This is a genomic window from Dietzia sp. ANT_WB102 (assembly GCF_008369165.1).
Classification (GTDB): Bacteria; Actinomycetota; Actinomycetes; order Mycobacteriales; family Mycobacteriaceae; genus Dietzia.
Genome location: NZ_VOBA01000001.1, coordinates 397,780 through 455,450, shown reverse-complemented (window position 1 = coordinate 455,450; position 57,671 = coordinate 397,780). Strand labels below are relative to the sequence as shown.

Genomic DNA, 57,671 nt, shown 5'->3' with positions numbered 1-57,671 from the left:
CCGACGCCTGAGCCCGCCTCGTTTGCGGGGCAGTTTTCCATGATCAGGGTGGGCATGGCGGCGTAACCGATGCCCACTCCGGCGCAGGCGATACAGGTCGCGACGAGCAACTGCCACGGCTCGGCGGCGAAGGCGGCTGCGGAGAGATAGCCGATGGCGATCACCGCGGCGCCGACGGCCAGGGTGACGCGGCCTCCGAAGCGGGTGAGCATGCGGCTCGAGACCGGGGTGAACAGGAGCATCATCAGCCCGGCGGGTGCCATCCACAGTCCGGCCCGGAGCATGGACTGGCCCAGCCCGTAGCCGGTCGATTCGGGCAGCTGCAGCAGCTGTGGCACGACGATCGACTGCGCCATCATGCCGAAACCTATGAGCACGGCCGCGATGTTGGTTAACAGGATGGGGCGGCGGGCGGTGGTGCGCAGGTCCACGAGGGGGTCCGGGTGGCGGGTCTCGTAGAACCCCCACGCCACCAGGACGATGACACCGCCGATGACGGCACCGAGCGTGGCGGGGGACGCCCAGCCCCAATCGCTGCCCTTGGAGCTGCCGCCGAGGACGGCCACCACGCCGACGGCCAGGCCGAGGGCGCCGATGGGGTCGAAACGTGAGTCGTCGGCAGTCGGGTAGTAGGGAACGACGACGACGGTGAGAACGACCATCGCGGCGGCGAGTGCACTGGCCACCCAGAACAGGACGTGCCAGTCGTAGTCCTCGGCGATCCAGGCAGCGAGCGGCAATCCGAGTGCCCCGCCCACCCCGAGGGTGGCACTGATGCCCGCGACCGCGGAGTTCCGCATGGACATCGGCACGGTCTCGCGCACAAAGCTGATGGCGACGGGAATGTACCCCATCGCGAAGCCCTGGAGGACGCGTCCCACGAGGACGGGGACGAGTGACGACGAGAGGGCACAGATGATCGACCCGGCGAGCATGAGCAGCGCCGAGGCGACCAGGACAGGCTTACGGCCGCGGATATCGGCCAGTCTCCCGGCGACGGGCATCGCCACACCCCCGGCGAGCAGGGTGGCCGTCACCACCCAGGCGGAGTTACTGGGGTCTGTGCTCAGCAGTCGCGGCAGTTCGGGCTGGATGGGGATGACCAGCGACTGCATCAGTGCCGCGCACATGCTCGAGAAGCCGAGCACCAGCACGATGAGGATCGGCGCGGCCGGGGGCCTTTTCTGGACGACTGCTTCTCTCATAGATCCTTCCGATCGCAAGGGTGCCCAAGCGTGTGTATGTAACATGCATTTCAAGTTTTGTGTACAGTACATATCGCTTGTCGGCTGGGCAAGTCGACGCTGGAGGAGGCCACACATGAGCGCGGACGATCCCACCGGGTGGGGTGGCGGAAACGCTCCGCGAGAGCGTCGCTTGGCGTCAACCCTCACGCGGCTGGACAAGGAGCGCCGCACGCTGGAGGGGGCCCAACGCCTCGGCACAGCGGACCTCCGGCTTCTCTGGCTGTTCGACGATGGTCGCGCCCGCACGCTCAGGGCGATCGCCGACGAGTTGGGACTGGAGCAGTCCACAGTCAACCGGCAGGTCAATGCCGCTGTCGGTGCGGGACTGCTCGAGCGGGCCCGCAGGCCGGGGGGCACGGCGTACGACATCAACCGGACCGTGGACGGCAAGCGCACGTATGACGAGGTGTCCAGCCTCTCGATGGGGGTGTACGCCACCGCCCTCGAGGCCATGGGAGACGACGCCGCGGAGGAGCTCATCGTGCTCCTCAAGAGTTTTCTCGAACACTTCCGGAGCGCAGTCGCATCGATGAACGGCGGCAAATAGGTCACCGAACAAGGGTGGCTCGCTCTGCACAAAGCGCGGTCTCTCCGCGCAGTCTCAGCAAGTCTTCCTAGGCTCTCAGCTGTGCAGTCTCACGAGGCCGGCTCGTCGCCGGACGTTGCCCCTGACCGTCGTCGATTTTTGCGGGGTGCGGATGCAAGGACTTCCGCTGCCTGGCTCCTCCTTCTGCCCCTAGTCCTCTTCGCGCTCCTCGCAGCATCGGTGGCGGCGCAACGTGCCCTTCCTTTCGACCGGCCCGTGATGCTGTGGCTCCACGCCGTGTCGACTCCCTGGCTGACTGCGGTGATGGAAGCGGCGACACAGCTCGGAGGTCTCGTCGTGGTCCCCATCGCCGCGACCGCGATGGCCGCGGCGCTGTGGTGGCGCGGGTCCCGAGAGGGCGCCACGCTGCTGGCGGCAGCGGTCCTCGGGTCGACGGTGGTCAACACCGTGCTCAAGGCGGTCTTTCGGCGGGCACGCCCTGACGTGTGGGAACCGCTGGTCGGGGAAAACTCCTACTCGTTCCCGAGCGGTCACGCGATGGCGACCATGTCGCTGGCGGTAGCGCTGGTGGTCCTCGCATGGAGCACGCGGTGGAGGTGGGCGGCAGTCACGGCGGGGGTGATGTACGTGTTGGCCGTCGGGGTCTCACGGGTGTACCTGGGTGTGCACTATCCGAGCGACGTCCTCGGGGGATGGAGCGCGTCCGTGCTGTGGGTGTCGGTGGTCGTGCTCGTCCTGGGGCGCATCCGATCGAGACGCAGCCCATCATGACAGTCAAGGAGGTGCTCGGAAGTTCGCTTCTGGGCACGCCGGCGTTGCTGACCGTGTGGGTGCTGGTGTTGGCCGGCTTCACGGGCGTGGTGGTTATCGGATCCAAGTCCGGAGGTACGAGCCGGGACGCTCGTCGCCGCTGGTGGACACGCACGATTCCGGCCTGCATTGTCGCCGTCGCGATTGTCACCGTGATCAGTGGTGTCCTCATAGAGAGGGTGTTCAAGCCCTTTCCCGACTCGCTGCCGCGGACCGTGTACGTGTGGATCGCACTGGGGGTGCTCGCGGTCTTACTCGGGGGCGTCGCGATCGCCGGTGGGAGTCGGCACCGTCGCCCGTGGCTCGTGGTGGGCGCTGTTCTCGCCGCCCTGTCTGTGGTGGCGGGGGCCGCTGGCCACGTCAACCGTGTGTATGCCGAGTTCCCCACTGTGGGCACCGTGCTCGGAATCTCGGACTACCGAACCGTTCCGCTCGCCGACGTCATCGGGTCCGTTCCGGTGACGATCGGCGGCGACCTCCCGCCCGGCACGCCGCTCGAGGCGGTGTGGACCCCGCCAGCGACCATGCCGACGAGCGGCGCGATCACCGAGGCGTCGATACCCGGCACTACCTCGGGTTTCGTGGCGCGACCTGCGCAGATCTACCTGCCCCCGGCCTACTTCACGGAGCCGCGGCCCTTGTTGCCGGTGCTGGTACTGCTGGCCGGTCAGCCCGGGGAGCCGATGGACTGGGTGGTGTCGGGACGGTTGCCGGTGGTGGCGGACGCGTTCGCAGCGCGTCATTCCGGGCTCTCCCCGGTTGTGGTGGTGGCCGACCCGATCGGGGAGCCTCTCGGGAACACGCTGTGCGTCGATTCGACTCAGGGCAATGCCCGGACCTATCTCTCGAAGGACGTTCCCACCTGGATCCATGAGAACCTCCAGGTGGCCACGGGGCCCGACGCGATGGCGATCGGCGGCCTGTCCTTCGGTGGGACGTGCGCCCTGCAGATGGCGCTGTCCGACCCGGAGATCTTTCCCACCTTCCTGGACATGTCGGGGCAGGGCGAACCGACGATCGGAACCCGTCCCGCCACGGTCGAGCAGTTCTTCGGCGGGGACGAGGCGGCGTTTCGCGAGCACAATCCCGCCGACCTCCTCGCGACCCGTCGGTTCCCCGGTCTCGCCGGTGCGTTCGTTTACGGCTCGTCCGACACCGAGTACGGGCCGGCGGCCCGGGAGCTCTATAAGGCCGCACTGGCGGCTGGGGTCGACGCCCACCTCAGCGAGCTCCCCGGGGGCCACAGTTACGCCGTGTGGTCGGCAGGCCTTCAACACGAACTGCCCTGGCTCGCCCAACGGACAGGGCTGATCCAGTGAGGCGGGCCATCTCCACTGCTCGCCGGTACACGGCCCGGGCGTGGACGAACTCGCCGTATACGTTCGCGTTGCTCGCTCTGTTGTGGGTTCTCGCAGCGGTTACCGGGACGGCAGCCCACGGCCCGGACCCGGGGGTGGGCGAACGGGTCTCGGCGGGGTGGGCGACCCTCGGCCACGGTTACGTCTGGACCGTCGTCACCTCAGGTGTCTTCGTGTCCGGCATTGCAAACCTCATCACCGCGTCTCTGCTGCTATTGGCCGTGGGGCCGGTCGCCGAGCGTCTACTGGGTGGGACCCGAATGCTCGCGGCCGCCCTCGCCGCCCAGATCGCGGGGGTTGTCGGCGGGATCGGGTACGGACTGCTCGTCGGCTTCCTCTCCGAGAGGTCCTGGCGGGCGTCAGTCACCCACGTCCACTCGTGGGTCGACCCACTGCCGTGGATCCTCGGCGTCCTACTGGCGTCGACGGCCAGGATGTCGGTCCTCTGGCGACGCCGGATCCGCGCCGTGGTCCTCGCTGTGCTCGTCACACTCGTTCTGTTCGCCGGGCATCCACAGGACGCCATACGGTTGTCCGCAGCGCTCGCCGGACTGGTCATGGGTACCGCCCTGACCCGCGACTCCCACCACACGCCACTGCTGGGCGGCTCGATCCGGGAGACCCGCACCCTGCTGGCCCTCGTGGTGGCGGCGACCGTGCTCGGACCCGTCCTGGTCTCGCTCACCTCGGGCGCAGTCGGACCCCTCGCCCCATTGAGCCAGCTCGTCCGGGAAGTTCCCTACACTCCGGCGCAGACGGCGGAGCTGTGCGCGATGGACCCGGGCGGGACCGAATGCTGGGATGCCACCCAGCTGCTCCGGCTCACCGGCGTCGGCCCGCTCGCCCTCACCCTCATGCCCACGCTCCTCGTCCTGGTGTTGGCGGACGGACTGCGTCGCGGACGACGAGCCGCACTCTGGTGGACTATCGCCGCGTACAGCGCGCAGCTCGCGGCATCGGCAGCCCTGCTCCTGTGGGGGCCGATCGAGGCGGGTCGCGGCCGGCGACAGTTGATCTTCGGAGCCGCCCCGCACGCGCTCACTCTGTGGGTGGTGTCCCCGCTCGTCGTCGTCGCCGGAATCCTGCTCGCGCTGCTGGTGACCGGCCGGTTCTTCCGGGTACGGGCGAGTGCCCGGGCGGTCCGCCGGGCGACCCTGTCGATAGCGGCCGTGGTCTTCGGGGGGCTCGTCGTCTTTGTCGTTCTCGGCGTGATCGTCACCGAAGGGGTGGCGGCCTCCGGGCTCTCGGACCCATCGATCGTGGAACTCGTGCGCGACTACCCGGTCCGCCTCATCCCACCCGCTTACCTGGGAGTGATCGATCCCGACCTGCTCCCAGTCTCGGACGCGGCGACGATCCTGTTTGAATGGATCGGCGTGGTCGTCTGGGGCGGCGTCATCGTGGTGCTGTGGCGCCTGCTGCGCGCCCGCCGGACGGACGAGGACCCGGCGTCGGAAGACCGACTCCGGGAACTGCTGCACCAGCCGGGCGGGTCATCGATGTCGTGGATGACGACCTGGTCGGGCAACGAGTACTGGTTCACCCGACGACACCCACCGGAAGGACTGTCCGCAGTAGCGTTCCGGGTGGTGGGGGGGGTCGCACTGACGACCGCCGGACCGGTGGGACCCGCTGATCAGGCCGGTCCGGCGGCCCTCGAGTTCGCCGAGCACTGCGCACTCCAGGGGCTGACCCCCTGCTTCTACTCGGTCGACGCCGGGCTTGAGACGGCGCTCCGGGCGGCGGGGTGGTCGTCGTTGCAGGTGGCGGAGGAGACCGTGATCCCGCTGCCCGACCTGGCCTTCACCGGAAAGAAATTCCAGGACGTCCGGACCGCTCTCAACCGGGCCCGGAAGGAGCAGGTGACGGCCGAGTGGACCTCTTTCGACCGGGTCCCGCTCGCGCTGCGTCAACAGATCATCGCGATCTCCGAGGAGTGGGTGGCAGACAAGGGCTTGCCGGAGATGGGCTTCACCCTCGGCGGGATCGAGGAGCTGCGCGACCCCGAGGTGCGCCTGCTCCTCGCTGTCGACAACCACGATGTGGTCCACGGCGTGACCTCGTGGCTCCCCGTGTACCGCCGGGGCGTGCTCGTGGGCCTCACCCTGGACTTCATGCGTCGCCGCAACGGCGGCTTCCGGCCGACCACCGAGTTCCTCATCGCCTCCGCAGCGATCGCGGCGAAAGACGAGGGCCTGGAGTTCCTCAGCTTGTCCGGAGCGCCGTTGGCGCACGGCGGTGGTGCCGGCGGCGGCGCAAAAAGCACACCAGCAGGGGACACCTCGGCGCTATCCGCCGTCCTGGACCGCGTCGGGGAAGCGCTCGAACCCGTCTACGGCTTCCGCTCGCTTCTGGCCTTCAAGTCCAAATTCGACCCGGATTACCGGCCCTTGTACCTGTGCTACCCCGATGCGGCGGCGCTCCCGGCGATCGGGGTGGCGGTGGGTCGCTCCTATCTTCCGAAAGTGGGCCTGAGCCAGGGCGCCCGCCTGGTGGCCACACTGCGGCGGGTCCGGAGCCACACAGACGAGACGTAGCAGCCCTCGAAAGTGGCGGATGCTGACTCGATGACCGGTTGGAATGTGATCGCCCACTGGCGACGATGGATCAGCCTGTACGCCAGTCCGACCAGGTGGCCTGCGCGCCGGTGTGCCCGGTGACAACGGTTTGGTAGATCAGGAACACCCCGGCCAGCACGGCGAATATCCGCACGGTGAGCACTAACCACCGGTGTGCCCCCACCTTGTCAAGGAACGGCACCACTGAGGCCATCCGCGGCCAGGTGAGGACGAACAGCACGATCACGACGGCTGCGAAGATCTCGGCGGCGATCTCCAGTAGCTGACCCTGCTCGGCATGTTCGCGGATCAGGCGGCTGCCCGGCAAGGCGTGTTCCAGGGCTTCCCCAGCGTTGGCGGTCAGGATGGTGAGCCCTGCGACAAGCACCGCCAATATCGTCACCGGCCACTGCAGGACTCGGCGCCAGGTAGGGCGGAGGGCGTAGAGAATGCCACCGAGTCCGGCAATCGGTGCCAGGACGATGACCGAGTGCAGCAACAGGATGTGGGCAGGTAGACCTGCGAATTCCAGCATGGGAGAGCCTTTCGTCTCCTGTGAGACGCGGAACTCTGATCGGCCGCGCCGCAGGCTTGGCTGCCCGTGAGGGGAACAGTAGGTGGCGGGTGCTGTGCCAACGCTGAATGCGCCTGATTCCGGCCTATCGGTTGCGGTAGGAGACCCGGGCGGGGGCGCCCCGGTGGGCGGCGAAACCGGTCGCCCGGCGGTGCACCCTGGTGGCGGGGTGCGGATGGAAGCGGCGGCGATGCGGGAGGCCGGTGGGGCGCTCGTCCTCGGCCCGGAAGAAGTAATACTTGACGGTCTCGATCAGAACCAGGTAGGTCACGGTCATGACTGCCAGAGCGAGGTAGAACGGTGCCGGCAGCGCGACGAACCCGAGTAGGACTCCGAGGGGGGTGAGCGGCAGAGCTACGCCGACGGCCACGACCACCAGCACGGCACCGGTCAGCGCCCACGATGGCCGGCTGCGAAGGAATGGAACCTGTCGGGTGCGGATCGCGAACACGATGAGAGTCTGGGTCGCCAACGACTCCACAAACCAGCCCGTGCGGAACTCCGCCGGACCAGCGTGCAGGACCCCCAGTAGAAGGGCGAAAGTAGCGAAATCGAACAGCGAGGAGACCGGACCGAAGACGAGCATGAACCGGCGGATCTGCGCCAAGTCCCAGTGGGAGGGCTTTCGCAACTGAGCCGCGTCGACCCGGTCGGTGGGAATGGCCAGCTGGGAGGAGTCGTACAGGACGTTATTGAGCAGGATCTGCTGGGGCAACATCGGCAGGAAGGACAGGAAGGCACTGGCTGCGGCGGCGGAGAACATATTGCCGAAGTTGGACGAGGTACCCATCAGGACGTACTTGATGGTGTTGGCGAAGATCCGCCGACCGCCAATCACCCCTCGGGCCAGGGTGCCGAGGTCCTTCTCGAGCAGGATCACGTCGGCAGCATCTTTTGCCACATCGGTGCCGGTGTCCACCGAGATCCCGACGTCGGCCTGATGCAGGGCCAGGGCGTCGTTAACCCCGTCGCCGAGGTAACCGACGGAGTGCTGGGCGCGCAGCACACGGATGATCCGTGCCTTCTGCTCGGGGGAGACCCGCGCGAAGACGATCGTGGTGGTGGCCGCGGCGGCGAGGGCTTTGTCGTCCAGGGCCTCGACTTGGTGCCCGGTCAGGGCCGTGACGCCGCCGGTGGGGTCTGTGAGTCCCAGGTCCCGGCAGACCTTGATCGCCACCACCGCATTGTCTCCGGTAGTGACCTTCACCGCGATGCCCAACTCGGCAAGGGCACGCAAGGATTCGGCGGCGTCGGTCTTGGGGCGGTCCAGGAAACACAGATAGCCGGCCAACCGGAACCGGGCGGGAGGTGCCGATTCCAACTCGAGTTCGTTGTCGGCCCGACGCGCGGCCACAGCGACCACCCGCAGCCCCTGCCGAAAGAGGGAGTCCACGGCGACTCGATCTTCGTCGTCACTCTCCGGGCACAGGGATAGCACTACTTCGGGAGCTCCTTTGAGGAGTTCTCGGCGATGCCCGTCCGGGGCGTCCACGAGCACCGATGAGGTCAGTGAATCGTGGTCGAAGGGACGAAAGTTCACCCGCCGGTATCCGGTGACATCCACCGGGTCCCGGGCCCCGGGCCCCGCGGCCTTCCATAGCGCGGCGTCGAGGGCGTTCTGCCCCGCCCCCGCGCCATCGGCGGCGGGATCGGCCTCGCAGCTCAGCAGACCCCAGCGGGCGGTGGTCATCTGGTCCTCCCCGGCGGGCACCGCCTCGAGGAAGGTGATCTGCCCCTCTGTGAGCGTGCCCGTCTTGTCGGTGACGAGCACGTCCATGTTGCCCAGGTCTTCGATGCTCATCAAGCGTTTGACCAGCACCTTTTCCTTCGCCAGAATTCGCGAACCGGCGGCCAGGGAGGTGCTCACCACGGCCGGCAGTAGCTGCGGGGTGATGCCCACCGCGATCGCCAGCGAGAACAACAGGGCCTCGAGGAACGGGCGCCGCAGGAGCAGGTTGATCACCAGGATCCCCGTCATCAATGCCAGGCCGATCCAGAGCAGCATCATGGAAAAACGCGTCAAACCCACCTGAAAGCCGGTGCGTGGTGCGCGTTCCCCCAGCCCCTGGGCGATCCTCCCGAACTGGGCGTCTGTGCCGGTGGCGACCACCACGGCAGTGGCGTCCCCGTGGCGTACCACCGTGCCCATCAGCAGGCACGAGTTCAACTCTGCCAGCGCCGCTCCCGGCCCCACGGGCAGCGGCGACTTGGATACCGGAACCGCCTCTCCGGTCAGAACCGACTCGTCGGCTTCCAGTTCGTGGCAGTCCAGCACCCGCAGATCCGCCGGGACGATGGAGCCCAGCCCCACCCGCACGAGATCGCCGACCACCAGGTTCTTGACGTCCACGACACGATCCCGCCCACCCCGAACGACCACCACACTGTGGCTGACCTGCTGGTGCAGATCCTGCGCAGTGCGCTCCGCCCGGTACTCGTTGACGAACCCCAGGCCGGTACTGGCAGCCATGATCGACACGATGATCAGCGCATTGACCCGATCCCCGGTAGCGAAAGACAGGCCCGCAGCGATGAGCAACAACAGGAGCACGGGATTGGCGAATTGCCGCAGGAGAACACTCCACCCGGTGGCGCGGTGTCCGGGCAGAGCATTGGGCCCGTCCACCGCCAGACGAGCAGCGGCGTGCTCGTCGTCCCACCCCGAGTCCGACACCCCGAGCGCGTCCAACACCTCTGGCCCAGGCAGGCTCGCCGCGTGCTCCAGAGTCAATCGGCTCTCCGGTGCCGCGTGGTCCAGCCCGATCCCGCGATCTCGGCCCACAGTGTCAATCTAGGTACTCGACCGTGTCATTACCAGAGCGGCCGTGCGACCCGCCTACAACGTCAACGCATCGACCTCGGCGCCAGCGGGCAGGAAGGTCACCTCTGCCGGGATCTCCACGAGCACGTCCGCGCGGGCCATCGACGCCACGAGATGAGAGCCGGGGCCCGAGACGGGGTCCGCCGTGGGCAGGGCTGCGCCTGCAGAGGCGGCCGGGGTCAGCGCCGCGCGGAGATACTGCACCCGGCCGGCGGGGGAGGAGATGTCGCGGGACAGGCGGACGCGGACAGGGCGGATCGGCTCGCGGCCCACTGCCTCGAGGATCACTGGCCGAAGGAGCACCACGAACGACACCAGTGCACTCACCGGGTTGCCCGGCAGGCACACGACGGGGGTGTCGCGCCACGTCGAGAGCCCCTGCGGGCCCCCGGGTTGCATGGCGATCGGTGCGAAGCGGGCACCCACGCGATCGGCGAGCACCTGACGCACTACTTCCGCGTCACCCATCGAGACGGCGCCCGCGGTCACCACGAGATCCGCATCCCCGGAAGCGGCGTCCAGAGCCGCGGTGAACTGAGTGCGGTCATCGCCGCAGATGATCCTCTTGGTGACCTCGCAGCCGGAGGCCTTGAGCGCGGCCGCCAGCGTGATCGAGTTGGACTCCCAGATCTGCCCCGGACCCAGCGGCCGCCCCGGCGCGACCAGTTCCGACCCGGTGGCCACCACCCCGACCCGCGGCCGCGGTCGCACATCGAGCCCCGACTCGCCCAGTGACGCCGCCGCCGCCAGGTGCCGCGCCTCCAGCCGCACCCCGGCGTCGATTACCACGTCCCCGGCCCGGACATCGTCGCCCGGTCGCCGGATGAATTCACCCGGCGACCGAGGTGCGAGTACCACCACGGAGGGCTCGGCCTCGCTCTCCATCGTGTCCTCGACCGGCACCACACAATCCGCGCCCTCGGGGACGGGCGCTCCGGTCATCACTTTGCAGGCCTCGTCGTCGTCGACAACGGGGCCCGGCCCCTGCCCGGCGTGCACCGCCCCCACCACTCGCAGTCGCACCGGCGAGTCCGGCCCGGCCCCCGCGACGTCAGCGGACCGCACCGCATAGCCGTCCATCTGCGAGTTGACGAACAACGGCAGGTCGACCGTCGCCCGCAGCTGCGACGCCAGCACCGAATCCGCGCACGCCGACAGCGGCAGGTGCGTACTCCGAGCTGCCCGTTCGAGCACGGTCGCCAGGTGCGCGCTAACGAGCTCGCGGTACTCGGCGGGGGACGGGCGGGACGACCGGGCGGGCAGGGAACTCATGGCTCCACGTTAGCCGCGTTGTACTGTCCCTAACGGTCCGCGCGCGGGGCGCAGGCGGCAGAACACTAGGGGAGACGGTGGCACGTAGGGAGCGGGGGTCGGTAGCGCTGTGGTCGGTACACGGCGACGGCAAGAACATCAGTCCCGGCGAGGTGGTCGGCCCCATGGAGCGACTGAGCTGGCCGCGGACCATCGGGATCGGCGCGCAGCACGTGGTGTCGATGTTCGGCGCGACGTTCGTCTTCCCCCTCATCATGGGGCTCAACCCGCAGCTCGCGATCCTGTTCTCGGGTGTGTGCACCCTGCTGTTCCTCGCGGTGGTCAAGGGGCAGATTCCCAGCTACCTCGGCACCTCGGTGGCCTTCGTCGGTGCGGTGGCAGCGATCCGTGCGCAGGGCGGCACGAGCGCCGAGGTCACCGGTGCGATGCTGGTGGCCGGCGCCGCGCTCCTGGTGGTGGGTCTGATCGTGCACGCCGTCGGCGGCCGGGTGGTCACAGCGATCCTCCCACCGGTCGTCACCGGCGCGGTCGTCATGCTGCTCGGCTTCAACCTCGCACCCGTCGTGGCCGAGACCTACTGGCCGCAGGACCAGTGGGTCGCGCTCACCGTGATGATCGTGCTCGTCCTCATGACCGTGGGACTCAAGGGCTTCGCGGGGCGTATCGCGATCTTCCTCGCGCTGGTCTTCGGCTACGTCCTGTCGTGGGTGCTGGACCTGGTCGCCGGCCCCATCACCGCCTTCAGCGCCACCGCCGGCGAGATCACCGAGCACCTTCGGGTGGACTGGTCGGGAGTGGGCGAGGCGCCGTGGATCGGGCTGCCGCCCATGACCGACGAGGCGGCCGGTGTGGTGGGCATCCACGCGCCCGACTTCTCCCTGGCGTTCGTGCTGCTGGTGGTGCCGGGCGTCATCGCGCTCATCGCCGAGAACGCCGGGCACGTCAAGGCGATCGGCGAGATCACACGCACCGACACTGACGGACTCATGGGCCGCGCCCTCGCCGCCGACGGGGCGGGGACGATCCTGGCGACCTCGTTCGGGGGGTCGGCGACGACGACGTACGCCGAGAACATCGGCGTGATGGCCGCGACCAGGGTGTACTCGACGGCCGCCTACGTGGTGGCCGCGCTGACCGCGATCGTGCTGGGGTGTTCGCCCAAGCTCGGGGCCGTGATCTCCGCGACCCCGGGTGGCGTACTCGGCGGGATCACCGTGGTGCTGTACGGCATGATCGGGCTGCTCGGCGCCAAGATCTGGAAAGAGAACCGGGTCGACTTCGGCAACCCGCTCAACCTGGTGCCGGTCGCGGCGGGCGTGGTGATCGCGATCGGCGACACGACCCTGCACATCACCGACGATTTTCAGCTGGGCGGCATCGCCCTGGGCACCCTCGTCGTAGTCCTGGGCCACCACCTCGGTCGTGCGGTCGCGCCGCAGCTACGAGATCAGGCCGAGCGCGACGAGGTCCACGAGATGACACTGCTCGGGCCCACCCCGGATGTCGGGGCGCTGGACGGGCAGACGCCGGACAGGTGAGCGGGCCGGGCGCGCGGCACCTACACTCGGGGAATCCGACCGCCGAAGGGAGGTGCGCGCCGTGACCGTCCCGGACACCCGCAGCCCCTCCGCGCGTCCCGCGACGCCGCTGCTCCTCGACTCGTTCGGCCGCATCGCCCGCGACCTGCGCGTCTCCCTGACCGAGAAGTGCTCGCTGAGATGCACGTACTGCATGCCCGAGGAGGGTCTGCCCCCGATCCCCGACGCCGCACGCATGACCAGCGACGAGGTGGTCCGACTGGTCACGCTGGCACACCGCGAACTCGGAGTGCACGAGGTCCGCTTTACCGGCGGTGAACCCCTCATGCGGGCCGATCTCGAGCAGATCATCGCCGGAAGCCGGGCGGAGTGCCCCGACCTGCCAATCGCCATGACCTCCAACGGCGTGGGTCTCGAGCACCGGGTTGGCGCGCTCGTCGAGGCCGGACTGGACCGAATCAACATCTCCCTGGACACGGTCAACCGGGTCGAGTTCGCCGAACTGACGCGCCGGGACCGTCTCCCGTCGGTCCTGCGCGGGGTACGGGCCGCGGTCGAGGCTGGGCTGGACCCCGTGAAGGTCAACGCCGTGCCACTGCGGGCGACCCTGCACGGCGCGCCCGACCTACTGGAATGGGCCCTCGCCGAGGGAGTGCAGCTGCGGTTCATCGAGGAGATGCCGCTCGATGCCGACAACACCTGGTCGCGGGCAGAGATGGTCACCGCCCAGGAGGTCCTGGACTCTCTGGGCACACGATTCGACCTCGTCCCGGCCGGGCGCGACGATCCGTCCGCACCGGCCGAGCTGTGGCGGGTCGCCGGCCACACGGTAGGCGGTCTCGTCGCCACAGTCGGGGTGATCGCCACCGTCACCCGCAACTTCTGCGCAGCCTGTGACCGCACCCGCCTCACCGCCGAGGGCACCGTGCGGTCGTGCCTGTTCAGCGACGACGAGACGGACGTCCTCGGGGTGCTGAGGGCGGGCGCTCCGGACCACGAGATCGCCGAGGTCTGGCGCGGTGCAATGTGGGGCAAGCAGGCAGGACATGGAATAGGTGGCACAGCCTTCCACCGGCCGCGGCGGTCGATGGGCGCCATTGGTGGGTGACGTGTCAGTGTCGAACGATAGAGTTGACGCCGTGAGCAAGGCACCGAGAGTGATCACCGTGGGGTACTACGCGGCGGCCGAGGACGCCGCGGGCACCGCCCGCGAGCGGCTGCACACCGACGCCGCAACCGTCGGGGAGCTGGCGCGGGAGGTATGCGAGCGGCACGGCGAACCGCTCGCCAGCATCGTCACCGTGTCATCGTTCCTCGTGGGTGAGGAGACGACCCGTGACCCCAACGCCTCGATCGACGGTATCGCCACGGTGGACATCCTCCCTCCGTTCGCCGGGGGCTGATCTGTGAGCCGAAGCCGTGCTGTCAGCGTGGTGGCTACGGTTCTGGCGTGTTCGGGTCTCATCGCGTGCGCGGCCCCGGAGCCGGATACTCCCGTCACCACCATCGGGGTCGCCGCCGCACCGTCCCTCTCCGGGGCGTTGACCGAGATGATCCAACTCTTCGAGGAAGACCACCCCGGGGTCCGCGTGAGTCTGGAGCTGGTCCGTTCCGCCTCCATAGCGGAGGGGCTGCCTACACGCAGCGACATCAATGTCTACGCCTCCGCAGACGAGGAATCCATGCAGCGGCTCGTCGATGCGAGCGTTGCGGCCGAACCGAGGGTGTTCGCCCGGAATCACGTCGTGGTCGCGGTCCCCTCCGGAAATCCCCGCCAGGTCAAGGGGTTGCGTGATCTGGAACGGCCCGACCTCCGGGTGGGGCTGTGTCGGTTGGATGTACCCTGCGGTCGCGCGGCGGAGTCGCTGCTGACCGCCGCAGATGTGTCCCCGGTGCAGGTCGATCGTCACGAGGGATCGCGCGCCGTCGCAGCACGCCTGGCGAACGACGAACTGGACGTGGGCATCGTCTACCGCACCGATATCGCAGCGTCCCACGGGTGGGTGTCCCAGGCGGAGGTCGACCAGCACGACAGGGAACTGGCGCAGGCAGCCGGCATGACGAGATACACAGTCGCCAGGATCCCCGGCGGCGAGAACGGCCCGGACGCCGAGACCGAGCGCGCCGCCGCACGCGACTTCGTCGAGTTGGTGACCTCCGACCGCGGCCGCCGCGCGCTCGAGAACGCCGGCCTGGCCCCATTACCTCAGTAGTCGGCCAGCACTCGGCCGGCGGGATCGCGACGCCCTAGACTCCGCGGTGTGGACACTGCTGCGACCCGGACCCCGCCCCGGAAGAAGGGGTCGTGGCACCGCCGGGCCACCCGGCCGGTGCAGCTGTGGATGATCGCCCTGGTGGTGTTGGGTGTCGTCCACCGGTGGGTGCCCGCGTCCACGTGGACGATCATCCACGTCTTCACGCTAGGCCTGCTCACCAACTCGATCCTCGTGTGGGGGCAGCACTTCACCGAGACCCTGCTGCACCGGCGTCCCGCGGAGCAGTCGCGCGCACTGCAGGTGCGCAGGATCATGGTGCTCAACGCCGGGATCGTGGTCCTGGTCGGGGGCATGATCGCCGCGGTGCCTGCTCTCGTGGTCGCCGGCGCGACGGTCGTGGGCGGCGCGGTCACCTGGTACGTCGTGGACATGGTCCGCCAACTCCGGGCGGCGGCGCCTACCCGCTTCCGGCCGATCCTCGTCTACTACGCCTTCGCGGCGGCGTTCTTGCCATTCGGCGCGGTGGCCGGGGCTTTCATGGGCGTCGGGGTCCCCGAGGAGTGGGCGCTCCGGCTGCGCGCGTTCCACCTCGCGGTCAACGTGCTGGGCTTTGTCGGCATCACCGTCCTCACTACGCTGGTCACCTTCTGGGCGACCGTGTCGCGAGGCCGTATGCCCGAGGGGCAGGACACGGCCGCGGCCCGGTCCCTGGCGGTGCTGACGGCGGCGGTCGTCGCGGCGGCGGTGTCGTCGCTCTTCGGCGCGTGGCCGGTGACCGCGGCGTCCCTGGTCGTGTATCTGCTGGCCGTGCTGTGGCACCTGCTGTACCTGGGGCGCGTGTCCAGGTCCGCGCCACCGCGGGAGTTTGCGTCGATGAGCATCGGCTGCGGCCTGCTGTGGCTACCTGTCGCGGTGGGGTGGGCCGCGTGGCTGGTGGCGGCCGGGCGCGTCGACGACCTGGGGGCGGTGACGGTACCACTGCTCGCGGGGGCGGCCGCCCAGATCCTCTTCGGGGCGATGAGCTTCCTCATGCCCACCGTGATGCGGGGTGGGCCGGCGGCCGTGCGGGCGGGGATGGTGGAGATGAACCGCCTGGCCGTGTTCCGGTTGGTACTGGTCAACGCCGGTCTCGTCGTCTTCCTCGTGCCCGGAGGCACCAGCTGGACCCGGGTCGTGGGCTCGTCGGTGGCGTTCCTCGGGTTCGCGCTGTTCCTGCCGGTGATGATCCGTGCGGTTCGTGCCCAGTTACAGGTGATCCGCGAGACCGCGGCGGCACGGGCGGCGGGGGAGCGGCCGGCCCGGGTCACCGCGGACACGCCGCGTCCCGAGATCGCGCCCGGCCGCCAGCGCAACCTGGTGGGAGCGCTGGCCGCTGTGCTGGTGGTCGTGCTCTCGACCGGTATCGCCCTGGCCGTCGACCCGGCGTCGCCGCTGCGTCGCACCGGCGAGTCCGTCGCCGTGTCACCCACCGGCAACACGACGACCGTCGAGGTGGCGGCGGTGGGGATGAGGTTCGTGCCGGACACCGTGTCCGTCCCCGCGGGCGATCGACTGGTGATCGAACTGAGGAACGACGACGACACCACGGTCCACGACCTGTACCTGGTCAACGGGGTCGGTTCCGGCCGGATCGAGCCGGGCGGTTCGGCGACCGTGGACGTGGGAGTGGTCGGCAGTTCGATGGAGGGCTGGTGCACGATCGCCGGACACAAGGCGATGGGGATGACATTCCAGGTCCGGGCGGAGGGCGGCGACCCCGCCACGGGGCACGGCGACCACGGGGGCACCGGCAGCGGTCCCGCAGTCGCCCCCACCGACGCGATCGATGTCTTGGCCCCGCCGTCCGACCACGTCGTGACCCGAGACCCCGTGCTTGCGCCCGCATCGGCGACCCGCGAACATCGGATCACCCTCACGGCCGAGGAGACCACCGCCGAGCTCGCGCCCGGTGTGGTGCGGCCCGTGTGGACCTATAACGGCGGGCTTCCGGCGCCCACCCTCCGGGGCAGGGTCGGGGACTCGTTCATCGTGACCTTCCGCAATAACGGCACCATCGGGCACTCGATCGATTTCCATGCCGGCGACGTCCGTCCAGATGAGGTCATGCGGACTATTCCGCCGGGTGAGGAGCTGGAATACCGGTTCACTGTGACCCGGGCGGGCGCTTGGCTCTACCACTGCGCGACCGCGCCCATCAGCGGCCACGTCGCCGCGGGGATGTTCGGTGCGCTCATCGTGGATCCGCCAGACCTGCCCGGGGTGGACCGGGAGTACGTCCTCGTCCAGTCGGAGGCCTACCTCGGGGCCCAGGATGAACCGTTCGACATGGACAAGATCGCCGCGGGCCGACCGGACCTGGTGATGTTCAACGGGCACGCGACCCAGTACCGGCGGGACCCGCTGACCGCCCGGGTGGGCGAGACCGTACGCATCTGGGCAGTGGTGGCCGGGCCCAGTGACGGGACGAGCTTCCACGTGGTGGGTTCGCAGTTCCACACCGTGTACAAGGAGGGTGGTTACCTACTGAAGGGCGGCCGCGACGCCTTCGGCGGGCGCGACGGCGGGGCGCAGACACTGGACCTCGCGCCGGCACAGGGCGGTTTCGTCGAGATGACCTTCGCCGAGCCCGGACGCTACACCTTTGTCGACCACTCGTTTGCTGACGCCGAGAAGGGCGCGACCGGCTACATCGACGTCTACTAGTGGCCCGGCGGGTGCGCTACGCGGTCGTGGGCGTGGTCTCGTGACAACCGCAGTACTGACACATGGTCTTCTCCTGTCATCGGGATGGGGCGGACGCGGACGGCCGCGCGAGCCGGGAGCGGATCATCCCGGCCAGGGCGATGACCCAGGATGCGACGGCCACCCACATCCATGCCTCACCGATCGAGGCGACGATGGGCAGGTTGTCGGCGCGACCGAGGTACATGCCCGCGACGGCGTACATGCCGAGGGGGAAGACGATCGACCACCAGGTCGGTTCGAAGCGGAAGGGCACCCCCTTGACCCAGTGGCGCCACACGCCCACAGCGACGAGGACAGGGATGAGCCACGTGGCGAAGCACCAGAACACCACTACCAGGCCGGCGACGAGGCCACGGACGGCGTCGACCATCGGGGCACTGGACATCTCGACGATCCGGGCGCCGGCGACCACCGTGATCGCGACCGCTCCCATGGAGACCCAGTACGGGGGATCGAGCTCCTTCGGATCAATTGGGTAGAGCATGAGCCGGAGCGAGACGAACACCGCACTCGCCACGTAGAGGACGATGCCGACGGACCACGAGGCCACGGCCCCGATGGCGAGCGCGTCACGGGCGGACTCGAAATGGAGTTCCAGAGTCGCCGCCGCGACCGCCACCGACTGACTCGCGACTACCCAGATGAACCAGGTGCCGTTAGCCTCCGCGATGACGGGCCGTTGGTCACGGGACAGCACCGCGACCCAGGGAACCGTGTAGCCGAGGACGAGCCACGCCAGCGCCGCGACGCACAGGAGCGTCGCGGACACGGCGAACAGATCGTGGGCGGCGAGTCCCACAGCGAGGACGTTGGTTCCCGCCACGAACGTGAAGAAGAGGAACGCCGTGCGGGAGTCGTGGAGATCGGCCACGACTTCCGCCCGGTAGGCGGTCAGCCGCCACAGCGTGAGGACCACGAGGACCACGTACTCGATCGCCGCGAGGACGAGCAGGAAGACGGACAGCGTCTGCCAGCCCCGCTGTCCGGTCCCCACGGCGACGATCCCCGTCGCCATGACCATCGCGAAGTAACCCGGGGACAGGCGCGCCGGCGTCGGGAGGCTGCGGAGAGGAGTCACCGGGTGAAATCAGGGCCGCGTCGGTTCAGCGTGGCCGGGCCGACCCGGCATGCGGCTGTCCGATCTGGCGACTCGCGTCGCCGACGTCCTCACGCATCCAGCCACGCCGGTAACGGCGGTTACCGAACTGGGTGGACGGCCGCGAGCGGTACACCACGTACGGCCGCCACAGGTACCCGACGGGCGCCGAGAACACGTGGACCAGGCGGGTGAACGGCCAGATGGCGAACAGCAGGAAGGCGACGATGGCGTGCGCCTTGAACGTCCACGGCGCGTTCATCATCAGCGCGGGGTCGGGCTGGAACCAGAAGATCCCTCGGAACCACACCGCGAGTTCGTCCCGGTAGTCGTAGTGGCTGAGGATATTGCCGACGACCGTGTTGGCCATGCCCAGGAAGATCGTGGCGGTGAGGAAGACGTACATCACCTTGTCGTTGTTGGTGGTCGCCGAGAACACCGGGCCGACCGTGCGTCGGCGGTAGATGAGGATGGCCAGGCCGACGACGGTGCAGACCCCTGCGACCGCCCCGATGCTCACCGCGAGCCAGTGGTACATCTCATTGGTGATGCCCACCGCCTCGGTCCACGATTTGGGGATGACCAGACCGATGATGTGGCCGCCCACCACGAACAGGATGCCGAAATGGAACAGCGGGCTGCCCCAGCGCAGGAGCCGCGACTCGTACAGCTGACTGGATCTGGTGGTCCAGCCGAACTTGTCGTAGCGGTACCGCCACCAGTGACCCACGATGAAGATCGCCAGGGCGACATAGGGCAGGACCACCCACAGGAGGACGTCCGGGATCGCTACGTCGGTCATGGTCGGGCCCCGCTTTCCAGGTAGGACGAGGAGGTGAATGCTTCGAGGCCGACCTCTTCGTCGGGCGGCCCCTGAGCGATGAGTCGACGGACGGCGTCGTGATCGTCGCCACCGATCGGAGGGAGTGTCGCCGAGACCGTCTCAAGTGCGAACGCCCAGGCGGAACCACGGTCGGTCAGGGCGATCCGGAGCAATTCCAGCCCCGGACGGTGCTGCACGAGAAGTGCCCGGCAGCGTGCGAGGTCGTGCTGGGCGCCGAACTCCAGCAGGACGCCCAGGTGGTCGGGCAACTCTGCGGCGTCGAGCACGGCGCCGACCGACTTGTATGTCTCGACGAAGTCGACCAGGGCCGTCCCGCGCTTGCGGGTGTCGCCGTAGCGGTAGTACGTCAGGTAGAGACAGCAGCGGCGACGCAGGTCGAAGGTCTCGACGTACTCCTCCTGTGCCTCACCCAGCGGTGTCGATTCGAGGTGCTCGATCAGTCCCAGCAGCGGGCGGGCGACCTCGCCCCGGTCGACGGCCAGCTCGCGGATGAGTGGAAGCCGCTCGAGGAGCTCGGCGGTCGGGTAGTCGAGCAGCAATGAGACGGCCTGGTAGAGCACCTGGTCACCGGGGGCCCCGCGGCCGACGTGGGGCCCCGACCCGGGAGTGACGGCCCGTCGCACCCGTTCGAACAGGTCGCTGCCGAAGCCGGTGCCGGCGAGGAACTGTGGTGCCACGGCTCAGCCCTCGTTCCGCGGGAACAGGCCACCGGTGCCGACGCCATCCCAGTTGAGGAGGTTGACACGCCGCTTCTTGTCGCCGGGGGAGGCGATCGTGTCGGAGGTCTGCCGTTGCTTGAGAGCGTGGAAGCTCTCAACCGCGATCGGCAGTGCCTGGTCGCCGGAACCTTCACCGAACGGCCCGGACTCGCCCATCATCCCGGGGCCGCCGTCGTAGTCGAGACTGCACTCGGTGACCAGTTCCTCAAGAGAGTGAGCTTGCTCCTGGTGGGCGGTGGGGATGACGTACCGCTCGTCGTAATGGGCCAGGGCGAGGAGGCGGTACATGTCGTACACGTCTTCTTCGCTCATCCCCACGGCGTCGCAGATCTCGCTGCGGGGCTCCCGACCGAGGTTGATGTCGCGCATGTAGGTGCGCATCGCGGCCAGACGGTTGAGCACCACCTGAATGGTGTCCACGTCGCCGGCGGTGAACAACTCCGCCAGGTACTCCATCGGGATGCGCATGGTGTCGATCGCCCCGAACAGGGTGTCGGCGTCCTCACCGTCACCGCCGTCGGCGGCGACGCGGTCGACGATGGGGGACAGCGGCGGGATGTACCAGACCATCGGCATGGTGCGGTACTCCGGATGCAGCGGCAGGGCCACCTCGAACCGGGAGATGAGCTGCCAGATCGGCGAGCGCTGCGCGCCCTCGATCCAGTCATCCGGAATCCCGGCTTCCCGGGCGGCCGCGATGACCTCGGGGTCGTTCGGGTCGAGAAAACTCTCGCGCTGTGCGGCGAGCAGGTCGTGCTCGTCGGGCACCGACGCGGCCTCGAGCACCTTGTCCGCGTCGTAGAGGATCAGCCCGATGTACCGGAGCCGCCCCACGCAGGTCTCCGAGCACACGGTGGGTATTCCCACCTCGATGCGCGGGAAACAGAACGTACATTTTTCGGCTTTGCCCGTGCGGTGGTTGAAGTACACCTTCTTGTACGGACAGCCGGTCACGCACTGGCGCCAACCGCGGCACTTATCCTGGTCCACCAGCACGATGCCGTCCTCTACCCGCTTGTACATCGCTCCAGACGGGCAGGAGGACACACACGACGGGTTGAGGCAGTGCTCGCAGATTCGCGGCAGGTAGAACATGAAGGTCTCTTCGAACTCGGTCTTGATCTCCTCGCTGATCTTGCCGAGGATCGGATCGTCCTTCATGTGGGTGGGCGAACCGCCGAGGTCGTCGTCCCAGTTGGCGGACCACGTGATCTTCATGGGCTTGCCGCTGATCAGGGAGTAGGGCCGGGCGACCGGGGTGTGCTCCTGAAGTGGGGAGGACACGAGCACGTCGTAGTCATACGTCCACGGCTCGTAGTAGTCGTCGATAGACGGCATGGTGGGGCTGGAGAAGATCTGCAGCAGCTTCTTCATGCGGCCGCCGGCCTTGAGCCTGAGCCGGCCATTCTTCCCGAGTTCCCAGCCGCCCTTCCACCGTTCCTGGTCCTCGTACGTGCGTGGGTAGCCCAGGCCCGGCCTCGTCTCGACGTTGTTCCACCACATGTATTCGGTGCCGGACCGGTTGGTCCAGGCCTGCTTACAGGTCACCGAACACGTGTGGCATCCGATGCACTTGTCCAGGTTCATCACCATGGACATCTGGGCCATGACGCGCATCAGTACTTCACCTCCTGCGAGCGACGGCGGATGACCGTCACCTCGTCGCGTTGGTTTCCGGTGGGGCCGATGTAGTTCCACGCGTAGTTGAAGTGCGCGTACCCACCGATCAGGTGGCTCGGCTTGATGAGGATCCGGGTGGCGGAGTTGTGGATGCCGCCGCGCTTGCCGGAGGTCTCCGAGATCGGCACATCGATCGTGCGGTCTTGCGCATGGTGCATGTAGACCGTGCCGGACGGCATCCGGTGCGAGACGACCGCGCGGGCGACGATGACGCCGTTGCGGTTCACGGCCTCGATCCAGTCGTTGTCGACCACCCCGACCAGCTCGGCGTCCTCCTTGCTCATCCAAATGGTCGGCCCCCCTCGCGAGAGGCTGAGCATGAGCAGGTTGTCCTGGTACTCCGAGTGGATCGACCACTTGTTGTGGGGGGTGAGGTAGCGGACCGTCAGCGCGGCGCCGCCGCCCCCGCTGCCGTCGTCACTGCCGAGCACGGGCTCCCCATAGAGCTCGTGCATGTTCAGCGGGGGCCGGTACACGGGCAGCTGTTCGCCCATCTCCGCCATCCAGTCGTGGTCCATGAAGAACTGCATGCGACCGGTGAGCGTGTGCCACGGCTTGAGGCGTTCGACGTTGATGACGAACGCGCTGTATCTGCGGCCACCGTGTTCCGAACCCGACCACTCGGGCGAGGTGATGACAGCCTGCGGCCGGGACTGGGTGTCGGCGAAGGTGATGCGTTTGCCGGACTCGCCGCGGGACAGGTCCGCCAGCTCCTGCCCGGTGCGGACCTCGAGCTGCTCGAAACCCTGGGTGGCCAGCCGACCGTTTGTCGTCCCGGACAGGGTGAGGATCGCCTCGCACATCCGGATGTCCGTGTCGAGCCGCGGGCGTCCCTTGCCCACGCCCTTCCGGGTCTCGCCGTTGGCCTTGAGCAGGACCCCGATCTCCTCATCCGGTCGGAGGGTGATCCCCTTCACCGGCATCCCCGCCTTCTCGGCGAGCGGGCCGAGAGAACCGAACTTCTCGGCGAGCAGACGATAGTCGCGCTCCACCGCGACGATCTTGGGGAAGTTCTGCCCCGGCACCGGCTCGCACGCCCCGTCCTTCCAGTCCGAGACGGTGCCGCCCGGGTTGGCGAGGGCGTCCGGGGTGTCGTGGGTGAGCGGGACCGCGACGACGTCGGTGCGGGTATCGAGGTGCCCGTGGCTGAACTCGGAGACCTTCTCGGCGAGCAGGCGGAACGTCTCGAAGTCCGTCTTGGTCTCCCACGGCGGGTCGATCGCGGGCGTGAACGAATGCACGAAGGGGTGCATGTCGGTGGTGTTGAGGTCGTGCTTCTCGTACCAGGTGGCCGCAGGGAACACGAGGTCGGAGAACAGTGTCGTGGAGGTCATGCGGAAGTCGAGCGTGGTGAGCAGATCGAGTTTTCCGTCCTCGGCGTCCTCACGCCACACCATGTCGCGTCCGCGGTGACCTTCGGGTGCCTGGTCGGCTCGAAGCGATGAATCGGTGCCCAGCAGGTGCTGGAGGAAGTACTCGTCGCCCTTGGCAGACGATCCCAGCAGATTGGACCGCCACACCGTGAGGATCTTGGGGGCGTTGCCCGGCCCGTCCGGGTCCTCGGCCGCGAACCGTAGCGAGCCGTCCTTGATGCGACCCACCACGTGCTCAGCGGGCGACACCCCTGCCTCGGCGGCCTCGGCCCCGAGATGGAGCGGGTTCTCGGTGAAAGTCGGGAAGGACGGCATCCAGCCCAGCCGCGCCGACATCGCCACCAGGTCGGGGGTGCTCATGCCGGCAAAGCGGTTCTCGCCGGTGGGGGAGGCGAGGACATCTGCACCGTAGGCGTCGTACTTCCACTGTCCGGTGTGGAGGTAGAAGAATGCCGTCGAGATCATCTGTCGAGGCGGCCGGGACCAGTCCAGGCCCATGGCCACCTGCTGGAAACCGGTGAGTGGCCGGACCTTCTCCTGCCCCACGTAGTGTGCCCACCCGCCGCCGTTGACGCCCTGCGTCCCGGTGAGGATGGTCAACGCGAGGAACGCGCGGTAGATGAGGTCGGAGTGGAACCAGTGGTTGGTGCCGGCCCCCATGAGGATCATCGAACGCCCGCCGGACTCCAGGGCATTGCGGGCGAACTCGCGACCGATCCGCTCCGCCTGCACCGCCGGTACGCCGGTGTGCTGTTCCTGCCACGCCGGCGTGTACGGCTCGAGGTCGTCATACCCGGTCGGCCACGTGCCGGGCAGGCCGTCGCGATGCACGCCGAACTGCGCCATCATCAGGTCCAACACGGTGGTCACGCGCAGGTCCTCGCCGTCGTCACCCTTCACCGTCCGGTAGGGAACGCCGCGGAGGACGGTGTCGGCCTCACCGCGCACGGTGTCGAAGCGCGGCAGGACGACCTCCGCGGTGCCTTCACGGGTGTCGAGCATGGTCAGGGCCGGGTCGACCTCCCCCAGATCCAGGTTCCAGTCCCCCACCCCCTGCTCGCCGTAGCGGTGACCCAGGGTTCCGTTCGGCACGACCAGTCGGCCGGTCGCGGCGTCGATGAGTACGGTCTTGTTGGCGGCGTTCTCGCCCGGATCGGAGTCGAGGACCCCCGCGCCGAGCATGTCGGCCGTCACGAACTTGTGGGGCAGGACCGAGCCGTCGTCGCGGGTGCGCAGCGTCACCAGGAACGGCAGGTCCGTGTACTGCTTGGCATAGCGCTCGAACTCCGGCGTGGCCTTCCGTGCGTAGAACTCGGTGAGGACCACGTGAACCATCGACATGGCGAGTGCGCCGTCGGTACCCGGGTGCGGGTGCAGCCACTCGTCGGCGAACTTGGTGTTGTCCGCGTAGTCGGGGGAGACCACCACGACCTTCTGGCCCTTGTACCGGGCCTCCGTCATGAAGTGAGCGTCCGGAGTGCGGGTGACGGGGACGTTGGAGCCCCACATGATCAGGTACGAGGAGTTGAACCAGTCGGCCGACTCAGGCACATCGGTCTGGTCGCCGAACACCTGCGGGGACGCGACGGGCAGGTCCGCGTACCAGTCGTAGAACGACAGCATGGAGCCACCGAACAACTCCACGAAGCGGGAACCGGCACCGAACGAGGCCATCGACATCGCCGGGATCGGGGAGAACCCGGCGACACGGTCGGGCCCGACGGTCTTGGCGGTGTACACGTGCGCCGCGGCCGCGATTTCCATCGCGTCGTCCCACCGGCAGCGGACCAGCCCGCCCTTGCCCCGGACCCTCTTGTAGTAGGCGGTCTTGTCCGGGTTCTCGACGATCGACGCCCAGGCGTCCACCGGGTCGGAGTGCTCGGCGCGGGCGGCCCGCCACAGCTCCATGAGACGACCGCGGACGTAGGGGTACCGCACCCGGGTCGGCGAGTAGGTGTACCAGGAGAATGCGGCGCCGCGAGGGCACCCTCTCGGTTCGTACCCGGGGAGATCGTCACCGATATCCGGGTAGTCGGTCTGCTGTGCCTCCCAGGTGATGATCCCTTCCTTGACGTACACCTTCCACGAGCACGACCCCGTGCAGTTGACGCCGTGGGTGGAGCGCACCACCTTGTCGTGCGACCAGCGGTCCCGGTAGAACACGTCAGACTCGCGCCCGCCGGCGTGGGTGACGGTACGCAGGTCATCGGAGGCCTGGCCCCGGCGGAAGAAGCGACCCGCCTTGAGCAGAGCGTCCGAAGCGGGACCGTCGAGTCCAGCCTCGCCGCGGCCGGTGAGGGGATGCGCCTGGCGGGAAGAGTCGGTGCTGGTCATGCCGGGTTCCTTTCGGGGTCGACAGACTGTGCCCGGGCTGTGCGGAGGAACCACAGCCAGGTGAGTACGGCGGTCATGATCGAGAGGACGAAGAGCAGGAGCAGACCGATCCGGTAGTTTCCGTGGGCGGTCCAGAAGTAGCCGAGCAGCAGGGGTGGGACGAAGCCGCCCAGGCCGCCGACGGCGCCGACAATCCCGGTGACAGAGCCCACTGCCGAGGGATCGACCAGTTCCGCGACCAGTGCGAAGACCGCGCCCGAGGCGACGCCGAGCGAGGCGGCCATGAAGAGGAAGACCGCGGTACCGACCGGGTAGAACGTCCCCTCCTCGGTTCCCAGCAGAGGCATCCGCTCGGTGGCCGCGGCCGCCATCAGCCCGGTGACGGTGAAGCTGGCGATGAGAACCCAGGCGCCGGGGAACTTGTCGGCCAGCGCACCGCCCAGTGGTCTGCAGGCCACCGCGATCACCACGAACACGGCGGTCCGCAGGGCCGCGTCCTCCGTGTCCAGCTCGTAGAAGTTGTGGAGATACGTGGGCAGGTAGACGGAAAACGCCACGAACCCGCCGAAGCCCATCGTGTACAGCCAGGCCAGTTTGAGGGTGACCGGCCGGGCGAGGGTTCCCGCCGCCTTGACCACCCAGTTGCCCTGGGCGGGCGTCCATGCCGGTGAGTTCTGCAGTAGCGCCCGGGCGACGACCGCGTACACCGCGAGCAGGATCGCGACCAGAATGAACGGTGCCTGGTCCCCGAATGCGCCGCGGAGCCGGAGGGTGGTGAAGGCCGCGATGGCGGTGCCGCCCATGCCGGCACCGAAGATGCCGATCGCGGTGCCGCGACGATGAGGGGGGAACCACGAGTTAACGGTGGGGACGCCGACGGCGAAGGAGGTGCCGCCGATCCCCAGGAAGAAGCCGCCGATGAGCAACGCGGCGTAGCTGTGGTCGACGAATCCGACGAACAGGGTGGGGACGATCGTCAGTGCCGCGATGAGGGGGAACATCGTGCGGCCGCCCAGCCGGTCGGTGAGCGCACCCACGGGGATCCGACCGAGCGAGCCGACGACCACAGGTAGCGCCACCACCAGAGACTGCTGGAACGACGTCAGCCCGAGCTGGTCCTTGTACGTCGCGCCGAGCGGTCCCATCAGGGCCCATGCCCAGAAGGTCAGGAGGAAACCCGAGAAGCAGAGGGCGAGTGCGAGATTGGCCTGCTTCGGGTCGGGGCCGACAGGTGATTCGGCGGCACCTGTCAGGGAATCTTGGGCTGAGGACACCATGGGTCCTTTCGCGTCGGCTTCTCGCTTCATCGGGCTCGCTCGGGAGAAGGTCGCCCGACTCCCGAGTCTGTGCCACAAGACGGCGCCCGTCTGCGAGATCGCCGACACACCGACTGTTTGTTATCGCGCAAATACACTTCAGAGTGAGCCTTTGGCCGGTCGGCGTGGGCCCGGAAGACGTCCGGGCCCACGCCGTCGGGACTACACCAGCCAGTCGTTTGGCGCGAACAGTTCCGCGTGGAGGCGGTCGGCGGGCACGCCGGCCTCGATGAACTGGGGGCGGAGCGACTGGAGGAAGCCGGTGGAGCCGCAGAGGAAGACGTGCGCGCCCTCGGGGAGCTCGACCGTGGACAGGTCCATGTATCCCGGGTGCACCGCGCCCGGGCCGGACACGGTCTCCGCGCCCTGCTCGTACCAGGTGTGCACGTCGGCGTCGGCGAGCAGTGAGGACTCGCCCGCGACCTCCTCCGCCAGGACGTGGTCGGCCGGGGAGCGGTCGGCATGCAGGACGAGCACCCGGCGGCTGTCCTCCGTCGCCGACAGATGGGCGAGCATTCCGAGCATCGGGGTGATGCCGATGCCGGCAGAGCAGAGGACTACGGGTGCGGCGGAGTGGTCGCTGCCAATCCCGGCAGCGTCCAGGACGAGGTCGCCGAACGGGAGGGTGACCTGGATGGTCGTGCCGACCCGGGCGTGGGCGTGCAACCAGCCGGAGACCTCTCCAGCGGGACAGCTGACCTCACCCTGGACGCCCTCCTCGACACGGCGGACGCCGATACGCCACGTGCCGTCCCCCGGTGCCGTGGACAGCGAGTACTGGCGCAGCTGGCGCGCACCGTCGGGAAGGACCACTCCGACGGACGTGTACTGGCCTGGGCGGAAGTCGGGCAGCGGCTCGCCATCGGGCCCGCCGAGGGTGAACACGGTGACCGAGTCCGTGACGTCCTCGCGGGCGATCACGGTGGCGGTGCGGAAAACGTCACCCGGCTCTACCCGGGCCTCGGCGTAGAGCGCGGACTCGAAGTCCACCAGGACGGCGGCCATGATCCAGTAGACCTCGTCCCATGCTGCAGCGACCTCCGGGGTGATCGCATCGCCCAGCACCTCGACGATCGCACCGAACAGGTAGTCGTGGACCACCTGGTACTGGTCCGGGGTGATGCCGAGGCTCGCGTGCTTGTGACCGATGCGGGAGAGCATGTCGACCGGGCTGCGGCCGTCCACCAGCAGCGTCGCGAAGGTGGCGATCGATGCGGCGAGCGCGCGTTGCTGTGCACCCAGGTGCTGGTTGCCTCGGTTGAAGGTGTCGCGCAGGAGCTCGGGGTTGTCGGCGAACATGGTGCGGTAGAAGACCGGTGTGATCTCGTCGATGTGGGCGCCGATGACCGGCAGCGTCGCGCGGATGACGGCAGCGTGCTCCTCGGAGAGCTCGCGCGGGTGCGCGAGGATCGACTCCAGTGTGGTGAGCGACGTGGTCATGGTGATCTCCTTCTACAGCGGCGCCGGGACCAGGCAGAGGCGTCCCGAGGCGCGACGGGGTAGCCCGGGCACCGTTCGGGCCGGACTGGGATGGGGGAGTGGGCTGGTCGGCGCACGGTGGACCGGCGCCGACCGGGTGGTCAGGGTCCCGGGCCGACGCCCGGGAGTGGGCTGGAATCGTGATTCGGGGAGGGTGCCAACCGTGGGGCGGGACCCAGGTCGAGGGTGACCTGCCGGGTGGGCGCGCGAACGATCGCGGTGACCGTGAGCGGGTCGAGGGCGGTGAAGAACGCGTCGCGGGCGTCGACCAGGGCACGTCGGAGGCCGCAGTTGCCGGCCAACGGGCAGGGCGTCGGGCCCTCGCACTGGACGACCTCACCCGGGCCCTCCAGCTCGCGCAGCAGTCGTCCGACGGACTCGTTGCGGCCCGCCTCGGTAATGACGAGTCCGCCGCCCCGACCGCGCCGGGACTCGGCGAGGCCGAGTTCGACGAGTCGGGAGACGATCTTGGCCACGTGGGAGGTCGAGGCGTTCACCGACTCGGCGATCGCCGCGGCGGTCATGCGGTCGCCGCGCTCATCGGCGACGGCGAGGCGCATGAGAGCGCGGATCGCGAGATCGGAGGACCGGGACAACTGCACAACGCCGAGCGTGCCATATTCCGAACTACCTGAGCGCATTTGTGCGCGGTGATCTTAAATACGTTCTGAGCTGGACATTTGCTGTTTCTCTGATCCGTTCGGATGGGGCAGCGAACGATCGTCGCCCCGACCAGCCCGTATGCGGCTACCGCCGCGGGGAATCCATTGGGGAGCTCAGATCCACTCGATGAGTTCCACCGGCTCGTCCACCGCCCCGTCCGCGGGGGCGGTGTCGGGGACGAGCGCCAGGACGGGCGCACCCGCGAGATCAGCCAGGTGGGCGGTACGGAGGCGTGGAGTGATGGTCCAGCCGCCTGCACCGTCCGGACGGGCTGGCAAGATCCGTGTTCGACCCGGGGCGGCCAGGTCGTCGAGCCCGTTCAGGTGCGCGACCGTCGGGGTGCGCTGGCGACCGGTGAGGGCGTCGACCAGCGCCCGGCCCGTCGTCGCCGCCGCGGACACCGCCGCCAGCGGGTTCCCCGGCAGGCCCAGGAGGACGCGCCCGTCGGCCAGCACGGCGACGAGCTGCGATCCCCCCGGACGGACGCGGACCCCGTCGAGGACGACCCGCGCGCCCGCCCGCGCCAGGGCCGGGCGGAGGAGATCGGCGACGCCGCCGCCGGTGGCGCCCACCAAGACCAGCACGTCGCCGGGACCGTCCTTGAGGAGGGCGCCGACCGCGTCCGCGGTGTCCGGGCAGTGCCCGGGCGGGCCGACCGACCCGAACCCGGCCCGCGTCAGCACCGCGCCGAGCACCGGGCCGACCGTGTCGCGGATCCGGCCCGGCGGCAGCGGCGAGGGCGCCTCGGCGGGCAGGACCTCGTCGCCGGTCGTGATGAGCGACGCACGGATCGGCCCCCGGACCGGGATTTCGGTCACCCCTGCCGAGAGGGCCGCGGACGCCAGCGCCGCGTCGAGTACCGTGCCCGCAGCAGCCAGCTGGTGCCCGACCGGCCAGTCCTCGCCGACCGGGCGCAGATCGTTCACACCGGCGGCGTCCGGCGATGCGGTGACCACGTCGGGGCCGGCCGCGGCCCGGGTCACCGTGACGAGCTCGTGCCGCAGCACGCGATCGCAGCCGGCGGGGGCGAGCGCGCCGGTCGCGATCGGCGCCGCGCTGCCGGGTACCAGTGACGCGGGCGAGTCGTCCCCGGCGCGACGGGACGTCCCGGTCAACCGCCAGGGGCCCCGCCCGGCCAGCGCGTAGCCGTCCATTGCCGAGACCGGCTCGCGCGGCATCGGATCCACGGCGATCAGTGCTGACGTGAGTACCCCACCGACGGCTGCCAGGGGCGGGCGCCCGTCCGCCGGCGACGGTGTGAGCGCCGAGCGCAGGACGGCACCCACGTGGGGGAGGCCGATGGGTCCGCGCCCGGCCACGTCGGCCCAGGTGTCCACGTCCCGTGCGGCGCTTCCGACGGGGACGCGGACGACATCCTCGCCGTCGTAGAGGGCCCGGACGGCTCGCCCGCCCACGCCGCCGGAGCGCTCCAGGGCGGTCACACGCGAGGTGAGGGCGCGGCGGTCCCACGCGGCCAACAGATACTGGTCGCGGCCGGCGGCATCCACCGCGAGTGCGGCTCCCGGGCGGTGGGAGGCGGGGTGGGGCCGCAGCGCGTCGAGGAGGTCGCGGAGGGTGGCGGCGTCGAGGTCGGGGAGGTCACAGGCGACGACGACGACGAGGTCCACCGACTCCGGTAGCGTCCGCAGTCCCGCGGCGATCCCCGCCACCGGCCCCGAGAAGGGCGGGTCCTCGCGGGTGTCACCACCGGGGCCCACGGTGCGGACGGGGCCCGCCACGGCCCGGGCGGCGCCGAGCACCGCCTCCACCATCGGTCGTCCCGCCACCGCCACGGAGCCCTTGTCGATTCCGCCGAGCCGGCTCGCGCGACCGCCGGTGAGAACGATCGCCCCCACACTGCCGTCACCACCGCAGACGTCACCACCGCAGCCGCCCCGACCGGGGCCCGGACCATTGGTGCCAGGCCCGGTCACACGGCGTCCTCGGTCCGGCGCCCGCGCAGGAAGTCGTCGACCAACCGCTCCACGTCCTGCGTGGTGAAGGGGCGCAGCCCGATCATGCGGGCCAGGACCACGGGGCCGGCGAGCTGCGCCACGGCCAGATCGCGGTCGCCGGGGATGAGGATCCCGGAGTCCTCGCCAGCGGAGAGGACGGCGTGCAGGGGTTCGGTGTACGACTCGGCCACGCTCCGGCGGAGCCGGCCCACCTCGTCGTCGTCACCGGTGTCCCGGCCCATCGCCAGCCACCCCAACATCGACTGCTGGAGTGGCGCGTCCTGGACGAGTTGCGTTATCGACGTGGCCAACTCCAGGAGTTGCTCGCGGATCGGTAGACCGGTCGGGGGACGCGTCGGGGTGGGGAGCAGCCGTCGGAAGGTCGCCGCGATCAACGAGTCCGTCGACGGGAAGTTGCGGTACAGGGTGGTCCGGGCGACCCCCGACAGTCGGGTCACCGCGTCGACTGTCACCGCCGCCGCGCCGCCGGACAGCAGCAGTGACGATGCTGCTTCGAGCAGCTTGCTCTGTGAGCGGGCGCGCCGCGGGTCTTGTGACGACATGTCTTTATTGTGGCCCGCCCGGTGCGCCGGGGTGGGCGGCATCAGTCGCGGACACGCTCGGGGTGGGTGTACACGGTGGCGCGGTCGACCCGGCTGAAGCCTGCCAGCGTCACCCCGGTCTCCGTGGCGAGATCCACCGCCAGCGACGATGGTGCGCTGACGGCGGAGAGTACCGGTATCCCCGCCATCGACGCCTTCTGTACGAGTTCAAACGACGCCCGACCGGAGACCTGCAGGACGGTCCCGCGCAGCGGCAGCAGCCCCTGGCGGAACGCCCAGCCGACGACCTTGTCCACAGCGTTGTGCCGCCCCACGTCCTCGCGGAGACAGAGCAACTCGCCGGCAGGGGAGAAGAGGCCGGCCGCGTGGACGCCGCCCGTCTTGTCAAAGACCCGCTGCTGTGCGCGGAGTCGGTCGGGCAGGGACAGCAGGACCCCGGAATCGATGAGTGGTTCGGCCGGCTCGGCGGGGAAGTGGGTCGCGCGCCGGACCTCGTCGATCGAGTCCACGCCGCACACGCCGCAGGCGCTGCTCATGGTCGACGCCCGTGGGGAGCGGGGTGCGGGGATGTCCGGCGACACGGTGACGGTGAGGGTGTTGTAGTCCTGCTCGGCCCGACCGCTGACGGTGGTGCAGTAGCAGATCTCGGGTAGGTGATCGCGGTGCCAGACGGCGCCCTCCGAGACCAGGTGACCCGCCGCGAGGTCCATGTCGTCGCCCGGGGTCCGCATGGTCACGACGAACGGCTGGCCACCGACCCTGATTTCGAGGGGCTCCTCGACGGCCAGCGTCGCCACCTCTCGTCTGGCGTCACCCGCGGCGAGGATCCTCCGCGCGGGGTACCGAGTCGTCCGCCGTCCCATAGTCGCGCAGCCTAGCGCCGGCGGCACCGGACCGTCGCAGGAGGAGGGCGGACAAGCCCACCGTGGCCAGCCAGACAAGGGGGTAGATGTTGGTGATCAGGCCGAAGATCACCGGCGGGATGTCGCCGCCGAGCATGAACAGGCCTATCGCCACCCAGCGATCATCGGGGAAATCCGGGTTGGGGAAGCTCTGCACCCAGGCCGCGGTGGCGGCCCACAGCAGCGGCGGTAGGAGCCAGAAAGACCAGCGCCGGGCGCTGAGCGCGTAATGCACGGTGAGGACGAACAGCGGGATGAACCACACCCAGTGATGGCCCCACGAGAACGGGGACACCATCGACATCGTCATGCCGGACAGCGTGAGTGCCAGTAGTTGGTGCCCTGCCCGGTGGAGCAGGGCCGCCGTGGCCAGGCCTACCAGCGCGGCGAGTGCAGCGAAGGCCAGCCACGCGATCGTGGGGGCGGAATCGACGTCGAGTACCCGGGCGACCACCCCCCGCATCGACTGGTTGGCCACCACCGAGTCCTGCGCGATGCGACCCGACTCGACGACCGTGCCCGACCAGTAGCGTGCGGCATCGGAAGGGATGACGAGGAAACCGAGAGCGACTGTCGCCAGGAACGTCACGACCGAGACGACCGCGACCCGCCACCGTCCGGTGACGATCCAGTGCGCCCAGAAGAACGCCGGCGTCAGCTTGATTCCGGCCGCCAGCCCGCTACCGATCCCGGCGAGATGACGCCACCGGCTGGCGCGTCCACCGGGACCGTCCCTGGACAGGAGCTGGTCGGCGAGGACGAGTGCGAGGAGGACGAGGTTGATCTGGCCGAGCCAGATCGTGGTGCGCACCGGCTCGAGCGACAGGCAGATCAGGGCGAGGCACAGGGACACCTGACGGGTGACGGTGTCGGGGGCGTAGTCGAGCGCGCGGAGCGACATCCGGATGACCAGGTACAGCAGCCCCAGGGTGAGCGCTGTCCACCCCGCCGCCATGAGCGGGCGGGAGAGCATCGGCAGCGGCTGGAACAGCAGCGCGGAGAACGGCGGGTAGGTGAACGGCATCGGCACGAAGAAGCGCCCGTTGACTCCCCAGAGGAGTCCCTCGTACAGGGGCTCGCTGTTGCGTACCGCCTCCGCGCCCCAGCGGTAGACGTGTACGTCCAGCATGCTTTGCGAGATCCCCCACCACGGGGTCCGCTCGTCGGGCGCGCGCAGCACCACGACTACCGAGGCGAGAGCCAGCAGTGCCAGCGGGCCGCGCAGCCAGTAGGTGGAGGGAAGCGAGCGCACAGGCAGGGAGCCTAGTCGTCGCTGTGGCCGCTCGGCCCCGGCGCGCTAGATGTAGATGGCCGGGTCGATGTAGAACTGCGCGTCGCGCAGCTCCTCCTTGGTCGACGTGGCCGGCCGAGCCTCGCCTGGGACGCCTACGACGATCGAATCGGCAGGGGCGCTCTTCACGACGACGGCATTGGCGCCGACCGAGGAATCGTCACCGATCTCGACGGGGCCCAGAATCTTCGCGCCCGCACCCACGGTCACGCGGTCACCCAAGGTGGGGTGCCGTTTAACCTGCTTGAGCGAGACCCCGCCCAGGGTGACGCCGTGGTAGAGCATGCAGTCGTCACCGATCTCCGCGGTCTCCCCGATCACGACACCCATCCCGTGGTCGATGAAGAACCGCCGGCCGATCGTGGCGCCGGGATGGATCTCGATCCCCGTGAGGAAGCGAGCGAACTGGGCGAGTACGCGTCCGGCGGTCCGCCCGACCCCGCCTGCGTTCCACATGCGGTGGGACAGTCGGTGGATCCAGATCGCGTGCAGCCCCGAGTAGACGACGGCGTTCTCGACGTCGCCCCGGGCGGCCGGGTCGTGGGCGCGCGCCGCAGCGAGGTCCTCACGCAGAGTGCGCCAGAACCCCACCGGGCGGTCGGAAGTGTCAGACATCAGTCGCGGTAGTCCTCGAACAGCATGGTGGAGACGTAGCGCTCGCCGTAGTCGCACACAATGACGACGATGGTCTTGCCCGCGTTCTCGGGACGCTTGGCGATCTCGAGCGCCGCCCACACGTTGGCGCCCGAGGAGATGCCAGCGAGGATGCCTTCCTCCTTGCCGAGGCGCTTGGCGATGGCGAGCGAGTCCTCGAGAGTCACGTCGATGACCTCGTTGTAGACCTCGCGGTCGAGAATCTCGGGGACGAAGTTCGCGCCGAGGCCCTGGATCTTGTGAGGGCCGGCCTTGCCCTCGGTCAGCAGCGGGGAGTCCTTGGGCTCGACGGCGACGATCTGGATGTCCGACTTCTGCGAACGCAAGTAGTTGCCCGCACCGGAGATGGTGCCGCCGGTACCGATACCGGCCACGAACACGTCGACGTCGCCGTCGGTGTCCTCCCAGATCTCCGGACCGGTGGTGCGACGGTGGATGTCCACGTTGGCCGGGTTGGCGAACTGCCGGGCCAGAACTGCGTTCTCGCGGGTCGCGGCGACCTCCTCGGCCTTGGCGACCGCGCCCTTCATCCCCTCAGAGCCGGGGGTGAGGATCAGCTCGGCACCATAGGCGCGCATGACGGCGCGACGTTCGACCGACATCGTGTCGGGCATGACGATGACGGCCTTGAAGCCGCGGGCCGCGGCGACCATGGACAACGCGATTCCGGTGTTGCCGGATGTGCCCTCGACGATGGTGCCGCCGGGCTTGAGGCCCCCGGACGCCACCGCGTCGTCGATGATCGCGGCGCCGATCCGGTCCTTCACGCTGGCCGCGGGATTGGCGGACTCGAGCTTGGCCAGGACAGTGGCCTGCAGCCCGTCGGTGAGGGAGTTGAGACGGACCAGGGGGGTTTTGCCGATGGTCTCACTGATGTCTGAGTAGATCTTCGCCATGAGGAGTTCCGTTCTTGAGAATGAACCGATCTGTCTATTGCGTAGTCTACGTGATGAACAGTTCGGGGTCGTCGGGTCGACCGAGAAAATCGTCGCGAGTGGCGCCGTAGTCTCCCCGCGGCGATAATGGAGCGCGCTCCACTTCGTCGTCGTCCGAAAGGCCGCACCGCCGCATGCGCGAAATCGCCGTCCCCACCCAGCGCACCTACACTCGCGCCGACCTGATTCCGGTGGTCGCGCGGGAGCGCGCCGCCGGCCACCCCGACACCGTCCCGTTCGAGCACTTTGAGGACGGTGGCTGGCAGCCCGTGACTGTGGGTGATTTCCACCGGCGCGTCGAGCGGATCGCCGCCGGACTCGTCGCCTCGGGTGTGGTGCCCGGCGACCGCGTCGCGCTCATGGCGGAGACCAGGCTCGAATGGGTGCTCGTCGACATGGCCGTGTGGACCGCCGGCGCGATCACCGTCCCGGTCTACCCGTCCTCCTCGGCGAGCCAACTCGCGTGGATTCTCGAGGATTCCGGGTCCCGGGTACTCATCGCCGAGGGCGAGGCGCACGCGGCCGTCGTCGATGCCCTCGACGTCCCGTCGACCTGCGAACACGTCTTCTACCTCGACGACGGGGGCCTCGACATGCTCGAGGCACGCGGTCGAGCGGTGGAGCCCGAGGTGCTGGAGGCCGCGCTGGCCACCCTCGAGCCCGACAGTCCTGCCTCGATCATTTACACCTCCGGCACAACCGGGCGCCCCAAGGGCTGCGTGATCACCCACCGGAACCTGCTCGCCGAGTGCCACGGGCTCCTCGACCACCCCGTCGGCACGATGGCCCGGCACGGCAAGAAGACGCTCATGTTCCTCCCGCTGGCGCACGTCCTGGCGCGCGCTGTCACCTACGCGGTATTCCTCGGTGGGGCGACCATCGGGTTTTGGGCCGACACCTCCACCATCCTGCCGCGCTTCGCCGACTTCCGGCCCCACACGATCCTGGGCGTCCCACGAGTGTTCGAGAAGGTCCGCGACGGCATCGCCAAGCAGGCCAGTGCCAAGGGGCGATTGCAGCGGGAGGTGTTCACACGCGCCGAGAAGGTCGCGATCGAGGCGAGCACCCTGCGCGGCGGGGACGGACTGAACGACACACGGAGGCCGTCGCTCCTGCACACCGTGCAGTACGCGCTCTTCGACATCGCCGTCTATCGTGCCGTCCGCGCGGCACTCGGCGGTCGATGCGAGTACGCGATCTCCGGCGGGGGTGCCCTACCCGACCGCATCTCCCACTTCTTCCGCGGACTCGGGGTGCCGATCTACGAGGGTTACGGCCTCACCGAGAGCACGGCGGCCGCCGCCGTCAACGGCCCGGGATGCCAACGGGTGGGGACCGTCGGCCGACCCGTCGAGGGGACGAGCATCAGGATCGCCGAGTCTGGCGAGGTGGAACTGTCCGGTCCGCTGGTCTTCACGCGGTACTGGAACAACGAGGAGGCCACCGGGGAAGCTCTGGGAGGCGGCTGGTTCGCCACCGGGGACCTCGGCTCGCTCGACGAGGACGGCTACCTGAGCATCACCGGCCGGAAGAAGGAACTCATCGTCACCGCCGGCGGCAAAAATGTCTCCCCGGGGCCCCTCGAAGACAGCATCAACGCCCACCGGCTGGTTGGGAATGCCGTGGTGATCGGCGAGGGTCGCAGGTTCGTCTCCGCGCTCATCGCGGTGAATGAGGCCGAACTCACCCACTGGGCCGAGGAGCACGGCCGCGCCGGGACGCCCGCCCACCAGCTGGTCGCGGATCCGGACGTGCAGGCCGAACTCCAATCCGCGGTTGACCAGGCCAACGCCCAGGTCTCCCACGCCGAAGGGGTCAAGAAGTTCACCGTGCTGCCGAACGAATTCACCGAGCAGTCTGGCGAGCTCACTGCGACCTTCAAGGTCAAGCGGCACGTGATCAACGAGCGCTACGCCGCGCAGATCGAGGCCATGTACGCCTGACGACGCCGGGCGCCCCGGGCCGACGAGGGCTCCGGGGCGCCGAGGCGTCGTGGGCGACGTCTACCCCGCGTACAGCTGCTCGATCTCGTCCGCGAACCGTTCGTGCACGACGTTGCGCTTGAGCTTGAGCGTCGGGGTGAGTTCCCCGCCCTCGACCGTGAACTCCGCGGAGAGGATGTTGAACTTGCGGATCGACTCCGCGCGCGAGACGGACCTGTTGGCCCGGTCCACCGCGTCTTGGACGGCGCCGACCAGGTCGCCGTCCTGCAGCAGGTCCGCGACCTCGCCGGTCTTGCCGTTCCTGTCCCGCCACCCCGGGAAGGTTTCCGGGTCGATTGTGACCAGGGCCGCGACGTAGCTACGGTTGTCGCCCACCACCACAGCCTGGCTGATGAGCGGGTCCGAGGTGAGGAGGTCCTCGAGCTGCGCCGGCGAGACGTTCTTGCCGCCGGCGGTGACGATGAGGTCCTTCTTCCGGCCGGTGATGCTCAGGTAACCATCGGAGTCGAGCTCGCCGATGTCACCCGTGTGATACCAGTCGCCAGTCCAGGACTCCTCGTTGGCCTGCGGATTGTTCCAGTAGCCCTTGAACAGTGTCTTGGCCTTGGCCAGCACCTCGCCGTCATCGGCGATCTGGATCGTCACGCCCGGGATCGGTCGGCCGACGGTGCCGATCTTGGCCTGGTTGACCGGGTTGACGGTGAGCACCCCCGAGGACTCGGTGAGACCGTAGCCTTCCAGGAGGTCGAAACCGGCGCCGCGGAAGAAGTGGCCGAGGCGCGCGCCCAGCGGGCTGCCGCCGGAGATGACACGGTCGCACTCGCCGCCGAGCGCGTCGTGCAGCTTGGAGTAGACAAGCTTGGAGAACAGCTTCTGCTTGAGGGCCAGGACGGCGGACGGCTTCCCGCCGCCCTCGAGGGCCTTGGAGTAGTCGATGGCTGTCTGGACCGCCGCCTTGAAGATCTTGGCCTTGGCCCCACCGGCGGTCTCGGCCTTGCTCGCAGCCGAGTTGTACACCTTCTCCAGTACGCGCGGAACCGACACGAGGAACGTCGGATGGATTTCTCCCAGCCGCTCGACGACCTTCGTGGTGTCCGGCTCGTGAGCCACGGTGACGCGCTTGTAAAAGCACGCCACCTCGAGAATGCGCGCGAGGACGTGGGCCAGCGGCAGGAAGATCAGCGTCCGACTGTTGGGGACGAACGCCTCCTGGAGCTGCTCCTCCACGGCCACCACGACGCCGCCGAAGCCGCCGTGCAGGATCTCGCAGCCCTTGGGGTTGCCGGTTGTGCCGGAGGTGTAAATGATCGCGCAGGGATCCTCTTGGCCCATGGTCAGCGAGGCCTTCTCGAGCTCCTCGTCCGAGACCGAGGCCCCGGCCTCGATGAGCTGCTCGACCAGGTCGTCCTCGATGAGCAGGAGGTCGCCCTGCCACTCGGTCTCTGCGGTGAGCGTCTCGCGCAGTTCAGGGTTCTCGACAACCGCGAAGGACGCCCCGGAATCGGTGAGGATCCAGTCGCACTGGGTGGAGGACGAGGTTTCGTAGATGGGCACGGTGACCGCGCCGACCGTCCAGGCTGCCCACGCGATGAGCGACCACTCGTAGCGGGTGTGGCTCATGATCGCGAGGCGGTCGCCCGGCGTGACCCCACGGGCGATGAGGCCCTTGGCCACGCCCTTGATCTCCTCCAGGTACTCGGCGCAGGTGACCTCCTTCCATTCACTTCCGACGAGTCGCAATACGGCGATGTCGTTCGGGGCCTCCTGCGCGTTGGTGAACACCAGCCTGGCCAAGTTCTGCTCGGGGAAGGGCTTCGAGGCGGGAGGGGTGGCGAACTCGGTCGTCATCGCGATCCTTAGGTCATGTGTGGCCTGCATCACTGGCAAGTGTAGAGGGGTCGCCGGGTCTCGTGTGGAGCTCGGTGTATTTAGATCCGCTTACGAAGGGGCGACCGATGTGTGTGATGTTGGTTACACTCGGACCATGACGGCGGGAGTGCCAGCCGCGGGCAGCTCACTCGTGGCGCAATCGCGGGAGCGCAGCAGGCGGCGGGGAATCGACCCGGAGCGAGCCGACCCGCCGGTCGACCTGCAGGGCGCCGAGCTGACCGAGCACCTCGCCGGCCACCGGATGGCGGCGGCTTTGCCGGTGGTCGAGAAGATCCTCGTCTCCGGAGTGGTGAGCAGTGGGCACCTCGTCGCGGTGGCCGATGCCGACGGCCGCCTGCTGTGGTTATACGGCGACCACGGGGTACGGAGGCGTGCGGAGCGGATGGCGTTTGTTCCCGGCGCACTGTGGAGCGACGACGCCGTGGGTGCCAACGCGCCCGGGCTGGCATTGCGGCATGACGTTCCGATCCGCGTCCGGGGCGAGGAGCACTTCCTGGCCCCCGCCCACTCGTGGAGCTGCTCCGCCGCGCCCGTCCACGATCCGCAGACGGGCCGAGTGATCGGGGGCATCGACGTGACCGGGAACGACATCGCGGCGTCCGCCGAGCTGTTGGCACTGGTCACGGCCACCGCGCTGCTCGCGGAGGCGGAACTGCGGTCCATGCCAACCGGTGGCGCCCGGCGGCTGGAAGTCCTGGGCACCCTGCGTCCCACCCTGGGTGGACACGGCCCACTGACCGGCCGTCACGCGGAGATCCTCGTCCTCCTCGCCGCCCACCCGCGGGGCCTGTCCGGCGGGGCGCTGGCAGAACTGCTCGCCGCGGGCCGGCTCGACGAGGTGAGCATCCGCGCGGAGGTGTCGCGACTACGCCGGGTCCTCGGCCCCGACGCGGTGCTGTCCCGCCCATACCGGCTGGTACCCGGTGCCGTGGAAACCGACGCGGCGCGGGTGGCCGAATTGCTGCACACCGACGTCGACGCCGCGGTCGCCGCGTACCCGGGCCCGCTGTTGCCGGCATCGGACTCGCCCGGGGTGGCCGACCTCCGCGAGGAGCTGGACGCGAGAGTGCGCGCCGCGGCGCTGGCCGCGGGGTCGCCGCGGGCCCTGCGGACCTGGGTCGCCGGCCCCGGCCGCGAGGACCCCGAGGCGTGGCGGGCGCTCGGGTCGCTGCCGGGGCTCTCTCCGGCGGCGACCTCCTCGGCACGTTCGGTGTACCGGGTGTTGGACAACCGACTGGGGGCCTGACCGGTCTCGTCGTCGGCCCGGGCGCCGCGTGCAACGTGCGTGCAACCCCGGCGTCGATAGTGTCCCGGATCATAGTCGCCGGCCGTGCGGGTCGGCGTTCCCCGCACGCGAAAGGTGCTTCACATGCCCGTCTTCTCCCAGCCCGGATCCAGCGACGCGGTGATGTCCTACGAGAGCCGCTACGACCACTACATCGGCGGCGAGTGGGTGGCGCCCGCCAAGGGCGAATACTTCGAGAACGTCACCCCGATCACCGGGCAGGTGTTCTGCGAGGTGGGCCGCGGCACCGCCGAGGACATCGAGGCCGCGCTCGACGCCGCGTGGGCCGCCGCACCGTCCTGGAACGCCACCTCGGCCACCGAACGGTCGCTGGTGCTGCTGCGGATCGCCGACCGCATGGAACAGAATCTCGACAAGCTCGCCCTGGCCGAATCCTGGGACAACGGCAAGGCCATCCGCGAGACCCTCGGCGCCGACATCCCACTGGCGATCGACCACTTCCGATACTTCGCCGGTGCGATCCGCGCCCAGGAGGGCGGCATCTCCCAGATCGACGACGACACGGTCGCCTACCACTTCCATGAGCCCCTCGGCGTGGTCGGGCAGATCATCCCGTGGAATTTCCCGATCCTCATGGCGGTGTGGAAGCTCGCCCCCGCACTGGCTGCCGGCAACTGCGTGGTCCTCAAGCCGGCCGAGCAGACCCCCGCCTCGATCCTCTACCTCATGTCCCTCATCGGCGACGTGATCCCGGCTGGCGTGATCAACGTGGTCAACGGCTTCGGCACCGAGGCCGGCAAGCCCCTCGCCTCCAACCCGCGCATCCGCAAGGTCGCCTTCACCGGTGAGACCACCACCGGCCGACTGATCATGCAGTACGCCTCCGAGAACCTCATCCCCGTCACCCTCGAGTTGGGCGGCAAGAGCCCCAACATCTTCTTCGAGGACGTCATGGACGCCGACGATGACTTCCGTTCGGCCGCGCTCGAGGGCTTCGCGATGTTCGGACTCAACCAGGGCGAAGTATGCACCTGCCCGTCGCGCGCGCTGGTACAGAAATCGATCTTCGACGAGTTCACCGAGCTGGCGATCGAACGCACCAACCGCATCAAGCTCGGCAACCCCCTCGACACCGACACCATGATCGGCGCGCAGGCCTCCACCGACCAGCTGGAGAAGATCCTGTCCTACATCGACATCGGCAAGCAGGAGGGCGCCGACGTGCTCACCGGCGGCGGCCGAGCCGAGCTCGAAGGTGACCTGGCCGGCGGCTTCTACGTGCAGCCGACCGTGTTCCGCGGCCACAACAAGATGCGCCTGTTCCAGGAGGAGATCTTCGGACCCGTCCTGTCGCTGACCTCTTTCACCGACTTCGACGACGCCATGATGATCGCCAACGACACCCTCTACGGTCTCGGCGCCGGCGTGTGGTCGCGCAACGGCACCACCGCCTACCGCGCCGGCCGAACCATCCAGGCCGGCCGCGTGTGGACCAACACCTACCACCAGTATCCGGCGCACGCAGCGTTCGGCGGCTACAAGCAATCCGGCATCGGCCGCGAGAACCACCTGATGATGCTCGACCACTACCAGCAGACCAAGTGCCTGCTGGTGGGCTACTCGGGCAAGCCGCTGGGCTTCTTCTGATGGATGACGTGTGCGGGTTGCCCTCGGGTGGGAGTGTGCGCATCGCGGCGCGCGCCACCCCACCGGAGGGCGCTCCCGCCGACCTGCCGCCGCGCGTCGTGGCGACCGAGCCGGCAGTGGAACTCCTCCGCGAGCTCGTCGGCCGGCACGGGCCTGTGATGTTCCACCAGTCGGGCGGGTGCTGCGACGGGTCAGCGCCCATGTGTTATCCCGACGGCGAGTTCCGCGTGGGACAACGCGACGTGTTGGTGGGGGAGTTGGACCTGGGGTCACCTGACCGGACGGGAGGACCGGGCGACGACGACGAGACGCACGAGCCCTCCTCGTCGTCGTCCCGCATCCGCGTGTGGATCTCGGGCACACAGTTCGAGACCTGGAAACATACGCAGATGGTGGTGGACGCGATTCCAGGCCGAGGCTCGGGCTTCAGCCTCGAGAACCCGACCGGCAAGCGGTTCCTGTCCAGGGCCCGCACGTTCGACCCCGGTGAGCTCGCCGCGCTTGAGGCGTTCCCACCGATGCTCGGTGCCGAGCTCGACGAGTAAGCCGATCCGCCCCGATTCGGTGGCGGTTCGGCGGTAGAGTCCGCACATGGACACGGATCGCACGGCCTCCGCTGACCCGCTCGACGTCACGGTCGAATTCCTCACGCCAGAGCTGCGCTCGGAACTGCTGAAATGTTGGAACGAGCCGCAGCGGCGGTACCACAACCCGACGCACCTGAGGGCCGTGCTCCGGGCCGTGGATGCGCTCGAGTCGGACGGGGAGTCCTTCGACGCGACGGCGGTCCGGCTGGCCGCGTGGCTGCACGCGGCCGTGTGTGATCCGGCGGGCTCGGAGAACACCGAGAAGTCGGCGTCGATGGCTGAGCGGGTGCTCGACCCGGCCGCGCCCATCGAGGAGGTCGCGAGGCTGGTGCGACTGATGGGCGGGCACCGGGTCGAGGCAGGGGACCTGAACGGGGCCGTACTCTCGGACGCCGACCTCTCCGTGCTGGGCGCCGACCCCGAGACGTACGACGCTTACGCGCAAGACGTACGCCACGAGTTCGCTCACGTGCCGGGCGAGAGGTTCGTCGCCGGGCGGATCGCCGCGCTGGAGGGCCTCCTAGAGCGGAGGTCGGTGTTCCTCACCCGCGCCGGCCGCGACATGTGGGAGAAGCAGGCGCACGCCAATCTCAATCGCGAGTTGGGGCTGCTGCGCGTGGGCGTGACCGGCGACTAGCCGCGGGGCCGGATCCCCGGCGGGGTGATCGCCGCGGTGTACTCGGCCACCCCGGAGGCGACCATCAGCTCGGTGATGGTTCGCGCGTCGTCAGGTCCGGGCAGTCCCCACCCCTCGCGGTAGCCGTAGACCTCGGCGAGTGGGTGGGCGTCCCGGGTGCCGCGGGCGAGCTCGACGTCGGTGGGGCCGATGAGACCGGGGTGGGGGACCCCCACCGCGCCGGCGACCTTGACGAGTTCGCGCCGCAGTGACCGGATGTAGTTGGCGCAGCGCCCTGCCATCGCGGTGGGGTCCACCCCGCGCACCAGCCACGGGTTGTGGGTGGCGACCCCGGTGGGGCAGCCGCCGGTGTGGCACTTCTGCGCCTGGATGCACCCGACGGAGAGCATCGCCTCGCGGGCCACGTTGATCATGTCCGCCCCGAGCGCGAGCGCGACCACTGCGTTCTCGGGGATCCCGAGCTTGCCGCCGCCGATGAACACGACATCGTCGGTCAATCCCGCCTCGGCGAAGATCGAATAGACGCGGGGGAAGCCGAGGCGGAACGGCAGGGAGACCGCGTCGGTGAACACGAGGGGGCCGGCGCCGGTGCCGCCCTCGCCGCCGTCGATGGTGATGAAGTCGACGCCACGGTCGCGGGGCACCATCGCGGCGGCGAGCTCCTCCCAGAACGCCATGTCGCCGACGGCTGACTTGATTCCCACGGGCAGCCCGGTGCGGTCGGCGATGTCCTCGACGAGGTCGAGCATGGAATCGACGTCGCCGAATGCGGTGTGCCGGGATGGGCTCGCGCAGTCCTGTCCTACCGGTATGCCCCGGATGCGCGAGATCTCCTCGGTGACCTTGGCCGCCGGGAGGAGCCCGCCGAGCCCGGGCTTGGCACCCTGACTGAGCTTGATCTCGATCGCCCGAACGGGGTGCTTCTCGGTGAGGGCGACCAGCTTGTCGATGTCGAACCTTCCCTCGTCGTCCCGGACCCCGAAGTAGGCGGTCCCGATCTGGAAGACCAGGTCGGCGCCGTTCTGGTGGTGCGAGCTCAGGCCGCCCTCGCCGGTGTTGTGGAGGGCGCCCGAGAGGGCGGCACCGCGGTTGAGCGCCTCCACCGCCGGCGCAGATAGCGCGCCGTAGCTCATCGCGGAAATGTTGACCAGGGACTCCGGCCGGAACGCCTTGGCCCGGCCGCGGGCGGCTCCGAGCACCTTGGCAGGCGGGAGAGGAAGTTCCTGTCCGGAATGGGCGTGCGCGGACAGGGTGACGTCCGAGAACGTGCGCTGCTTGACGATCGGGTAGCCCTCGAGGAATTCGACGTCGTTGTCCGTCCCGAACCCGAACGTGGTCGCCCGCGCCTCGGCGGACTCGTAGATCCAGTCGCGCTGGTCGCGCGTGAACGGACGCTCCTCGTTATTGCCCGCGATGACGTACTGCCGCAATTCGGGGCCGATGGCCGTCAGCGCCATGCGGGCGTGCCCCAGGACGGGGAAGGTCCGCAGGATCGGATACCTGGTCTGCTTCAGATCGGTGGCCGCGACCGCGGCAAGTGCGGCAAGGGGCGCGCTGAGCAGCCATTTGCGCATGTCGACCTCCAAAGGGGGGCGGGGTGCGTGGGTGACGGGCGTACCCCATGATGTCCCATGCTGCTGAGGGGGCTGTGTGGCGCGATGAGACCACCCCGGCGCCCGCCGCCGTGCCCCGCCCGCCCCTCCGCGCTCGCGAGTGGTCGCAAATGGGCAGGGGGCGCTGCGGCGAACACGCAATATGCGAACAGAATCGACCGCTCGTCGTTGTGGTCGGGCGCTGCCGCGGGGTGCGGGCACTCCGTGAGAAGCGCCATCCACAGGCCGCGTGCATTCCACAGTCCGGCGAATCATAGGCGGTTTTCGAGGTCGCTGCCGCGGGGTGTTGCGACACAGTGCACGTCATGACATCACGTCCGACGGGTCCTCGACGGCGAGGCGAATTGCAGGCGAAGTACGGAACTCATCGCGCGACGAACGGACACCGCAGGGTCCACCACGGGGTCTGGGAACCTGCAGACACTGTGGCCACTCCGGTCACGAGGCTGGCCGCAGCAATAATCGCATGTCCGGACGCGGTGGCTACCGGGTGGCTCGCCGCGTCGATCCACGGTCATCCGTGGCCGCCCCGCGAGTTTCCCGTCGAACTCGCAGTCGGCCTGAAACGGGTCCGCCGGCCGGGCATCACCGCTCGCCGATACGGGGTACCGGAGGAGCAGATAGTTACGCTCCTCGACACGGACGGAAGGCCACTTCGAGTCGCAAGCCCAGAGTGGACACTTTTCGACCTCGCGCGACATCTCGACCGCACGGAGGCGGTCGTCGCACTGGACGGTGCCTCGCGGATGGGGGCGGGCGTCGACGTCAAGAGAGCGGTACCGGCGCTTCTCGATCGCTACCCGGGTTTGCGGGGTCGTCGGGTGGCCCTGCGTCGCTGCGCACTCGTCGAACCGGCGACAGAATCTCCTATGGAGACGCGTCTCCGACTGTTCTTGACGGACCTCGGCCTAACCGGATTCCAGGTCCAGTACCGGACACCGGGGCTGCCGTATCGCTTGGACTTCGCCTTCCCAGACCGCATGGTCGCGGTGGAATACGACGGAGCCGGCCACCGCAGCGCGTCCCAACATGCAGACGATGTGAGGAGATGGAATCGCCTCCGCGCTGCCGGATGGACTGTGATCACCGTGACCGCGACACTTCTCTACCGTCGGCCAGATGAGCTCGCGAGCCACCTCATCACAGCGCTGGGCTCCTGACGCGCGCCGCTCGCCGAGTGGTCACAAACGCGGTCCTTCTTCGACGTATTCCAGGGGAAACGTGATCAATACTGCCCACTCGACGGTGCGGATGACGGTGGCGGTGCGGACGACGGTGGCGGAGCTGCAGCGGCGGATGGACCGAGCGCACCGGCCGAGTCAGGGCAGGATGCGCGAGACGACCTCGGCGGCAACGTCCTCGAGCAACGGGCCCGCGTTGGCCATGGATCTGGCCAGATCGGGTTCCCGTTCAGTGAGTGCGGCCGCGGCTGCGAACCCGGCCGCGGCCACCCGGTCGGCCTCCAGATCCAGGCGGCCACACACTGCGACGACCGGGACGGCATGGGACCGGCACAGGGCGGCGACTCCCATCGGGGTCTTGCCGTGCATCGTCTGGTCGTCGAGCCGTCCTTCACCGGTCACCACCAGATCCGCGGCGGACAGGACGTCCTCCAGCCCGGTGAGCGTGCCGAGCACCTCGAAGCCTGAGTCGAGGGAGGCGCCGAGGAGTTCGCGGGCGATGAAGCCGACTCCTCCGGCCGCGCCGGAGCCGGGCGCGTCCGGGTCGACGTCGAGCCCCTGCGCGCGCAATACCTCGACCAGTCGGGTCAGGCCGGTCTCCAGTTCGTCGAGCTGCGCGGGCGATGCACCCTTCTGCGGGCCGTAGACGCGGGCAGCACCCAGCGGCCCGAGCAACGGGTTGTCCACGTCGCAGGCGACGAGGATGCGGGCGGCGCGCACGGCCGGGTCGAGGCCGTCCAGGTCGACCCGGTCCAGGTTGACCAAGGCGCCCCCGCCGTCGGGCAGCTCGGAGCCGGAGGCGTCGAGGAAACGTGCGCCCAGCGCGGAGAGCATTCCGGTGCCGCCATCGGTAGAGGCGCTGCCTCCGATGCCCAGGTGGATGTTTCCCCGACCGGATCGCAACGCGGCCAGCATCACCTCGCCGACGCCGCGGCTAGACGCCTCCAGGGGGCGTGGCTGACCGTGAGGCAACCTCAGTAGTCCGCAGGCGTCCGCCATCTCCACGAACGCGGTGTCCGGATCGATGGCGGCGAACGAGGTCTCCACCGGCTCTCCGGTGGGCCCCGACGCGGTGACGGGGACCGTGCGGGCGCCGCCCGCGACCATCACTTCGAGGCTGCCGCCCCCGCCATCGGCGACCGGGCGTTCGATCACGTCGGTGCCGGGGTGCACCCGCCGTGCGCCCTCGGCCGCGTGGTGGCAGGCCTCGACAGCGGTGAGGGAGCCCTTGAAGGCCCCGCAGGCCACGACGATCGTCACACCTGCATCATCCCCCATGAGTGTCGGCGAACACACGACGGCCCGGGATCGTGAGGGAGAGAGTCACGATCCCGGGCCGGGAAGGCGCATCACATGCGCGGGGGTATCAGCCCAGCGAGCCGAGTCCCCCGTCGGCGGTGGCGTTCACGCCGGCGGTGTCAGTCGTACCCGTGGTGTCCTCCGGCTCAGTGCCCTCGTCCTCAGGGGTGTCGGAGCTGAGGCCGGCCAGTGAGCTGCTCAGTGACCCGGTCGAGGACGCGGATTCGTCGTCCTCTGTGGTGGTCTCGTCACCGGAGCCCAGCGAGCCGCTGTCGACGTCCGCTTCGGGCTCTTCCTCGGCGGCGGAGCCGGTGGCCGCGCCGGTCTGCGTGCTGTCCTCGCCCGAGCCGGGACCTGAGCCGTTGTCGATCAGCGCGCTGCCGGTGTTCGGGGAGACACCGAGGCTGCCCAATTCGAGCGAGCCCGGGTTGGGGGTCTCGGCATCGAGGTTGAGGTTGAACGTCAGGCTGCCCAGGTCGAGATTGAGCTCGGTACCGAGGGCGCCCTGGAGGCTGCCGTCCTCGCCCGTGGCCTCGGCGAGACTGGCGGTGGGATCAACGGGGGCGTCGGCCGGCGCGGCGGCGGCGAGGCCCGGGAATGCGATGGCGGCACCGATACCGAACGCGCCGACAGCGGCGATCTTGGCGGTGGCGCGATTGGTGGTCTTGCGGTGAGTGTTCGTCATAGAGAACGTCTCCGATCTGCATTGACCCCGATGTCTCTCATCGCGGGCACCTCGGTCGGAAGCGAGGCGCGTCGGCGACACTACAAGCGGTCAGTATGAGCGCAAGGGGGCCATGAGGTGAGCCCCGGGCGAGGTAACACTCCGGTCACTGGCGGTTCTCAGGACTACCCGCCGGCGCCGTACGGGTCCTTTCGTCGCGGGTCGTGCCTGCCTAGGCTGGCTCCATGACCGTCCACCCAGGACCCGACCCCGCGACATCAGGCCCGCCGATGTTGGTGGAGACCCACAGCGCGCTCATCATCCTCTGGGGTGACGAGGCTCACAAAGTGCGCAAGCCGCTCGACCTCGGCTTCCTCGACAACACCACCGTCCTGGCCCGGCGGGAGCAGAGTCGGCGCGAGGTCGAACTCAACAGCCGGTTGGCTCCGGATGTGTACACGGGAGTCTTGGAGGTGAGGGGGCCCGACGGCGAGGTGATCGATCACGTGGTGAGGATGCGTCGGCTGCCGGCGCACCGGAGCCTCGCCGCCCTGGTGCAATCCCGGCACCACGGCGCGATCGCGGTCGGCGATACGGACATCGTGGCCGGCGTCCGCGAGGTGGCCCGGCAGGTGGACCACCTCCACGCGGCCAGCCCCCGCTCGGAGGAGATCGACGCAGTGGGCTCCCCCGCGGCGGTGGCGGGCTTGTGGCGGGAGTCCCTGGACCACCTGCGCAGGCTCGACGTGGGCAGGGATGCCCCGGAGATCATCGACGACATCGAGGTCCTTGCCGCCGACTACCTGCGAGGTCGGGCCCCGCTGTTGGAGGACCGCGTGGCGGCCGGCCGGATCGTCGACGGGCACGGGGACCTGCTGACGTCCGATGTCTACCTCACCGATGCCGGACCGCGGATCATCGACTGTCTCGAGTTCGACGACCGGCTCAGGTTTGGCGACGCCATCCTGGACATCGGGTTCTTGGCGATGGACCTCGACGTCTCGGGGGCGCGGGACCTCGCCGTCGTCCTCCTCGAGGCCTACCGCGATTTCTCCGGTGACGACGCGCCGCCGTCGCTCGTCCACCACTACATCGCCTACCGCGCCCTGGTCCGCTCGAAGGTCACCGCCATCCGGGCGGAGCAGGCCGATGACGACGCCGGGGCCGCCGACGCGCGGCGGGCGCTGGTGCTGGCGGACCGGGCGGTCGACTCGCTGCTGCGGGGTCGCGTCCGCCTGGTGCTGGTGGGTGGGGTTTCCGGATCGGGCAAGTCGACCCTGGCGGTGCCGTTGGCCCGGGCGTTGGCGGCGGACCTCATCCGTTCCGACGTGGTCCGGCGTGAGTCGGTGGCCGGCGACGCGTACTCGGAGGAGGCGGTCGGGGCGGTCTACGCGGAGCTGCTCGCCCGGGCGGCGGTGTCACTCGCGCGGGGGCGCAGTGTCGTGCTGGACGCGACGTGGCTCGAACCGCGTCGCCGCGCGGAGGCTGAGACGACCGCCGCCGACGCGCACGCCGAACTGGTGGAGATCGCGTGCACCGCGCCGCGCGACGAGTTGGTGCGACGGATCACCGAGAGGGCACGCGCGGGCACGGACCCCTCGGAAGCGACGGTGGACGTACTCGACGCCCAGCTCGACGGGCTGGCTCCGTGGCCGGATGCACTCGAGGTCGACACCACGGGTTTCGACGTGCGCGAACTCGACGCCGTTCGCCGGTGGGCTGAGCGTGAGCTGGGACCGCTGCCCTGGGCCTGAGCGCGGGCAAGGACTGAGATGGACTGAGGCTGAGGGACAGGAACTGAGAGGCCCAGAGTCGTTGTCGGATCACAAATCTTGGGAAGGGGGCCCCACGGCTCGGTCCGCGGGGCGTAAGGTCGTGCGAGTGACCCACCCCTTCGCGCGGGCCGGGAGGGAGCTCGTCCCCGGCCACTGGTTCGGCCCCGCCGCCGTCTTGGCGCTGGGGTTCGCGACGGCATGGACGATCATCGGATTCGGCCATGGTGCGCCCTTGGCGGCTTCGGTCCTCGTCGCCTCATTGGTGCTGGCCCTGTGGAACTCTCCGCTCCGGGCCTCCGGCCACGAACCGCTCCAGGCCGCCCGGGCCGTCGCCAAGGCAGGGCGCGCCGTAGTGGTGTTGTGGCGCCCCGGGTGTCCCTATTCATCGGCACTGCGTCGTCGCGCCACCCGTGAGGGGCTCGACGTCCACTGGGTCAACATCTGGCGGGACGAGGACGCCTACGAACTGTGCCGCAGCATCAATGGCGGGTCGGAGGAGACCCCCACCGTGATGCTCCTCGACCCGGAACTCTCCGCCCCGGTCGTGATCCCCGCCTCGGTCCCCGGCATCCGGGAGGCCACCTCCGCACCCACGCCCGCCCCCGCGCCGGCCAGGGTGCTGGACCCCGCGCCGGCCACCGTGCCCGCCCTCGGTCGACCCCGCGGATTGCGAACCGGCGATCACTGACCGGCTCATCCGCCCACAGAGCCGGCACTCCTCGTCGTCGTCCTCGTCGTTCGCGGCGTGGTCTCACCGCCCGTACCGCAGCGACCCCCGCACGTCACCACATTCGGTGCCCACGGCGACGTCCGCGATCAGGCCCGCCGCCCGCAGCTCGATCAACCGAGGCAGTACGCGGTCACGCAGGCTCCACGGGTCGATCGTGTTGACGTAGATCCCCGTCGCGCCCTCGAAACCGGCCGGGGTGGAGATGCGCCACTTGAGCACGATCCGCCACGGCATTGCCCGTCCGCCCAACCCGGGCGGTCGGGTGTGCCACTCCTCGTTGCACGGCACGAGCCGACCCGTCGCGGCGTGGCACGCGTGCAGCAGATCCGAGACGCCTCGCAGCTCGGCCGTCGAATGGTCCCACGGCGCGCTCGCCGCCGACCGCGAATAGACCACCAGCGCGGGATAGCGGTGCCCCACCCCGACCACTGCCACCGCGTGCTCGTTCGCCGCCACCACCAGTTGCTCGGACGCGGCGTGGTCCACGCCCAGTCGGTTGTACAGCTCGGGGTCGCTGCCCAGCGCGGTCACCTCGTGGGAGGTCTTGGCGGGGATCTCGTCGATCGCGACCAACTGCTTGTGCAGATGCGCGAACGACGCGCCGGCCGGCGCGAGCCAGTTCTGGAACACCGATACGTACCGTGCGTACGCGTTATCGCGGTACAGGGCTCGCATCGCGCGGGCGGTGAAGGCGATGTACTGCTCGTGCTCGGCGGGTGTGAGGTCGCCGGAGGAAGCGTGGCGATCGCTTGTGGTGGCGCCGTCGGTGAGGTGCCTCCGGGCGACCACCACGTCGTGGCACCCGCCGAAGAAGCTCTCCGATTGTGCGGCGAGGTCGGCCGGGCCCATGGCGTCGACGTCCGCCGGGTCGCCCTGCGCGGCGGCGATGCGGGCGCGGACCAGCGCGCGGACGTGCTCGGCGCCAGCGGGTGTGCCGAGGTAGGCGGCCTGGTGGGCGGCGGCGCGGGCGGGGATGTGATAGCCGTGCACGGACTTCCAGTAGTCCAGCGAGACGATCTCGAAGAGGTTGGCGAGCAGCCGAAACTCCGGGGTCGTGGCGTCGAGGGAGTCCGGGGCAACCTCTTCAAGCACCCGCCAGGTGTCGCCGTCACGGACCACACGTGCCTTCTCCGGGGTGGTCTCGCGCAGGCGCGCCGAGCAGAACGTGCAGTGCGCCTCTGGGGCCGTCGGGTCCACCGCGGTGACGACTCCGGGGGAGTGGTCGATCGGTCGGTGTGCGCGACCGGGGACGGTCCACACCTGGGTACCGGTGAAGGGGTTGGTCTGTTTTACCGTGCCGTCGGCCATACGGCGCAGCGGTGGAACCGGGGCGGGAGTCACCCCGGAAAGCCTAGGGGGTCCGGGTGTCCCGCGATGACGACGACGAGGTAATCCACCCGCCATTCCGGCGGCATGACGGAGCCCGGCCGGGTCCGACATATGTGGATGGTTAAGTAGCGGTGGAACTGTGATCTAGATAACAGTATTCTGATAGCAGTGAACATCCCACGGGTTACGTGGGTCGCTGTGCTACAAGATCCACGCGCCCCCCGGGGCACGATCAGAATCGAGTCCGGCCATGTCACACCACCATCCTCTTGCCCGACGACTGGTCGCGGCCGGTGGCATCGCCGCCCTGACCGTTTCCGGAGCGGCCGGCGTGTCCCAGGCCCAGACAGGATCGCTCGGGGGCGCCGCCGAGTTGGCGCTCAACCTGGATCTCGCCCTCGGATCGGGTGAGGACGGATCGCTCGGGAGTGCATTGCCCTACCCAACCGGGTCGCTGGAGGGGATCGACTCCGGCAGCCCGGGCTCCTCTCGTCCCGGTTCCTCGAGCTCGGGCAGCTCGCGCCCCACCGGCTCGCTGGACGACATCGAAGGCTCCGTCGGGGGGCTCCTGCCCACCGGGTCCCTCGACGACGCTGGCGGATCACTGACCGTCGGCAGTGGCGACGACGGGTCGCTTGAGGCGGGGTCGTTGAATCCAGGCTCGTTTGAATCGGGCTCGATGGTTAGGGGCGGATCCCTGGGGTCGGGATCGCTCGGAGGTGGTTCGCTCGTCGCGTTGCTGGCCATGCTGTCGGTCGGGTCGGCGGATACCGAGTCAGCCGAGGGGGCTGTGGGGGCGGGGTCGCTGGAGGAGGGGTCGTCGTCAGGAGGGTCTTTACCCGCCGGGTCGCTCCACACTGGCTCGGTCGACAACCTCGGCGGGTCGGCGAGCGAAAGCAGCGAGGGCAGTGGATCGCTGGAGCAGGGATCGTCCAATGGCTCCGTGCCGCTGGGCTCTCTCGCCCCGGGGTCCGCCGCGGGGTCGCTCGCTCCACTCGGGTCTCTCACGGCATCGCTGGCGCCGCTGGGTTCCGCAGGCTCGGCGGCGGGGTCGCTGCCGCTGCTGGTGCCAGTCGCGCTCATCGGGGGCTCCCTCGCCGCCGCACCGCTGATTGTCCAAGCGGCCGCGAACGTGGGGATGGCGCTTCCGCCACTGCCGGGACTGCCGGCTCCGGTCGCCGCTGCCCCGGCGGTCGGTGCGCAGGTGGTCCCCGAACTGCCCGCCGCCCCCGGGCCTTCGGCACCCAACGGGCGCGGGGGCGAACCCGGGGTCGTTGGTGGCGGTGGCGCCGGGGCTGCTGTGGGCGTCAACGCGGTCGTCGTGATGACCGGTTCGGTGGGCGACTACGAGGTGGTGTTGCCGGACGGTGTCTCCCTGCCGCCGCTGCCGTTCATCAGGTGACCAATCTGCGCAGCAGGTGGCCCGCCCGGGGAACCTCCACCCTGGGCGGGACCGCCGTCTCTCCGGCCTCTGGCGGCGGGCCCTTGAGAGAAATCTCACAAGGTGGAATCGCATTCCCATGTCAGGCCCCACAGTTTGACTTATCCGATTTGTGTGCTGCGCACGTTTTCCCCATATTATTTCAGGGCCAGAGGGCTTCGGTCCGCTGAGTACGGGCGCTCCAGACAGCACGGAGTCCGCCCGTCGACAAGCGAAGGCGAACACATGACGACGACTCCCGGCCCAAAGAGCCTGTACCGCCCTCAATACGAACACGACTCGTGCGGAGTCGCGTTCGTCGTGGACATGTATGGCCGTCAGTCCCGGGGCATCGTCGAGAAGGCGATCACCGCACTGGGGAACCTCGAGCACCGCGGCGCCGTGGGTGCCGAGGCCAACACTGGTGACGGCACGGGCTTGCTGATCCAAATACCGGACTTGTTCCTCCGCGAGGTAATGCGTGAGGAGCAGAACATTGAACTGCCTGAGGCCGGTGCATATGCCACCGGCCTTTGTTTTCTCCCCCAGTCCCGCATGCTCGCGATGGACGCCATGCGGATGGTCGAACGGATCGCCGCCGAACAGGGCGTGAGCGTGATCGGTTGGCGCCGAGTCCCGGTCGACGACTCGACGGTCGGCGCGATCTCCCGAGATGCGCAGCCCAGCATCCAGCAGATTTTTGTCAAGGCCGCCGGCTCCGACGGGTCGCTGCTCACCGGACTGGACCTGGAACGCAAGTGCTTCGTCGTGCGCAAGCGGTGCGAGCACGAACTCGGCTCTCAGGGCCCCGGCAAGGGTGACCTCGGCTCGGAGACGGTCTACTTCCCGTCGCTGAGCCCGCGCACGTTCGTCTACAAGGGCATGCTCACCGAGAAGCAGCTCCCAGAGTTCTACCTGGACCTTCAGGACGAGCGCGTGGAGTCCGCCCTGGGTATCGTCCACTCCCGCTTTTCCACCAACACGTTTCCGGCATGGCCGCTGGCCCACCCTTTCCGCTATGTCGCACACAACGGTGAGATCAACACCGCCCGTGGCAACGAGAACTGGATGCGGGCCCGCGAGTCGCTCATGTCCAGTGAGAACATCGAGGACCTGTCGGCGGCTCTGCCCATCTGCACCCCGGGAGGCTCCGACACCGCGCGGTTCGACGAGGCGCTCGAACTGCTTGCGCTGACCGGCCGCACCCTGCCGCACGCCGTGCTGATGATGGTCCCCGAGGCGTGGGAGCGCCACGAAACGATGGACCCGGCCAAGCGAGCGTTCTACGAGTTCCACGCCTCTCTCATGGAGGCGTGGGACGGCCCGGCCTCCATCACGTTCACCGACGGCACCGTGATCGGTGCCGTCCTCGACCGCAATGGCCTGCGTCCCTCGCGGATCTGGGTCACCGACGACGGTCTCGTCGTCATGGCCTCCGAGGTGGGCGTCCTCGACATCCCCCAGGACAAGGTCGTCACCAAGACCCGCCTACGCCCGGGACGGATGTTCCTGGTTGACACCGCACAGGGGCGAATCATCGACGACGAGGAGATCAAAACCGGACTGGCATCCGAGCACCCGTACCAGCAGTGGCTCGACGAGGGGATGGCCCGTCTTGCGGATCTCCCCGAGGTCGAGCACCCGTACATGCCCCACGAGCGGGTCGTGCTGCGTCAGCGTGTCTTCGGATACACGGAGGAGGAGCTCCGGATCCTGGTCGGGCCGATGGCCGCGACCGGCGCCGAGGCGATCGGGTCGATGGGGACCGACACTCCGCTGCCGGTACTGTCCCAGCGCGCACGGATGCTGTTCGACTACTTCGCCCAGCGATTCGCCCAGGTCACCAATCCGCCGCTGGACGCCATCCGCGAGGAGCTCGTCACCAGCTACGGCGTGACGCTCGGCCCGGAGGGCGATCTCATCAACCCGGGTCCGGAGTCGTGCCGTCAGATCCGGCTCGACAACCCGATCCTCGGAAACGACGAACTATCCACCCTGATGGCGGCCGGCGAGACGCGACCGGGCCTGCGCTCGGTGGTCGTCCGCGGCCTGTACAACGTCGCCCACGGTGGTCGCGGTCTCCGCATCGCTCTGGAGCGGATTCGTCGCGAGGTTTCGGACGCCATCGCGGAGGGCGCCACGATCATCGTGTTGTCGGACCGCGAGTCGGATGAACGCAACGCGCCCATCCCGTCGCTGCTCCTCACCTCGGCCGTGCATCACCACCTCGTCCGAGAGAAGACCCGCACGAGGGTCAGCCTTGTGGTCGAGTCCGGTGACGCCCGCGAGGTCCACCACATGGCGGTCCTGTTCGGATACGGCGCCGAGGCGATCAATCCCTACATGGCCTTCGAGTCCATCGATGAACTCGTCAAGGCCGGTCACCTCACCGGGGCGGACACGCGCACAGCCTGCGCCAACTACCGCAAGGCCGCCGCGAAGGGCGTGCTCAAGGTGATGTCCAAGATGGGCATCTCGACCCTCGCGTCCTACACCGGCGCGCAGTTGTTCGACGTCACCGGCCTGTCGCAGGAGTTGTGCGACGAGTACTTCACCGGCTCGGTCAGCCCGATCGACGGCATCGGCCTGGACGAGATAGCCGAGGACGTGGCCCGCCGCCACCGTTTCGCGTTCTTGCCGCGACCGGAAGAGGCCGCACACCGCGAGCTGGAGATCGGTGGGGAGTACCAGTGGCGCCGGGAGGGCGAATACCACCTGTTCAACCCGGACACGGTGTTCAAGCTCCAGCACTCCACGCGCTCTGGTCGCTACGAGATCTTCAAGGAGTACACCAAGCTCGTCGACGACCAGTCGGAGCGCCTGGCAACCATCCGTGGGCTGTTCGAGCTCAGGGGCACCCGTCCCCCCGTGCCGATCGAGGAGGTCGAACCGGTCTCGGAGATCGTCAAGCGGTTCTCCACGGGGGCGATGAGTTACGGTTCCATCTCCGCCGAGGCGCACGAAACGCTGGCGATCGCAATGAACCGCCTCCACGCCCGATCCAACTCGGGTGAGGGCGGGGAGTCGGTCACTCGTTTCACGCCGGACCCCAACGGTGACTGGCGGCGCTCGGCCATCAAGCAGGTCGCGTCCGGCCGATTCGGCGTGACGAGCTACTACCTGACCAACTGCACCGACATCCAGATCAAGATGGCACAGGGCGCCAAGCCCGGTGAGGGCGGCCAGCTCCCGCCGGGCAAGGTCTACCCCTGGATCGCCGAGGTCCGCGGCTCGACCCCGGGTGTCGGCCTGATCTCACCGCCGCCTCACCACGACATCTACTCGATCGAGGACCTGGCGCAGCTCATCTACGACCTGAAGAACGCCAACCCCGAGGCGAGGATTCACGTCAAGCTCGTCGCCGAGCAGGGCGTGGGCACAGTCGCGACGGGTGTGTCCAAGACGCACGCCGACGTGGTGCTCATCTCCGGCCACGATGGCGGAACGGGCGCGTCCCCGCTGACCTCGCTCAAGCACGCCGGCGGCCCGTGGGAGTTGGGGCTCGCCGAGACCCAGCAGACCCTACTGGCCAACGGTCTGCGTGACCGGATCGTCGTGCAGGTCGACGGGCAGCTCAAGACAGGCCGTGACGTCGTCGTCGCTGCGCTGCTCGGCGGGGAGGAGTTCGGTTTCGCGACCGCCCCGCTCGTCGTCGCCGGCTGCGTCATGATGCGGGTGTGCCACCTGGACACCTGCCCCGTCGGCGTGGCAACCCAGAACCCGGTTCTGCGCGAGCGGTTCAACGGCAAAGCCGAGTACGTAGTGAACTTCATGGAGTTCATCGCCCAGGAGGTGCGTGAGTATCTCGCTGAACTCGGGTTCCGTTCGCTCGATGAGGCGATCGGCCACTCCGAGTGTCTCGACAAGTCGCGCGCTTTCGCGCACAACAAGCGGGTGGCCAAGCTCGACCTGGAACCGATCTTCGCCCAGGCGGAGTCCCCGTTCATGCACCAGGACCTACGGCGTACCAAGTCTCAGGACCACAAGCTCGAAGGCGTCGTGGACCGCACGCTCATCGAGGACTGCCGGTCCGTGATCGACGGTCGCACGTCGGAGCCGTTCGCCGGCAGTTATCCGATCTGCAACGTCAACCGCTCGGTGGGCACCATGCTCAGCCACGAGATCTCCAAGGCCCACGGCGCTCCCGGGCTCCCGGACGGGTCGATCGACCTGAGGTTCACCGGGTCCGCGGGCAACTCCCTCGGGGCGTTCCTCGCTTC

At 69.0% G+C, this 57,671-nt stretch carries 42 protein-coding genes (2 of these 42 only partly in view); 19 read left to right on the top strand and 23 right to left on the bottom strand.

The features are described from left to right. Nucleotides 1–1,205, bottom strand: partial view of an MFS transporter gene (locus FQ137_RS02020; protein ID WP_149290904.1) — the 5' portion only. The gene continues 259 nt to the left of window position 1, outside the view; the window shows 1,205 of its 1,464 coding nt (coding positions 1–1,205); it begins with the start codon at nucleotides 1,203–1,205; its stop codon lies beyond the left edge, outside the window. A 115-nt stretch (nucleotides 1,206–1,320) separates the two neighbouring features. Here FQ137_RS02020 and FQ137_RS02015 point away from each other — a divergent pair, with 115 nt between their 5' ends. From FQ137_RS02015 to FQ137_RS02000, 4 genes are all read left to right on the top strand, one after another. Beyond that, the gene (locus tag FQ137_RS02015) at nucleotides 1,321–1,794 is read left to right on the top strand and encodes a MarR family transcriptional regulator (RefSeq protein WP_149290903.1); all 474 of its coding nucleotides are present in this window, start codon (nucleotides 1,321–1,323) and stop codon (nucleotides 1,792–1,794) included. Nucleotides 1,795–1,875: 81 nt separating this feature from the next. Beyond that, nucleotides 1,876–2,565 (top strand): phosphatase PAP2 family protein, encoded by a 690-nt coding sequence (locus tag FQ137_RS02010; protein ID WP_149290902.1) that lies wholly within the window; start codon nucleotides 1,876–1,878, stop codon nucleotides 2,563–2,565. Continuing rightward, nucleotides 2,562–3,923 carry an alpha/beta hydrolase family protein gene (locus FQ137_RS02005; RefSeq protein ID WP_149290901.1) on the top strand — a complete coding sequence of 454 codons (1,362 nt, stop codon included), beginning with the start codon at nucleotides 2,562–2,564 and terminating at the stop codon, nucleotides 3,921–3,923. The genes FQ137_RS02010 and FQ137_RS02005 overlap by 4 nt, the downstream gene beginning before the upstream one ends. After that, nucleotides 3,920–6,499 carry a bifunctional lysylphosphatidylglycerol flippase/synthetase MprF gene (locus FQ137_RS02000; protein WP_255583389.1) on the top strand — a complete coding sequence of 860 codons (2,580 nt, stop codon included), beginning with the start codon at nucleotides 3,920–3,922 and terminating at the stop codon, nucleotides 6,497–6,499. Before FQ137_RS02005 ends, FQ137_RS02000 begins: the two co-directional genes overlap by 4 nt. Before the next feature lie 70 nt (nucleotides 6,500–6,569). Here FQ137_RS02000 and FQ137_RS01995 read toward each other — a convergent pair whose 3' ends face one another. The 3 genes from FQ137_RS01995 to glp form a co-directional block, all read right to left on the bottom strand. Then, entirely contained in the window at nucleotides 6,570–7,055 is a 486-nt protein-coding gene (locus tag FQ137_RS01995) for a DUF2231 domain-containing protein (RefSeq protein WP_149290900.1), read from the bottom strand. Between the two features lie 124 nt (nucleotides 7,056–7,179). Beyond that, entirely contained in the window at nucleotides 7,180–9,876 is a 2,697-nt protein-coding gene (gene mgtA / locus FQ137_RS01990; RefSeq protein WP_255583387.1) for a magnesium-translocating P-type ATPase, read from the bottom strand. A gap of 54 nt (nucleotides 9,877–9,930) precedes the next feature. Then, nucleotides 9,931–11,187 (bottom strand): gephyrin-like molybdotransferase Glp, encoded by a 1,257-nt coding sequence (gene glp / locus FQ137_RS01985; RefSeq protein ID WP_149290899.1) that lies wholly within the window; start codon nucleotides 11,185–11,187, stop codon nucleotides 9,931–9,933. A gap of 164 nt (nucleotides 11,188–11,351) precedes the next feature. On the opposite strand from glp, the gene FQ137_RS01980 reads away from it, so the two are divergent. Genes FQ137_RS01980 through FQ137_RS01960 form a run of 5 tightly spaced genes read left to right on the top strand, consistent with a single transcriptional unit; the run spans nucleotide 11,352 to nucleotide 17,644 of the window. Further along, complete coding sequence (locus FQ137_RS01980; protein ID WP_255584095.1) at nucleotides 11,352–12,725, top strand: uracil-xanthine permease family protein; 1,374 nt, start codon at nucleotides 11,352–11,354, stop codon at nucleotides 12,723–12,725. 52 nt (nucleotides 12,726–12,777) lie between these two features. Further along, nucleotides 12,778–13,833 (top strand): GTP 3',8-cyclase MoaA, encoded by a 1,056-nt coding sequence (moaA, locus tag FQ137_RS01975; protein ID WP_149290898.1) that lies wholly within the window; start codon nucleotides 12,778–12,780, stop codon nucleotides 13,831–13,833. 31 nt (nucleotides 13,834–13,864) lie between these two features. Further along, entirely contained in the window at nucleotides 13,865–14,128 is a 264-nt protein-coding gene (locus FQ137_RS01970; RefSeq protein WP_255583385.1) for a MoaD/ThiS family protein, read from the top strand. A 3-nt stretch (nucleotides 14,129–14,131) separates the two neighbouring features. Beyond that, the gene (locus FQ137_RS01965; protein WP_149290897.1) at nucleotides 14,132–14,938 is read left to right on the top strand and encodes a substrate-binding domain-containing protein; all 807 of its coding nucleotides are present in this window, start codon (nucleotides 14,132–14,134) and stop codon (nucleotides 14,936–14,938) included. Nucleotides 14,939–14,986: 48 nt separating this feature from the next. After that, entirely contained in the window at nucleotides 14,987–17,644 is a 2,658-nt protein-coding gene (locus tag FQ137_RS01960; RefSeq protein ID WP_255583382.1) for a multicopper oxidase domain-containing protein, read from the top strand. Nucleotides 17,645–17,720: 76 nt separating this feature from the next. Here the strand turns inward: FQ137_RS01960 and FQ137_RS01955 are convergent, their stop codons facing one another. From FQ137_RS01955 to cysK, 14 genes are all read right to left on the bottom strand, one after another. Continuing rightward, nucleotides 17,721–18,764, bottom strand: a complete 1,044-nt coding sequence (locus FQ137_RS01955; protein ID WP_255583380.1) for a tellurite resistance/C4-dicarboxylate transporter family protein — start codon at nucleotides 18,762–18,764, stop codon at nucleotides 17,721–17,723. A gap of 25 nt (nucleotides 18,765–18,789) precedes the next feature. After that, entirely contained in the window at nucleotides 18,790–19,584 is a 795-nt protein-coding gene (gene narI / locus FQ137_RS01950; protein ID WP_149290896.1) for a respiratory nitrate reductase subunit gamma, read from the bottom strand. Beyond that, on the bottom strand, nucleotides 19,581–20,303 hold the full coding sequence (gene narJ, locus FQ137_RS01945) for a nitrate reductase molybdenum cofactor assembly chaperone (protein WP_149290895.1): 723 nt from the start codon (nucleotides 20,301–20,303) through the stop codon (nucleotides 19,581–19,583). Before narJ ends, narI begins: the two co-directional genes overlap by 4 nt. 3 nt (nucleotides 20,304–20,306) lie before the next feature. Then, nucleotides 20,307–21,962, bottom strand: coding sequence for a nitrate reductase subunit beta (gene narH / locus FQ137_RS01940; RefSeq protein ID WP_149290894.1), 1,656 nt, complete (start codon nucleotides 21,960–21,962; stop codon nucleotides 20,307–20,309). Next, the gene (locus FQ137_RS01935) at nucleotides 21,962–25,732 is read right to left on the bottom strand and encodes a nitrate reductase subunit alpha (protein WP_149290893.1); all 3,771 of its coding nucleotides are present in this window, start codon (nucleotides 25,730–25,732) and stop codon (nucleotides 21,962–21,964) included. The genes narH and FQ137_RS01935 overlap by 1 nt, the downstream gene beginning before the upstream one ends. After that, the gene (locus FQ137_RS01930; RefSeq protein WP_149290892.1) at nucleotides 25,729–27,009 is read right to left on the bottom strand and encodes a nitrate/nitrite transporter; all 1,281 of its coding nucleotides are present in this window, start codon (nucleotides 27,007–27,009) and stop codon (nucleotides 25,729–25,731) included. The genes FQ137_RS01935 and FQ137_RS01930 overlap by 4 nt, the downstream gene beginning before the upstream one ends. Nucleotides 27,010–27,210: 201 nt before the next feature. Continuing rightward, entirely contained in the window at nucleotides 27,211–28,488 is a 1,278-nt protein-coding gene (locus tag FQ137_RS01925) for a globin domain-containing protein (protein ID WP_149290891.1), read from the bottom strand. 140 nt (nucleotides 28,489–28,628) lie between these two features. Continuing rightward, nucleotides 28,629–29,129, bottom strand: a complete 501-nt coding sequence (locus FQ137_RS01920) for an Rrf2 family transcriptional regulator (RefSeq protein ID WP_149290890.1) — start codon at nucleotides 29,127–29,129, stop codon at nucleotides 28,629–28,631. A 174-nt stretch (nucleotides 29,130–29,303) separates the two neighbouring features. Further along, complete coding sequence (locus FQ137_RS01915; RefSeq protein ID WP_255583374.1) at nucleotides 29,304–31,124, bottom strand: NTP transferase domain-containing protein; 1,821 nt, start codon at nucleotides 31,122–31,124, stop codon at nucleotides 29,304–29,306. Next, nucleotides 31,121–31,708 carry a TetR/AcrR family transcriptional regulator gene (locus FQ137_RS01910; protein WP_149290889.1) on the bottom strand — a complete coding sequence of 196 codons (588 nt, stop codon included), beginning with the start codon at nucleotides 31,706–31,708 and terminating at the stop codon, nucleotides 31,121–31,123. The genes FQ137_RS01915 and FQ137_RS01910 overlap by 4 nt, the downstream gene beginning before the upstream one ends. Nucleotides 31,709–31,749: 41 nt before the next feature. Continuing rightward, a complete protein-coding gene (gene fdhD / locus FQ137_RS01905; protein WP_149290888.1) occupies nucleotides 31,750–32,571 on the bottom strand; it encodes a formate dehydrogenase accessory sulfurtransferase FdhD in 822 nt (273 codons plus the stop codon). Continuing rightward, nucleotides 32,519–33,862, bottom strand: coding sequence for a glycosyltransferase 87 family protein (locus FQ137_RS01900; RefSeq protein WP_149290887.1), 1,344 nt, complete (start codon nucleotides 33,860–33,862; stop codon nucleotides 32,519–32,521). Before FQ137_RS01900 ends, fdhD begins: the two co-directional genes overlap by 53 nt. Before the next feature lie 45 nt (nucleotides 33,863–33,907). Continuing rightward, nucleotides 33,908–34,516: a serine O-acetyltransferase EpsC gene (epsC, locus tag FQ137_RS01895; protein ID WP_188064728.1), complete on the bottom strand. Its 609-nt coding sequence runs from the start codon at nucleotides 34,514–34,516 to the stop codon at nucleotides 33,908–33,910. Then, the gene (gene cysK / locus FQ137_RS01890) at nucleotides 34,516–35,451 is read right to left on the bottom strand and encodes a cysteine synthase A (RefSeq protein WP_149290886.1); all 936 of its coding nucleotides are present in this window, start codon (nucleotides 35,449–35,451) and stop codon (nucleotides 34,516–34,518) included. The genes epsC and cysK overlap by 1 nt, the downstream gene beginning before the upstream one ends. A gap of 173 nt (nucleotides 35,452–35,624) precedes the next feature. On the opposite strand from cysK, the gene FQ137_RS01885 reads away from it, so the two are divergent. After that, nucleotides 35,625–37,433 carry a long-chain fatty acid--CoA ligase gene (locus FQ137_RS01885; protein WP_149290885.1) on the top strand — a complete coding sequence of 603 codons (1,809 nt, stop codon included), beginning with the start codon at nucleotides 35,625–35,627 and terminating at the stop codon, nucleotides 37,431–37,433. 60 nt (nucleotides 37,434–37,493) lie between these two features. On the opposite strand, the gene FQ137_RS01880 is transcribed toward FQ137_RS01885, so the two are convergent. Then, nucleotides 37,494–39,281 (bottom strand): long-chain fatty acid--CoA ligase, encoded by a 1,788-nt coding sequence (locus FQ137_RS01880; protein WP_149290884.1) that lies wholly within the window; start codon nucleotides 39,279–39,281, stop codon nucleotides 37,494–37,496. 136 nt (nucleotides 39,282–39,417) lie between these two features. On the opposite strand from FQ137_RS01880, the gene FQ137_RS01875 reads away from it, so the two are divergent. The 4 genes from FQ137_RS01875 to FQ137_RS01860 all read left to right on the top strand — a co-directional run bounded on the left by FQ137_RS01875 (nucleotide 39,418) and on the right by FQ137_RS01860 (nucleotide 43,440). Then, complete coding sequence (locus FQ137_RS01875) at nucleotides 39,418–40,569, top strand: GAF domain-containing protein (protein WP_149290883.1); 1,152 nt, start codon at nucleotides 39,418–39,420, stop codon at nucleotides 40,567–40,569. Between the two features lie 123 nt (nucleotides 40,570–40,692). After that, a complete protein-coding gene (locus FQ137_RS01870; RefSeq protein WP_149290882.1) occupies nucleotides 40,693–42,216 on the top strand; it encodes an aldehyde dehydrogenase family protein in 1,524 nt (507 codons plus the stop codon). Beyond that, on the top strand, nucleotides 42,216–42,761 hold the full coding sequence (locus FQ137_RS01865) for a DUF779 domain-containing protein (protein ID WP_149290881.1): 546 nt from the start codon (nucleotides 42,216–42,218) through the stop codon (nucleotides 42,759–42,761). Before FQ137_RS01870 ends, FQ137_RS01865 begins: the two co-directional genes overlap by 1 nt. Before the next feature lie 46 nt (nucleotides 42,762–42,807). After that, nucleotides 42,808–43,440 carry a hypothetical protein gene (locus FQ137_RS01860; RefSeq protein WP_149290880.1) on the top strand — a complete coding sequence of 211 codons (633 nt, stop codon included), beginning with the start codon at nucleotides 42,808–42,810 and terminating at the stop codon, nucleotides 43,438–43,440. Here FQ137_RS01860 and FQ137_RS01855 read toward each other — a convergent pair. Beyond that, nucleotides 43,437–45,014, bottom strand: coding sequence for an FMN-binding glutamate synthase family protein (locus FQ137_RS01855; RefSeq protein WP_149290879.1), 1,578 nt, complete (start codon nucleotides 45,012–45,014; stop codon nucleotides 43,437–43,439). The two genes, FQ137_RS01860 and FQ137_RS01855, sit on opposite strands and share 4 nt — an antisense overlap. Before the next feature lie 464 nt (nucleotides 45,015–45,478). Between FQ137_RS01855 and FQ137_RS01850 the strand changes: the two genes are divergently transcribed. Then, nucleotides 45,479–46,213, top strand: a complete 735-nt coding sequence (locus FQ137_RS01850) for a DUF559 domain-containing protein (protein WP_188064725.1) — start codon at nucleotides 45,479–45,481, stop codon at nucleotides 46,211–46,213. Between the two features lie 159 nt (nucleotides 46,214–46,372). On the opposite strand, the gene FQ137_RS01845 is transcribed toward FQ137_RS01850, so the two are convergent. Together FQ137_RS01845 and FQ137_RS01840 are read right to left on the bottom strand one after the other, a co-directional pair. After that, nucleotides 46,373–47,494 carry a glycerate kinase gene (locus FQ137_RS01845; RefSeq protein ID WP_149290877.1) on the bottom strand — a complete coding sequence of 374 codons (1,122 nt, stop codon included), beginning with the start codon at nucleotides 47,492–47,494 and terminating at the stop codon, nucleotides 46,373–46,375. Between the two features lie 106 nt (nucleotides 47,495–47,600). Then, a complete protein-coding gene (locus FQ137_RS01840) occupies nucleotides 47,601–48,218 on the bottom strand; it encodes a hypothetical protein (protein WP_149290876.1) in 618 nt (205 codons plus the stop codon). 224 nt (nucleotides 48,219–48,442) lie between these two features. On the opposite strand from FQ137_RS01840, the gene FQ137_RS01835 reads away from it, so the two are divergent. Then, entirely contained in the window at nucleotides 48,443–49,951 is a 1,509-nt protein-coding gene (locus FQ137_RS01835) for an AAA family ATPase (protein WP_149290875.1), read from the top strand. A 127-nt stretch (nucleotides 49,952–50,078) separates the two neighbouring features. After that, complete coding sequence (locus FQ137_RS01830) at nucleotides 50,079–50,660, top strand: glutaredoxin domain-containing protein (RefSeq protein WP_255583364.1); 582 nt, start codon at nucleotides 50,079–50,081, stop codon at nucleotides 50,658–50,660. Between the two features lie 63 nt (nucleotides 50,661–50,723). Here FQ137_RS01830 and FQ137_RS01825 read toward each other — a convergent pair whose 3' ends face one another. Further along, complete coding sequence (locus FQ137_RS01825; protein WP_149292577.1) at nucleotides 50,724–52,010, bottom strand: DUF4921 family protein; 1,287 nt, start codon at nucleotides 52,008–52,010, stop codon at nucleotides 50,724–50,726. 271 nt (nucleotides 52,011–52,281) lie between these two features. Between FQ137_RS01825 and FQ137_RS01820 the strand changes: the two genes are divergently transcribed. After that, nucleotides 52,282–53,433 (top strand): hypothetical protein, encoded by a 1,152-nt coding sequence (locus FQ137_RS01820; RefSeq protein WP_149290873.1) that lies wholly within the window; start codon nucleotides 52,282–52,284, stop codon nucleotides 53,431–53,433. 264 nt (nucleotides 53,434–53,697) lie between these two features. After that, nucleotides 53,698–57,671, top strand: the 5' portion of a protein-coding gene (gene gltB, locus FQ137_RS01815) for a glutamate synthase large subunit (protein ID WP_149290872.1). The gene runs 628 nt beyond the window's last position; the window shows 3,974 of its 4,602 coding nt (coding positions 1–3,974); it begins with the start codon at nucleotides 53,698–53,700; its stop codon lies beyond the right edge, outside the window.

Bases quoted from the DNA above. Each gene is read 5' to 3' on its own strand.
- FQ137_RS02015 (WP_149290903.1), top strand. From the start codon at position 1,321: ATGAGCGCGGACGATCCCACCGGGTGGGGTGGCGGAAACGCTCCGCGA.
- FQ137_RS02005 (WP_149290901.1), top strand. From the start codon at position 2,562: ATGACAGTCAAGGAGGTGCTCGGAAGTTCGCTTCTGGGCACGCCGGCG.
- FQ137_RS01995 (WP_149290900.1), bottom strand. From the start codon at position 7,055: ATGCTGGAATTCGCAGGTCTACCTGCCCACATCCTGTTGCTGCACTCG.
- glp (WP_149290899.1), bottom strand. From the start codon at position 11,187: ATGAGTTCCCTGCCCGCCCGGTCGTCCCGCCCGTCCCCCGCCGAGTAC.
- FQ137_RS01980 (WP_255584095.1), top strand. From the start codon at position 11,352: ATGGAGCGACTGAGCTGGCCGCGGACCATCGGGATCGGCGCGCAGCAC.
- narI (WP_149290896.1), bottom strand. From the start codon at position 19,584: ATGACCGACGTAGCGATCCCGGACGTCCTCCTGTGGGTGGTCCTGCCC.
- narH (WP_149290894.1), bottom strand. From the start codon at position 21,962: ATGCGCGTCATGGCCCAGATGTCCATGGTGATGAACCTGGACAAGTGC.
- FQ137_RS01935 (WP_149290893.1), bottom strand. From the start codon at position 25,732: ATGACCAGCACCGACTCTTCCCGCCAGGCGCATCCCCTCACCGGCCGC.
- FQ137_RS01930 (WP_149290892.1), bottom strand. From the start codon at position 27,009: ATGGTGTCCTCAGCCCAAGATTCCCTGACAGGTGCCGCCGAATCACCT.
- FQ137_RS01925 (WP_149290891.1), bottom strand. From the start codon at position 28,488: ATGACCACGTCGCTCACCACACTGGAGTCGATCCTCGCGCACCCGCGC.
- FQ137_RS01910 (WP_149290889.1), bottom strand. From the start codon at position 31,708: ATGTCGTCACAAGACCCGCGGCGCGCCCGCTCACAGAGCAAGCTGCTC.
- fdhD (WP_149290888.1), bottom strand. From the start codon at position 32,571: ATGGGACGGCGGACGACTCGGTACCCCGCGCGGAGGATCCTCGCCGCG.
- epsC (WP_188064728.1), bottom strand. From the start codon at position 34,516: ATGTCTGACACTTCCGACCGCCCGGTGGGGTTCTGGCGCACTCTGCGT.
- cysK (WP_149290886.1), bottom strand. From the start codon at position 35,451: ATGGCGAAGATCTACTCAGACATCAGTGAGACCATCGGCAAAACCCCC.
- FQ137_RS01885 (WP_149290885.1), top strand. From the start codon at position 35,625: ATGCGCGAAATCGCCGTCCCCACCCAGCGCACCTACACTCGCGCCGAC.
- FQ137_RS01880 (WP_149290884.1), bottom strand. From the start codon at position 39,281: ATGACGACCGAGTTCGCCACCCCTCCCGCCTCGAAGCCCTTCCCCGAG.
- FQ137_RS01875 (WP_149290883.1), top strand. From the start codon at position 39,418: ATGACGGCGGGAGTGCCAGCCGCGGGCAGCTCACTCGTGGCGCAATCG.
- FQ137_RS01870 (WP_149290882.1), top strand. From the start codon at position 40,693: ATGCCCGTCTTCTCCCAGCCCGGATCCAGCGACGCGGTGATGTCCTAC.
- FQ137_RS01865 (WP_149290881.1), top strand. From the start codon at position 42,216: ATGGATGACGTGTGCGGGTTGCCCTCGGGTGGGAGTGTGCGCATCGCG.
- FQ137_RS01860 (WP_149290880.1), top strand. From the start codon at position 42,808: ATGGACACGGATCGCACGGCCTCCGCTGACCCGCTCGACGTCACGGTC.
- FQ137_RS01855 (WP_149290879.1), bottom strand. From the start codon at position 45,014: ATGCGCAAATGGCTGCTCAGCGCGCCCCTTGCCGCACTTGCCGCGGTC.
- FQ137_RS01840 (WP_149290876.1), bottom strand. From the start codon at position 48,218: ATGACGAACACTCACCGCAAGACCACCAATCGCGCCACCGCCAAGATC.
- FQ137_RS01835 (WP_149290875.1), top strand. From the start codon at position 48,443: ATGACCGTCCACCCAGGACCCGACCCCGCGACATCAGGCCCGCCGATG.
- FQ137_RS01825 (WP_149292577.1), bottom strand. From the start codon at position 52,010: ATGGCCGACGGCACGGTAAAACAGACCAACCCCTTCACCGGTACCCAG.
- FQ137_RS01820 (WP_149290873.1), top strand. From the start codon at position 52,282: ATGTCACACCACCATCCTCTTGCCCGACGACTGGTCGCGGCCGGTGGC.